Origin of the sequence: Bifidobacterium reuteri DSM 23975 (genome assembly GCF_000741695.1) — a bacterium.
Taxonomy (GTDB): domain Bacteria; phylum Actinomycetota; class Actinomycetes; order Actinomycetales; family Bifidobacteriaceae; genus Bifidobacterium; species Bifidobacterium reuteri.
Window position 1 is genome coordinate 283,580 of sequence record NZ_JGZK01000005.1, and the last position, 56,509, is coordinate 340,088.

57 protein-coding genes (1 of these 57 only partly in view) are annotated in these 56,509 nt (G+C 59.8%); 36 read left to right on the forward strand and 21 right to left on the reverse strand.

What is annotated here, in order from left to right; translation table 11 throughout:
* The 8 genes from tsf to trpE form a co-directional block, all read left to right on the forward strand.
* Positions 1-640, forward strand: partial view of a translation elongation factor Ts gene (gene tsf, locus BREU_RS06465; protein WP_044090217.1) — the 3' portion only. It extends 212 nt beyond the left edge of the window; 640 of the gene's 852 nt are visible here — the last part of the coding sequence; its start codon lies off the left edge, out of view; the stop codon is at positions 638-640.
* Positions 641-941: 301 nt separating this feature from the next.
* Positions 942-1,682, forward strand: a complete 741-nt coding sequence (gene pyrH / locus BREU_RS06470) for a UMP kinase (protein ID WP_044090218.1) — start codon at positions 942-944, stop codon at positions 1,680-1,682.
* An 80-nt stretch (positions 1,683-1,762) separates the two neighbouring features.
* Entirely contained in the window at positions 1,763-2,314 is a 552-nt protein-coding gene (gene frr / locus BREU_RS06475; RefSeq protein WP_044090219.1) for a ribosome recycling factor, read from the forward strand.
* A 21-nt stretch (positions 2,315-2,335) separates the two neighbouring features.
* Complete coding sequence (locus BREU_RS06480) at positions 2,336-3,322, forward strand: phosphatidate cytidylyltransferase (RefSeq protein WP_044090220.1); 987 nt, start codon at positions 2,336-2,338, stop codon at positions 3,320-3,322.
* 177 nt (positions 3,323-3,499) lie between these two features.
* Positions 3,500-4,669 (forward strand): dual-specificity RNA methyltransferase RlmN, encoded by a 1,170-nt coding sequence (gene rlmN / locus BREU_RS06485; RefSeq protein ID WP_044090260.1) that lies wholly within the window; start codon positions 3,500-3,502, stop codon positions 4,667-4,669.
* Positions 4,670-4,875: 206 nt separating this feature from the next.
* Positions 4,876-5,646, forward strand: coding sequence for an imidazole glycerol phosphate synthase subunit HisF (hisF, locus tag BREU_RS06490; RefSeq protein WP_044090221.1), 771 nt, complete (start codon positions 4,876-4,878; stop codon positions 5,644-5,646).
* A 44-nt stretch (positions 5,647-5,690) separates the two neighbouring features.
* A complete protein-coding gene (gene hisI / locus BREU_RS06495) occupies positions 5,691-6,086 on the forward strand; it encodes a phosphoribosyl-AMP cyclohydrolase (RefSeq protein ID WP_044090261.1) in 396 nt (131 codons plus the stop codon).
* Between the two features lie 110 nt (positions 6,087-6,196).
* Positions 6,197-7,753, forward strand: a complete 1,557-nt coding sequence (gene trpE / locus BREU_RS06500) for an anthranilate synthase component I (RefSeq protein ID WP_044090222.1) — start codon at positions 6,197-6,199, stop codon at positions 7,751-7,753.
* Between the two features lie 143 nt (positions 7,754-7,896).
* Here the strand turns inward: trpE and BREU_RS06505 are convergent, their stop codons facing one another.
* Complete coding sequence (locus tag BREU_RS06505; protein WP_044090223.1) at positions 7,897-9,312, reverse strand: amino acid permease; 1,416 nt, start codon at positions 9,310-9,312, stop codon at positions 7,897-7,899.
* 224 nt (positions 9,313-9,536) lie between these two features.
* Here BREU_RS06505 and BREU_RS12365 point away from each other — a divergent pair, with 224 nt between their 5' ends.
* On the forward strand, positions 9,537-10,634 hold the full coding sequence (locus BREU_RS12365; protein WP_044090224.1) for a hypothetical protein: 1,098 nt from the start codon (positions 9,537-9,539) through the stop codon (positions 10,632-10,634).
* 109 nt (positions 10,635-10,743) lie between these two features.
* Here BREU_RS12365 and BREU_RS06515 read toward each other — a convergent pair whose 3' ends face one another.
* Complete coding sequence (locus BREU_RS06515) at positions 10,744-11,109, reverse strand: YccF domain-containing protein (RefSeq protein WP_044090225.1); 366 nt, start codon at positions 11,107-11,109, stop codon at positions 10,744-10,746.
* A 197-nt stretch (positions 11,110-11,306) separates the two neighbouring features.
* Here BREU_RS06515 and BREU_RS06520 point away from each other — a divergent pair, with 197 nt between their 5' ends.
* Complete coding sequence (locus BREU_RS06520) at positions 11,307-11,801, forward strand: hypothetical protein (protein WP_044090226.1); 495 nt, start codon at positions 11,307-11,309, stop codon at positions 11,799-11,801.
* 32 nt (positions 11,802-11,833) lie between these two features.
* Here BREU_RS06520 and BREU_RS06525 read toward each other — a convergent pair whose 3' ends face one another.
* Positions 11,834-12,793: an aldo/keto reductase gene (locus tag BREU_RS06525; RefSeq protein ID WP_044090227.1), complete on the reverse strand. Its 960-nt coding sequence runs from the start codon at positions 12,791-12,793 to the stop codon at positions 11,834-11,836.
* A gap of 264 nt (positions 12,794-13,057) precedes the next feature.
* On the opposite strand from BREU_RS06525, the gene BREU_RS06530 reads away from it, so the two are divergent.
* A complete protein-coding gene (locus tag BREU_RS06530) occupies positions 13,058-13,357 on the forward strand; it encodes a DUF2316 family protein (protein WP_044090228.1) in 300 nt (99 codons plus the stop codon).
* Positions 13,358-13,413: 56 nt separating this feature from the next.
* Here BREU_RS06530 and BREU_RS06535 read toward each other — a convergent pair whose 3' ends face one another.
* Complete coding sequence (locus BREU_RS06535; protein ID WP_202962221.1) at positions 13,414-14,583, reverse strand: ATP-binding protein; 1,170 nt, start codon at positions 14,581-14,583, stop codon at positions 13,414-13,416.
* A gap of 267 nt (positions 14,584-14,850) precedes the next feature.
* On the opposite strand from BREU_RS06535, the gene BREU_RS06540 reads away from it, so the two are divergent.
* A complete protein-coding gene (locus BREU_RS06540; RefSeq protein WP_044090262.1) occupies positions 14,851-15,666 on the forward strand; it encodes an SOS response-associated peptidase in 816 nt (271 codons plus the stop codon).
* Between the two features lie 163 nt (positions 15,667-15,829).
* Here BREU_RS06540 and BREU_RS06545 read toward each other — a convergent pair whose 3' ends face one another.
* The 3 genes from BREU_RS06545 to BREU_RS06550 form a co-directional block, all read right to left on the reverse strand.
* Entirely contained in the window at positions 15,830-17,050 is a 1,221-nt protein-coding gene (locus tag BREU_RS06545; protein WP_044090230.1) for a type II toxin-antitoxin system HipA family toxin, read from the reverse strand.
* Between the two features lie 3 nt (positions 17,051-17,053).
* Positions 17,054-17,347 (reverse strand): helix-turn-helix domain-containing protein, encoded by a 294-nt coding sequence (locus BREU_RS11570; RefSeq protein WP_081886583.1) that lies wholly within the window; start codon positions 17,345-17,347, stop codon positions 17,054-17,056.
* A gap of 130 nt (positions 17,348-17,477) precedes the next feature.
* Complete coding sequence (locus BREU_RS06550; RefSeq protein ID WP_044090231.1) at positions 17,478-18,113, reverse strand: GNAT family N-acetyltransferase; 636 nt, start codon at positions 18,111-18,113, stop codon at positions 17,478-17,480.
* A 283-nt stretch (positions 18,114-18,396) separates the two neighbouring features.
* Between BREU_RS06550 and BREU_RS06555 the strand changes: the two genes are divergently transcribed.
* From BREU_RS06555 to BREU_RS06575, 5 genes are all read left to right on the forward strand, one after another.
* Positions 18,397-21,651 (forward strand): TOTE conflict system archaeo-eukaryotic primase domain-containing protein, encoded by a 3,255-nt coding sequence (locus BREU_RS06555; RefSeq protein ID WP_052382057.1) that lies wholly within the window; start codon positions 18,397-18,399, stop codon positions 21,649-21,651.
* Between the two features lie 115 nt (positions 21,652-21,766).
* Positions 21,767-22,210 carry a VOC family protein gene (locus BREU_RS06560; protein WP_044090232.1) on the forward strand — a complete coding sequence of 148 codons (444 nt, stop codon included), beginning with the start codon at positions 21,767-21,769 and terminating at the stop codon, positions 22,208-22,210.
* A gap of 66 nt (positions 22,211-22,276) precedes the next feature.
* Entirely contained in the window at positions 22,277-22,498 is a 222-nt protein-coding gene (locus BREU_RS06565) for a hypothetical protein (protein WP_140462728.1), read from the forward strand.
* Entirely contained in the window at positions 22,491-22,760 is a 270-nt protein-coding gene (locus BREU_RS06570) for a DUF4160 domain-containing protein (RefSeq protein WP_044090234.1), read from the forward strand. The genes BREU_RS06565 and BREU_RS06570 overlap by 8 nt, the downstream gene beginning before the upstream one ends.
* Before the next feature lie 246 nt (positions 22,761-23,006).
* Positions 23,007-23,435 (forward strand): hypothetical protein, encoded by a 429-nt coding sequence (locus BREU_RS06575; RefSeq protein ID WP_044090236.1) that lies wholly within the window; start codon positions 23,007-23,009, stop codon positions 23,433-23,435.
* 244 nt (positions 23,436-23,679) lie between these two features.
* On the opposite strand, the gene BREU_RS06580 is transcribed toward BREU_RS06575, so the two are convergent.
* From BREU_RS06580 to BREU_RS06590, 4 genes are all read right to left on the reverse strand, one after another.
* Positions 23,680-24,183, reverse strand: coding sequence for a GNAT family N-acetyltransferase (locus tag BREU_RS06580; RefSeq protein ID WP_044090264.1), 504 nt, complete (start codon positions 24,181-24,183; stop codon positions 23,680-23,682).
* Positions 24,184-24,622: 439 nt separating this feature from the next.
* Positions 24,623-26,038, reverse strand: a complete 1,416-nt coding sequence (locus BREU_RS11575; RefSeq protein WP_081886585.1) for an MFS transporter — start codon at positions 26,036-26,038, stop codon at positions 24,623-24,625.
* Positions 26,039-26,235: 197 nt separating this feature from the next.
* Complete coding sequence (locus tag BREU_RS11935; protein ID WP_156100223.1) at positions 26,236-26,379, reverse strand: hypothetical protein; 144 nt, start codon at positions 26,377-26,379, stop codon at positions 26,236-26,238.
* A gap of 194 nt (positions 26,380-26,573) precedes the next feature.
* On the reverse strand, positions 26,574-26,939 hold the full coding sequence (locus BREU_RS06590) for a phage holin family protein (RefSeq protein WP_044090238.1): 366 nt from the start codon (positions 26,937-26,939) through the stop codon (positions 26,574-26,576).
* A gap of 196 nt (positions 26,940-27,135) precedes the next feature.
* On the opposite strand from BREU_RS06590, the gene BREU_RS06595 reads away from it, so the two are divergent.
* The 14 genes from BREU_RS06595 to BREU_RS06660 all read left to right on the forward strand — a co-directional run bounded on the left by BREU_RS06595 (position 27,136) and on the right by BREU_RS06660 (position 39,002).
* A complete protein-coding gene (locus BREU_RS06595; protein WP_081886586.1) occupies positions 27,136-28,116 on the forward strand; it encodes a deoxyribonuclease IV in 981 nt (326 codons plus the stop codon).
* A 107-nt stretch (positions 28,117-28,223) separates the two neighbouring features.
* Positions 28,224-30,311, forward strand: coding sequence for a bifunctional indole-3-glycerol phosphate synthase/tryptophan synthase subunit beta (locus BREU_RS06600; RefSeq protein WP_044090239.1), 2,088 nt, complete (start codon positions 28,224-28,226; stop codon positions 30,309-30,311).
* 214 nt (positions 30,312-30,525) lie between these two features.
* Positions 30,526-31,395, forward strand: a complete 870-nt coding sequence (trpA, locus tag BREU_RS06605) for a tryptophan synthase subunit alpha (protein WP_044090240.1) — start codon at positions 30,526-30,528, stop codon at positions 31,393-31,395.
* A 200-nt stretch (positions 31,396-31,595) separates the two neighbouring features.
* Positions 31,596-32,528, forward strand: a complete 933-nt coding sequence (lgt, locus tag BREU_RS06610) for a prolipoprotein diacylglyceryl transferase (protein WP_044090241.1) — start codon at positions 31,596-31,598, stop codon at positions 32,526-32,528.
* A 63-nt stretch (positions 32,529-32,591) separates the two neighbouring features.
* On the forward strand, positions 32,592-33,260 hold the full coding sequence (gene rpe / locus BREU_RS06615) for a ribulose-phosphate 3-epimerase (protein ID WP_044090242.1): 669 nt from the start codon (positions 32,592-32,594) through the stop codon (positions 33,258-33,260).
* A 98-nt stretch (positions 33,261-33,358) separates the two neighbouring features.
* Positions 33,359-33,640 (forward strand): phosphoribosyl-ATP diphosphatase, encoded by a 282-nt coding sequence (locus BREU_RS06620; RefSeq protein WP_258186018.1) that lies wholly within the window; start codon positions 33,359-33,361, stop codon positions 33,638-33,640.
* Positions 33,641-33,820: 180 nt separating this feature from the next.
* Positions 33,821-34,672, forward strand: a complete 852-nt coding sequence (gene hisG, locus BREU_RS06625; RefSeq protein ID WP_044090244.1) for an ATP phosphoribosyltransferase — start codon at positions 33,821-33,823, stop codon at positions 34,670-34,672.
* Positions 34,673-34,686: 14 nt separating this feature from the next.
* Positions 34,687-35,304 carry a CDP-alcohol phosphatidyltransferase family protein gene (locus tag BREU_RS06630; RefSeq protein ID WP_044090245.1) on the forward strand — a complete coding sequence of 206 codons (618 nt, stop codon included), beginning with the start codon at positions 34,687-34,689 and terminating at the stop codon, positions 35,302-35,304.
* Positions 35,294-36,271, forward strand: coding sequence for a DUF881 domain-containing protein (locus tag BREU_RS06635; RefSeq protein WP_044090246.1), 978 nt, complete (start codon positions 35,294-35,296; stop codon positions 36,269-36,271). Before BREU_RS06630 ends, BREU_RS06635 begins: the two co-directional genes overlap by 11 nt.
* On the forward strand, positions 36,271-36,603 hold the full coding sequence (locus BREU_RS06640) for a small basic family protein (RefSeq protein ID WP_044090247.1): 333 nt from the start codon (positions 36,271-36,273) through the stop codon (positions 36,601-36,603). Before BREU_RS06635 ends, BREU_RS06640 begins: the two co-directional genes overlap by 1 nt.
* A gap of 1 nt (position 36,604) precedes the next feature.
* Positions 36,605-37,426, forward strand: coding sequence for a DUF881 domain-containing protein (locus BREU_RS06645; protein WP_044090248.1), 822 nt, complete (start codon positions 36,605-36,607; stop codon positions 37,424-37,426).
* Between the two features lie 6 nt (positions 37,427-37,432).
* On the forward strand, positions 37,433-37,876 hold the full coding sequence (locus BREU_RS06650; RefSeq protein ID WP_044090249.1) for an FHA domain-containing protein: 444 nt from the start codon (positions 37,433-37,435) through the stop codon (positions 37,874-37,876).
* Between the two features lie 77 nt (positions 37,877-37,953).
* Positions 37,954-38,586: a MerR family transcriptional regulator gene (locus BREU_RS06655; RefSeq protein ID WP_044090250.1), complete on the forward strand. Its 633-nt coding sequence runs from the start codon at positions 37,954-37,956 to the stop codon at positions 38,584-38,586.
* A gap of 68 nt (positions 38,587-38,654) precedes the next feature.
* Positions 38,655-39,002 carry a hypothetical protein gene (locus BREU_RS06660; RefSeq protein WP_044090267.1) on the forward strand — a complete coding sequence of 116 codons (348 nt, stop codon included), beginning with the start codon at positions 38,655-38,657 and terminating at the stop codon, positions 39,000-39,002.
* A 157-nt stretch (positions 39,003-39,159) separates the two neighbouring features.
* Here the strand turns inward: BREU_RS06660 and BREU_RS06665 are convergent, their stop codons facing one another.
* From BREU_RS06665 to BREU_RS12380, 3 genes are all read right to left on the reverse strand, one after another.
* Positions 39,160-39,555, reverse strand: a complete 396-nt coding sequence (locus tag BREU_RS06665) for a hypothetical protein (protein ID WP_044090251.1) — start codon at positions 39,553-39,555, stop codon at positions 39,160-39,162.
* Between the two features lie 331 nt (positions 39,556-39,886).
* A complete protein-coding gene (locus BREU_RS12370) occupies positions 39,887-42,142 on the reverse strand; it encodes a CAP domain-containing protein (protein WP_269147449.1) in 2,256 nt (751 codons plus the stop codon).
* Positions 42,143-42,162: 20 nt separating this feature from the next.
* Positions 42,163-42,849: a hypothetical protein gene (locus BREU_RS12380; protein WP_238567024.1), complete on the reverse strand. Its 687-nt coding sequence runs from the start codon at positions 42,847-42,849 to the stop codon at positions 42,163-42,165.
* A gap of 305 nt (positions 42,850-43,154) precedes the next feature.
* Here BREU_RS12380 and BREU_RS06675 point away from each other — a divergent pair, with 305 nt between their 5' ends.
* The gene (locus tag BREU_RS06675) at positions 43,155-43,589 is read left to right on the forward strand and encodes a DUF3592 domain-containing protein (RefSeq protein WP_044095869.1); all 435 of its coding nucleotides are present in this window, start codon (positions 43,155-43,157) and stop codon (positions 43,587-43,589) included.
* Between the two features lie 135 nt (positions 43,590-43,724).
* Here BREU_RS06675 and BREU_RS06680 read toward each other — a convergent pair whose 3' ends face one another.
* From BREU_RS06680 to BREU_RS06710, 7 genes are all read right to left on the reverse strand, one after another.
* A complete protein-coding gene (locus BREU_RS06680) occupies positions 43,725-44,444 on the reverse strand; it encodes an HAD hydrolase-like protein (protein WP_044090253.1) in 720 nt (239 codons plus the stop codon).
* A gap of 168 nt (positions 44,445-44,612) precedes the next feature.
* Positions 44,613-44,960 carry an RNA polymerase-binding protein RbpA gene (locus BREU_RS06685; protein ID WP_044090254.1) on the reverse strand — a complete coding sequence of 116 codons (348 nt, stop codon included), beginning with the start codon at positions 44,958-44,960 and terminating at the stop codon, positions 44,613-44,615.
* 98 nt (positions 44,961-45,058) lie between these two features.
* Positions 45,059-47,638, reverse strand: coding sequence for a DEAD/DEAH box helicase (locus tag BREU_RS06690; RefSeq protein ID WP_044090255.1), 2,580 nt, complete (start codon positions 47,636-47,638; stop codon positions 45,059-45,061).
* Positions 47,639-47,650: 12 nt separating this feature from the next.
* Positions 47,651-47,968 (reverse strand): hypothetical protein, encoded by a 318-nt coding sequence (locus tag BREU_RS06695; RefSeq protein ID WP_044090256.1) that lies wholly within the window; start codon positions 47,966-47,968, stop codon positions 47,651-47,653.
* A 13-nt stretch (positions 47,969-47,981) separates the two neighbouring features.
* Positions 47,982-49,901 (reverse strand): helix-turn-helix transcriptional regulator, encoded by a 1,920-nt coding sequence (locus tag BREU_RS06700; protein WP_044090257.1) that lies wholly within the window; start codon positions 49,899-49,901, stop codon positions 47,982-47,984.
* A gap of 151 nt (positions 49,902-50,052) precedes the next feature.
* On the reverse strand, positions 50,053-51,585 hold the full coding sequence (locus BREU_RS06705) for a UTP--glucose-1-phosphate uridylyltransferase (RefSeq protein WP_375137541.1): 1,533 nt from the start codon (positions 51,583-51,585) through the stop codon (positions 50,053-50,055).
* A gap of 183 nt (positions 51,586-51,768) precedes the next feature.
* Positions 51,769-52,560 (reverse strand): SGNH/GDSL hydrolase family protein, encoded by a 792-nt coding sequence (locus BREU_RS06710; RefSeq protein WP_044090270.1) that lies wholly within the window; start codon positions 52,558-52,560, stop codon positions 51,769-51,771.
* A gap of 341 nt (positions 52,561-52,901) precedes the next feature.
* Here BREU_RS06710 and BREU_RS06715 point away from each other — a divergent pair, with 341 nt between their 5' ends.
* From BREU_RS06715 to BREU_RS06730, 4 genes are all read left to right on the forward strand, one after another.
* A complete protein-coding gene (locus BREU_RS06715) occupies positions 52,902-54,134 on the forward strand; it encodes an ISL3 family transposase (RefSeq protein WP_081886587.1) in 1,233 nt (410 codons plus the stop codon).
* A 52-nt stretch (positions 54,135-54,186) separates the two neighbouring features.
* Entirely contained in the window at positions 54,187-55,266 is a 1,080-nt protein-coding gene (locus BREU_RS06720; protein ID WP_044090138.1) for a LacI family DNA-binding transcriptional regulator, read from the forward strand.
* A 43-nt stretch (positions 55,267-55,309) separates the two neighbouring features.
* Positions 55,310-56,281 carry an ABC transporter substrate-binding protein gene (locus BREU_RS06725; protein WP_044090139.1) on the forward strand — a complete coding sequence of 324 codons (972 nt, stop codon included), beginning with the start codon at positions 55,310-55,312 and terminating at the stop codon, positions 56,279-56,281.
* The coding region (locus BREU_RS06730) for an ATP-binding cassette domain-containing protein (protein WP_044095871.1) at positions 56,275-56,509 on the forward strand (235 nt) is incomplete at its 3' end. The genes BREU_RS06725 and BREU_RS06730, both read left to right, overlap by 7 nt.

Sequence of the window (56,509 nt, forward strand, 5' to 3'; positions counted from 1 at the left end):
CAACGAGACTGGTTACGCCGTCGAGCTGAACTCCGAGACCGACTTCGTGGCCAAGACCCCGAAGTTCGTCGAGTTCGCCGATGAGGTGCTCGGCTACGCTGTGGCTGCCGGTGCCGGCTCCGTCGAAGAGCTGGAAGCCGCCAAGGCCGGCGACTCCACCGTCAAGGTCGCAGTCGAGGAGGCCGCAGCCCTGTTCGGTGAGCACGTCAAGATTGGTCAGTTCGCCAAGATCTCCGGCGAGCACGTCGAAATCTACGCTCACAAGAAGTCCGCCGAGATGCCGCCGAGCATCGTCGCCATGATCGCGACCGACAAGGCCGGTGCCGCCGTGGCCCACGAAGCCGCTCTGCAGATCTCCGCCATGGGCGCCAAGTGGCTCACCCGCGAGGATGTTCCGGCCGATGTGGTCGAGTCCGAGCGTCGCGTGGCCACCGAGAAGTCCCAGGCCGAAGGCAAGCCGGAGAAGATCATCCCCAAGATCGTCGAGGGCCGCCTCAACGCCTTCTACAAGGAAGTCGTGCTGCTCGAGCAGCCGTTCGTCAAGGATCCGTCCAAGACCGTCGGCAAGCTGTTCGAGGAAGTGGGCGGCAAGGCCACTGCCTTCGCCCGCATCGAGGTCGGCAAGGGCGAGGAAGAGTGAACATCAGGTTCACTGTCGCCTAGTATCCTGCGTCATTAATTCGTTGTTTATACTTCTGGCTCCCCTTGTCAGGGGAGCTGGCCCGCGAAGCGGGACTGAGGGGTAGTGAATTAATCAACGAGCTGACGGAGCTGCATACTAGTTTGACGCATTGATTGAAAACGTCATCCGGAGCAAGCCTTCGGATGGCGTTTTCTTATATGGGGGGGTGTCAATGCCGGGGGTGTCGTTGTAAACCGATACCCTTGTCTACGGATATTTTGCAGGCACTTCCATGAAGTCTCAGGGAAAGGCAACACACATGACTGAAAGCGACAAGCCTCGTAGGGTTCTACTGAAGCTGTCCGGTGAAGCGTTCGGCGGCGGCAAGGTGGGCATCGACACCCATGTCATCCGTCGCATCGCCGAGGAGATCGTTCCTGCAGTGCAGCAGGGCGTCCAGGTGGCCATTGTGGTCGGCGGCGGCAACTTCTTCCGTGGTGCGGAGCTCCAGCAGGCCGGCATCGATCGCTCTCGCGGCGACTACATGGGCATGCTCGGCACGGTGATGAACTGCCTCGCCCTGCAGGATTTCCTGGAGCAGGAAGGCCAGTCCACCCGCGTGCAGACCGCGATCACGATGGGTCAGGTCGCTGAGCCGTACATTCCGCTCAAAGCCATCCGTCATCTCGAAAAAGGCCGTGTCGTCATCTTCGGCGCCGGCGCCGGCATGCCGTACTTCTCCACAGACACAGTCTCGGTGCAGCGCTCCCTTGAGATCCACTGCGACGAAGTGCTGATGGGCAAGAACGGCGTCGATGGCGTCTACACCGCCGACCCGCGCAAGGATCCGAACGCCAAGCGCTTCGTGACGTTGAGCTACAAGCGCGCGCTTGTCGACAACTTGGCCGTGATGGATGCCTCCGCACTGTCGATGGCACGCGACAACAAGAAGCTCATTCGTGTCTTCGGACTCGAAGGTGCTGGTAACGTGACCCGGGCGCTCGTCGGCGAGGAGATCGGCACATTGGTCTCCAGCGCGGAATCGCGTGTGGCTGACTGATTGCAGGCGCAGGAACGCCTACAATCAGATAACAAGCGTTCATGGAAGAACACCATTCGAATCATTAAGGAGTAACTAGCATGTCTCTCATCGATCAGGCCAAGGAACAGATGGCCAAGACTGTGGAAAACACCAAGGAGAACTTTGCGGGCATCCGCACCGGGCGCGCCAATCCCGCACTGCTCAACGGCATCATGGTCGACTACTATGGCGCACCGACTCCGATCAAGGCCGTAGCCTCCATCGGTGTTCCCGAGCCCCGTACCCTTGCCGTGACCCCGTTCGATGCTTCCCAGGCCGCTGCCGTGGAGAAGGCCATTCGCAATTCCGACCTCGGCGTCAGCCCGAACCGCGACGGCAACGTCATCCGCCTGACCATGCCCGAGCTTACCGAGGACCGCCGCAAGGAATACGTCAAGCTCGCCAAGGGCAAGGCCGAAGATGGCAAGGTCGCCGTCCGCAATATTCGTCGCAAGACCAAGGAAACCATCGACAAGTCCGTCAAGGACGGCGATATGGGCGAGGATGAAGGCGATCGTCTACTCAAGGACCTTGACAAGGTCACCAAGTCCGTCACCGATGAAATCGATGCTCTGCTGGAGACCAAGCAGAAGGAGATCATGGAGGTCTGAGCGATCAGCTCCGGGAGCATTATGGAACGTAACGATCAATTGCACGAAGAGGCCGAGGAGGCCCTGAACCAGATCAACAAGAAGACCGGCCGTAATATGCCACAGGCCATCGGCACGGCTGTAGTGCTGGTTGCTCTGATCCTGGCCAGTCTGCTCATCAGAATCGACCTGTTCGTGCTGTTGGTCGTGGTGTTCATGGTCTTGGCATTGTGGGAGCTCCGTGTGGATTTCGCCACCGTGGGCCTGCATATCCCCGTCGTCATGCTCTGGATATGTTCGTCCTTCACGTTGCTTGCGACTTACTATGCTCCCTACCATCTCATCACGATGTCGCTGAGCGTCATCGTATCCATCATCCTGGTATCCATTTCTGCGAGCGCCAAGCTCAGCTTCGGCAACCGTCTGTCCCTCGCGGTCGCAGGCAAACTATCGAACACGGATGCCAGCGCCCGGCTGGAATCCTCGTTCAATCACGACGGCGGTGAGTTGCATCACTCCCGTATCAGCCATGTGGCTGTCTCGGTGCTCACCGTGCTGTACATTCCGTTGCTGGCCAGCTGCATCATCATTCCGCTCACCTTCAACAATCATCCTGTGGCGCACGCCATCATGCTGGTATTCCTGCCGGCGCTTTCCGACACTGGCGGATTATTCGCCGGCGCATGGCTCGGCAAGCATAAGCTCAGTCCGCGCATCTCGCCCAAGAAGTCTGTCGAAGGCCTCATCGGATCGATGCTGTTCGCCATGACGGGGGCGTTCGCGGTGTTCTTCTGCACCTATGATTCCTCCATCTGGGCGAGCCGTTGGTGGGTCCCAATCGTCGCCGGCGTACTGATTGGCGCAGTCGGCACCTTCGGCGACCTGTGCGCATCCATGCTCAAACGAGACATCGGCATCAAGGACATGGGGCATCTGCTCAAAGGCCATGGCGGCGTGATGGATCGTGTGGATTCCATTCTGATGAGCGCCGCGTTCACGTGCGCATTGCTGTGGGTCACCGGGTTGTAGAACGCTGACAAACGAGGCGATAACGCAATGCTCAATGATTGATTGTGGCGGTGCATCTTACCGGCGACTATGAAGATGCACCGCCATTACAATGTGAGTAGAGCCGTCCATGAATAGTCGGTATCGGTAATTCGTTGGTATTTTGTATTCCCCGTCAAGGTAAGAGTGAAGTTCGGCATGACCGCACATGAGATTGATACACCTGAAACCGGCATCACCCCCGGTGGCACCTCCGGCGCCTTCCGCGATGTGCTGTCCAAAGACCATGCTCGCCGTGGCAAGCCTCCGCTGCATTTCGTGGACATGACGCCTGAAGAGCGCATCGCTGGCGTAGAGTCGTTGGGATTGCCGAAGTTCCGCGCCAAGCAGTTGGCGAACCATTACTACGGCCATTTCGATGTGGATGCTGCGGAATACAGCGATTTTCCCGCCGCCAAACGTGCCGAGGCGGCCGAGATGTTCTTCCCGCAGCTCATCACCGAAGTCACTCGGCAGGTGGCCGACCAAGGCACCACCATCAAGACGCTGTGGCGCCTGTTCGACGGCTCGCTCATTGAATCCGTGCTGATGCGCTATCCGACACGCACCACGCTCTGCATATCCTCGCAGGTCGGTTGCGGCATGGGCTGCCCGTTCTGCGCGACGGGCAAGATGGGCCTGACCCGCAATATGTCGGCGGGCGAGATCGTGGAACAGGTGCGCGTGGCGGCGAAGATGATGCGTGACGGCGAAGTCGCCGGTGGCCCGGGCCGCCTCAGCAACATCGTGTTCATGGGCATGGGCGAGCCGATGGGCAATTACAAGTCCGTGCTGTCCGCGGTGCGGCAGATCTCCGCCATGCCTCCCGAAGGCTTCGGCATTTCAGCGCGCAACATAACCGTCTCCACGGTAGGCGTGGTGCCCGGAATCAAAAAGCTCACCGCCGAAGGCCTTCCTGTGCGTCTGGCTGTTTCCCTCCACGCGCCCAGCGACGAACTGCGCGACGAGCTGGTGCCTATGAACCGACGCTTCAACACCACGCAGGTGCTGGACGCCGCTCATGATTATTGGCTTGCCTCCAAGCGACGCGTCAGCATTGAGTACGCGTTGATGCGCGGCATCAACGATCAGGCAGAACATGCTCGTCTGCTGGCCAAACGACTCAATCATTATGGTGATAACTGGGCCCATGTGAACCCCATTCCTCTCAATCCGATCGAGGGCTCCCGATGGACCGCCTCCAAACCGGAGGATGAGGCGCGGTTCTTGGAGATCCTGCATGACGCGGGCATCACCGCCACTTTGCGCGACACCCGTGGACAGGATATCGATGGTGCCTGCGGCCAGCTTGCCGCCAAAGAGCGCTGACGACCTACGACTGATGCCTGTGTGACGATTATCGCCTTCCTCTTGAGAGGAAGGCGTTCCTTCAGGGGCGTACGGCAGGTGGTTTTGCCGTAAACCCGTTGTGACCGTTTATGATTCTCATATTGCAGAAGCCGATATGGTTCATGTAATGACCGATAGGTAGGCTGAAGCACTGTACAAAGCGAAACCGAACAGGGGAGTGGAGCATGTCGCTGGCGGTACGAGTCATCCCGTGCCTGGATGTCGATGACGGTCGCGTGGTGAAAGGTGTGCATTTCGAGAACCTCAAGGATGCCGGCGACCCGGTGGAGCTGGCCGCCGAATACTACCGTCAGGGCGCCGATGAGCTGACGTTCCTCGATGTGACCGCCTCCAGCTCGCATCGTAGGACCATGATCGATGTGGTTTCCCGCACGGCCGAACAGGTGTTCATCCCGATGACGGTCGGTGGCGGTGTGCGTACGCCTGAGGATGTGGATTCGCTGCTGCGCTGCGGCGCGGACAAGGTCGGCGTCAACACGGCTGCCATCAATGATCCTTCGCTGATCAGCCGTGTGGCCGAACGATTCGGGAACCAGGTGCTGGTGCTGTCCGTGGATGCCCGCCGCGAGCAGGGCGAACAGCATACCCAGTCTGGTTTCGAGGTCACCACCATGGGTGGCCGCAAATCCACCGGCATCGATGCGATCTGGTGGGTCAAACGGGCCGAGGAGCTTGGAGCCGGCGAAATCCTGCTGAACTCCATGGACGCAGACGGCACCCGGCAGGGATTCGATCTGGAGATGATTCGTGCGGTGCGCAGGGAAGTGAAGATTCCGATCATCGCATCCGGCGGTGCCGGCAAGGTCGAGGACTTTCCGCCGGCCATCGAGGCGGGTGCCAACGCGGTGCTGGCGGCATCGGTGTTCCATTACGGCATCATGACCATCGCCGATGTGAAAGCGGAATTGAAGAAGCACGGCTACACCGTGCGCTGAACAAGTACGATACATGGACAATGCAGGCAAACGGATATAACGACATGGCAGAACACGAATACGACAATTCCACCGAGCTCGACCCACGAATCGCCGCGCGACTGAAGCGCGATGCCAAGGGACTGGTCGCGGCCGTCATCCAGCAGTACGACACCCGCGAGGTGCTGATGGTCGGCTATATGAATGACGAGGCGCTGCGGCGCACCCTGACCACCGGGCGCGTCACGTTCTGGTCCCGTTCTCGTCAGGAATACTGGCGCAAGGGAGACACTTCAGGCCACGTGCAGTATGTCAAGGGCGTCTCGCTCGATTGCGACGGTGATGCACTGCTGGTCGAAGTCGATCAGGTGGGTGCCGCATGCCATACCGGCAAGCGCAGCTGCTTCCTCGAAGGAGGGCCGCTGCCTGTGGTCGAAGGCCACCGTCCTGCCGGGCAATAGGCTTACGCCGGATTCCCTTTGTCGGCGGACGCCATACGCAGCACGGCCAAGGGACGGTTGGTATTGCGGGAATACATGCAGTGGATTGGGATATCAGTCAAGGAGCGATAATGAGCGAATGCAGCGTCAAGAATCTTACATGGGGAGCCACTTGGCCTAGCCGTGATCAGTTCCACGAACTCGCCGATGAAGGCTATCGTGTGATTCCTATTGTGCGCCGACTGCTCGCAGACTCCCTGACCCCGGTTGGTTTCTACGAGCGGCTCGCCGGCGGACGCTCCGGCACGTTCATTCTCGAATCGGCGGAATTCGGCGGTTCCTGGAGCCGATACAGCTTCATCGGTGTCAATTCCATGGCCCAGTTGCGCTCTAACGACGGCAAAGCCGACTGGTTGGGTAAGGTGCCGGCCGGTGTACCCAACGAGGGCGATGTCATTGAAGTCGCCCATGCCGCACTGAAGACGCTCAAGGCCCCGCATGTGGAGGGGCTGCCGAACCTGACCTCTGGTTTGGTCGGCACTGTCGGCTGGGATGCCATCCGCCATTGGGAGCCGACGTTGCGTGGATCGGCTCCGAACGAGACCGGCCAGCCGGAAACCGTGCTCGCCCTCGCCACCGACATCGCCGTGGTCGACCATGTCTCCGGTTCCGTATGGCTCATCGCCAACGCCGTGAACGTGGACGACAAGCCCACTCGTGCGGACGGCGCCTACGACGAGGCCGTGGCTCGACTGGATCGTATGCAGCGCGACGCCGCCACCCCCACCGAGGGCGAGGCACGCGTCAATGTGCTGGACGAGTCGGTCAAGCAGCCCGAACTGCGTTTCCATACCGAGAAAAGCCATTACGAACATGCCGTGGAGGAAGCCAAGCGTCATATTGTCGACGGCGATGTGTTCCAGGTGGTCATCTCCCAGCGTCTCGACATCGATTCTCCGGCCGACCCGTTCGACGTCTACCGCGTGCTGCGCACATTGAACCCGAGCCCGTACATGTACTTCATGGCGCTTACCGACGCGCAGGGCCGAGACTTCAACGTCATCGGCTCCAGCCCGGAGACGCTCATCAAGGTGGATAACGGCCATGCGATGACGTTCCCGATCGCCGGTTCCCGTCCACGTGGCGCCACGCCTGAAGAGGACGAGAAGCTCGCGAAGGAGCTGCTTGCCGATCCGAAGGAACGCAGCGAGCACATCATGCTCGTGGACTTGTCGCGCAATGATCTGAGCAAGGTGTGCGTGCCGCAGTCCGTAGAAGTCGTACAGCTCATGGACATCAAGCGTTTCAGCCACATCATGCACATCTGCTCGACCGTCACCGGACGGGTCGACCCCTCGTTGACCGCCTTCGACGTGTTCAAGTCCGCGTTCCCCGCCGGCACGCTCTCCGGTGCACCCAAGCCGCGCGCCGTGGAGATTATCGACGAATTGGAACCCGCCGATCGCGGCATCTACGGCGGTACCGTCGGCTACTTCGACTTCTCCGGCAACATGGACATGGCCATAGCCATCCGTACCGCGTTCCTGCGCGACCATGAGGCGAGCGTGCAGGCAGGTGCCGGCATCGTGCTCGACTCCGTGCCCGCCAACGAGTGGCAGGAGACCCGCAACAAGGCCGAGGCCAGTGTCGAGGCCGTCCAGATCGCCGCCCAGCTGCGCGAACTGTAAGCGGTACATGAACAACTGAGCATTAGCCTTCTTGTCGCAATCCACATTGTGGCAAGAAGGCTCATTCATTGTGCTCGATAGTGACCATCACAGCGATCAGGAAGGTCCAACAAGGTCGAGCACAACACATCTGCCGTGCTCTATTAGTTACGTTTCCCGCGCCTGCGGCGACGTTCGAGCAGGTGGTATCCGCCGTAGCAGCAGGCGACGAACGGAATCATGCAATACAGCGTGGAACGCTGCGTGTCATCCAGCACCACCAGCACGAGCGCGCCGACGCACATCGCCATGGCGAGCCAGGGAAGCACCGGATATCCGGGGGCCTGATACCCCAATTCGTCGGTACTGCGCCCGGAACGCACCCATTCGCGGCGGAACCGGATATGACACACGCACACGGAAAACCACACCACCAGCGTCGCCAAGCCGGATACGGCGACCAGCACCAGATACACGGTCGAGGCGGCAATCACAGAAGACAGCAGCGCCAATAGCGAGCCCGCCATGCTGAACAGCACGGCCCACACAGGCACGCCGTGGAAGTTCGTCTTGGCGAACCGAGCGGGGATGAGACGCTCCTTGGCCAGCGACCACACCATGCGCGAGCACACGTACAGGCCGGAGTTCGCGGCGGACAGCACGGCGGTGAGGACCACGAAGTTCATGACGTCGCCGGCGAACGGCATACCAATCGACTGGAATACCAGCACGAACGGGCTGGTCTCCACGCCGGCCTGATGCCACGGGATCAGAGCGGACATCACCGCGATGGATCCGATGAAGAACAGGGCCAGACGGAACACCGTGGTGTGCACGGCTTTGGGAATCGCATGCGAGGGATCCTTCGTTTCGCCGGCGGCCACGCCGACCACCTCGGTGCCGGAGAACGCGAACACCACCGTGAGCAGCGTGGAGAACACCGGTGCGAAGCCGTTCGGGAACCAGCCGTCGGCGTTGAAGTTGCCGAACAGTGGCGCGTGGTCGTATCCGGCGATGGGAATCACGCCGAAGATCGCCAGCAGTCCGATGACGATGAACGCCGTGATCGCCAGCACCTTGATTGAGGCGAACCAGAACTCGGCCTCGCCATACAGACGCACCGACATGATGTTGAGCGCGAACACCGCCACGATGAACACGGCCGACCACACCCATGCCGGCGAATCCGGGAACCATCGTTGCATGAGCAATCCGGCCGCCGTGAACTCGCTGGCGAGCGCCACCGCCCAGTTGAGCCAGTACAGGATGGCGATGGTGAATGCGGTGCCGGGGCCGATGAACCGCTTGGCGTACATGTGGAAGCTGCCGGCGTACGGCATGGCCACGGAAAGCTCGCCAAGGGAGACCATCACACAATAGACGAGCAGGGAGCCGACCGCGTATGCCAGGATCGCGCCGAGCGGTCCGGCCTGATGGATGGTGTAGCCGGAACTGACGAACAATCCGGTGCCGATCACACCTCCCAGAGAGATCATGGTCAGATGGCGTGACTCCATCTTGCGTTCGAGACCGCTCTGGGCATTGTCGTCACTGGTTGCGCCTTCACAGGCATCCGCCATGTCTGGGCTCCTTTGATCGTGTGTGGTCGATGTGCGTGCGCTGCTCGTTTTCACGCCGAATTCATATACTACTGGTTATGGCCGGGCATGGGGGCCGGGAACACGGGTCAAGCGTAATGTCGGGCATACAATGATAGCGGAACTACAGTGCCGTCCGGGCGTTGTCACTGTGTCCAAGGTGCCGCATGCACGCGGCACCCAGCAAGAGGAAAGGTCCATAGCCGATGGAAACCCAGCATCGTTGGCCCACGAAGGTGATAGGTCTGATCGCATTGCTCGTGGCGGTGGCCGTCGTGCTCGGCGTGGTGGTGTGGCGCTCGTCCCAGCCCAAGCCTGCGGAACCTGTCCAGGCAGTGAAGGTGGACGGCTATCTGGGCGGCGAGAAGATCGGTCTGTTCGATGACGACGAATTCAAGGCATTGGCGACCAAAGCCGGCCTCGACGTGAACTACCGCAAGGCGGGAAGCCTCGCGATGATGGACGCCGACCGCAAGGGCCTCGACTACCTGTTCCCCTCCTCGCGCACGGCCGTCGAATACGGCAAGTCCAAGGGCGTGAAGGCCACACGACAGGACATCGTGTTCAATTCTCCGATTGTCGTCTACACGCATCGAGCCGTTGCCGACGGGCTGGTCGCCGGTGGACTCATGACCAAAGACGAATCCGGCGTCTACCGGTTGGACATGGCCAAGGCCGTGGATGCGATGGTCGCGGACAAATCATGGACCGATGTGGGGTATGCGGCCGGGTACGGCCAGTTCCGCATCGACTCGACCGATCCGGTGCAATCGAATTCAGGCAACGAGTACGCGGCGCTCATCGCCACCGTGCTCAACGGCGGCACGCCAGCCACCGTGGATTCCGTGGCGCGCGACGGCGCGACCGTGAAGCGCCTGTTCGCCAAATCGGGATGGATGGAGACCAGCTCCGAGGATTCGTTCACACAGTTTCTGACGCTTGGCGTGGGCTCCAAACCGATGACCGTCGGCTATGAGTCGCAGATCCTCGATCTGGCGGTCAACAATCCGGACGCATTCGCCCAGGTCAAGGACGACATCGTGGTCGCCTACCCGACCCCGACCGTCTGGAGCACGCATACGCTGATGGCCTTGGATGCCAACGGGGAGAAACTGCTTGATCTGCTGAAGTCGAAGGACGTGCAGCAGCTCGCGTGGCGGCGGCACGGCTTCCGATCGGTGGACTATCTGGGCAGCGACCCCATCTCACGGTTCGGGGTGAACGGCGTGACCGATCAGGTCACCAACGTATCCGAACTGCCCAACAACGACGCCATGCAGGCGCTTATCAAGGCGCTGCAGTGATGGATTAAAGGCGGATTCGGCGTCGGATCCGTGGGAAATCACCCCGGTAGATGCGGCGGGAAGCAGGTCCCTTCAGTGCAATCGACGGCATGGTATTCACAGCCGGCCGTCACAGATTGTCGATCTGCGCGCCGAACGGCCAGAGCGCGAGCTTGGCCATCTTGAACGACTGGATGCCGAATGGGATGCCTATGATGGTCACACAGTTGAGCGCGCCGGCGATCACATAGCCGATCGCCATCCATACGCCGACCAGCACAACCCATACGATATTGGCGAGCGTGGAACCGACCCCGCCGCCGTACCGCACCGTTTTGCCGAACGGCACCAACGTAAGTCCGGCCATCTTGAATGCCTGAATGCCCAGTGGGATGCCGATAATCGTGACGCACAGGACAAGGCCCACGATGGCCCAACCAATGGCGATTTCGATGCCGCCCAGAATGATCCACAGAATATTGCCGATGAGTCGCATGCCATTCCCCCTTTCCATTGTTTGCAGACAACATCACAGTATCGCAAACGACCGCGTCCCGAATCATCAGGGACTTCCCGGAACCGACCCCGAAATCCGGTCGGCGTTGTTGCCATCAGGCGACAGAACGTCTCGGTATGGCCAAATCTATGATATAAGCACATTTATGGCTGACGCTCGGAAGGGGGAATCCGACAATGATATCCGAGGACAGGCAGGGTTATCGATACGGAATCATCATCGCGATCGTCACAGTGATACTGGTGGTCGCGATATGCGTATTCGCACGATGGTGGATGCATCGTCCCGCAGACACGTCGCACGTCCAGTACTCCTACTCGTCCTCCACCCGGTTCTCCAAGGCGCAGCTCGACGCCGCCGGCAGGACCGTCACGCAATCGTTCTCCACACTCACCGGTTGCACACTGCACAAGGTCTCCTACGACGAAGCGAAGACCGATGAGATGCTGGATTGGGAGGATAAGGCCAAGAGTGAATCGCCGGACTACTGGTCGTCCGTGTATGACGCATACCAGCAATATGGGCGGGACCGCATATTCATGGCGACCGTCGATTTCGACTGCGATGGCAGAGACCCGTCACTGCCCGACGGTCCGCAATCGATGGCTTGGTATCTGCGGCTCAACGACGACGGCCGGACATGGACTGAAGTCGATCACGGCAATGGGTGACTTCAGTCCACGTTATATCCGAACGCTGGCAATTACTTGGCGAACGGTTCGGACGCCTTGTCGAGCGCGGCCACCTCGTCGTCGGTCAGGTCAAGGGCGACCGAAGCCAGCAGGGCGGGCAGCTGCTCGGGCGTTCGGGCGGAGGCAATCGGGCCGGCGACCTGCGGACGGTGACGCAGCCAAGCCAGCGCCACGGTGGCGATCTGCGCATCGTGCGCCTTGGCCACCGCATCAAGCGCGTCAACGAGCGCGAACCCGTCGGCGTTGAGGTAGTCGGCGACCATGCCCTGGCGGGCCTTGCCCTCGGCGTCGGCTGCGGAACGGTACTTGCCGGTCAGGAAGCCGGCGGCCAGCGAGAAGTAGGGGAACACCGCGAGGTTCTCGCGTGCGGCCACCGGGGCGAGCGTGCGCTCGTAGTTGCCGCGGGTCACAAGGTTGTAGTGCGGTTCCAGTGCGACCGGCAGCGCGTAGCCGTGCTCGCGGGCGATGGAGAACCACTCCTTGATGCGATCGGCTGTGTAGTTCGACAGACCGATCGCGCGGATCTTGCCAGCCTTGACCAGTTCGTCGAATGCGGCGACGGTCTCCTCGAGCGGGGTGTTCTTGTCGTCGAAGTGGGCGTAGTACAAGTCGATGGCGTCCACGCCGAGACGCAGCAGCGACTCGTTCGCCGCGGCGATCACGTTGTCGTGCGACAGGCCCTTGTACTGCGGGTGCTCGCTCACCTTGGTGGCGATGACCACGTCGTCGCGGTTGGACCGCACGGCCAGCCAGCGGCCGAGGATGATCTCGGACTCGCCGCCCGCGTTGCCCGGCGCCCATGCCGAATACACGTCGGCGGTATCGATGAAGTTGCCGCCCGCCTCGACGTACTCGTCCAGCACCTTGCGGCTGGTCGCCTCGTCGCTGGTCCAGCCGAACGTGTTGCCGCCCAGTACCAGCGGGAACACCTCCAGGTCGCTGTCGCCCACCTTCACTCGCTGATCGGTCATCTTGACATCCTTTCGTCGTCTTTGCGCGAATCGTCGCCGCATCCCGACCGGAGCGACGGTCCAGGATGCGGCTTCGATTATTGTCGCGCGCGACACGGCATACGGGAATGCGATTGCACGCAGTTCCGCTCTTGGCGGACAGGTATGGCGTGATTTTGCCGTACCTTGGCATTCGCTGTTGGCCAAAGCCCACACGGAAGCATCCTCACGGGTTCCTGTCGTGACTATCGTGGGAAACGTCATTGTTGCGAGGGGAGTGGAATCATGTCATTGACCAGTGAACAGCGCGCGAACACCATCCGCGAATTCCGTGAGAACATGCGTTTGCTGGGCCTGACCGCCGACCAGATCGGCGCGGACTTCGGCGTCAGTGGCCAGACCATCGAACGCATCATCGACCTGCGCACCGGAGTGCTGGAGTATCCGTGGATCGTGCGCGGATACCTGCTGGACAAGGCAGCCGCAGCCGGCGTGACGCTGGTGCCGTTCACCGCCCTGCGCGGCGACCCGCACGACTACTGGTTCCTCGACGACCGGGTCATCGACGCGAACCGGCTGGATTAGCTGTTATCCGCTTGTTGTATGGCATGGCCTGCAGTATGAGATTCGCTGAGCCACCGTCACCGATTATTGGAAAGTAGCCAGTCAATGATGTTCATTCCTTGGATACCGTCTCGTGTCTGAGGAAACTCATCCATGCTCAGCACATATTTGGGCCAGTTATCACGAATGCCATCGAATGCGCCGAATTCTCGGTCAGCGGTCTGCTGTGATTCGAGGAGATACGAGACCTGATAGTAGGAAAGATCGTCTCCTCGACGCGCGATGAAATCGATTTCCTTGTCGGCGATTTTGCCGACTCGAACGTCATAGCCACGGCGTCTGAGCTCCATGTAGACGATGCCCTCCAGAACCTGATCGATTGCGTTTGCGTTGTTAAGTCCAATGGCATGACGCAGTCCCTGATCGACCACGTAATACTTCTCATTAATTTTCAGCGTACGCTTGCCTATCGTGTCCTCGCGTGGAACACGGTAGATGAGGAATGCCTTGCTCGCGGCGTTGAGATAATTGGCGATGGTCTCGGCCGATACTTTGCGCTGCTCGCTTTTCATGTATGCGGCGATATTCGCGGCGGTAACCAGATGTCCTTCCTCACTGATGACGTAACGTATGACCCTTTCCAGTGAGTCGGCATCTCGTATCCCCGCGTGCCGGATGACGTCCTTGAACAGTATGGTCGAGAACAGGTCCTCGAGGTAATGCAGGGAAGCCGTCTCGTCAAAGGCCAGATCGGTCTGGAAGGGGAATCCACCTTGGGCTACATATCTGCGGAACGCAGATCGTTCATCGACCGGGCCGGCTGCTTGACGAAACGCATCAAGGAATTCGGCGAATGAGAACGGGTATACGTCGATGGTGATGTAACGGCCAGTGATATAGGTGGCGAGATCGCTGGACAGCATGCGTGCATTCGAGCCGGTCAGATAGATATCGGCATCGTAATCCACTATGAAGGAACGCACCGCCTTCTCCCAGTGAATGACCTCTTGGATTTCGTCGAAGAACAGGCGAATAGTACCTTGTGTTCCTGCCATGTGTTTCGCGACATACTGATTGAGATCATCGGCGTTCGCGATACCGGCATACTCGCTTGATTCGAAATTGATATGAAGCATGGATTGTTCGGCAACGCCTTCGCTGATTAGCCGTTGCCGGATGAGCTCCAGTAACGTCGATTTGCCGGAGCGCCTGGCTCCCACCAGCACTTTGATGACGTTCTTTCCCATGAAGGGACGTATTTGCTGCATATATGCAGGTCTATCAATCATGGTGAATCCCTTCCTCATATGAAATCAAGTATGATTGATGTATCTGACCAATTGTTTAATAGAATCGATTATAATCGATTCTTTAGTGGATTACAGCATGTGCTTAAACGTATCTGATTGTGATTGTGCTTCTATGATGCCGATTTCGACATGATTGACTGATGGAATGATGCTAAGCAACACGTCGGGATTGATCGGCGGCAAGCTCCTGCCATGCCGAATGATATGCTTCTCGCTGTGTGCAGGTGCTTTGCGGCTGATTTGGATTGGGGCGCGGTTGCGAAACAATTCGGTGTGGAGGCGGGTGAGAACGAGGACGGCGGCAACAGTGGCGCGGATGCCGCTTCGCTGCCACGGCCGTCATATAACGTCAGGCCCGGGCAAACCATCGCGGTCGTGGCGCAGGGCGGGGACGGCCGACGCCATTTGACCGGTGCGCGCTGGTCTCTGGTGCCGTCGTGGAGCGCTGGCCCGGCCCTGACGTATCCGACATACAATGCTCGCATCGAATCTGCCGAGGCGAAGCCGACATTCGCCGAGTCGACCAGATCGATGCGGGCCGTCATCCCCGCTTCCGGATACTACGAGTTCCGTGGCCGACGGCCGTTCTATTTCCATGCGCCGGACGACAGACCACTGGCAATGGCCGGACTGTTCTCCTGGTGGCGGGCGAGTTCGTCTTCGGCGACGTCGCCGGTATCGGCGGCGGATTCGTCAAGTTCGTTGAATCCGATGATTTCGTCAATTCCGCCGAGAAAAGCGTCTCCATGGATGCTGACCGCGACGATACTCACCTGCCCGGCGGTGGACGGGCCGGCGACGGTCCACGACCGCATGCCGGTGCTCGTCCCCTCAGACATGACCGGCGCATGGCTCGACCGCTCGATCGACGGCTCGTCGTTGCTCGCGGACCTCGCATCGAACGGGACCGAGCTTTCGCGCCGGCTCGCCTTCCATGAGGTCGCCCCGTTCGCCCCAACGGATGACGGTCGCCGCATCATACGGCCGCTGGTCCAAGCCGAGGCCCCGACCCTGTTCTGACAATCGAATGTCGGATATACGATCCTCGCATTCATTGCAGCAAAACAAACCGTTCAGCGAAGGTCACATCATAGGCAAAGCCACCCGTCGGCGGTGATGATGCGGAACACGTCACAGTAGCCGTCGACAAGCAGGACAGCGGCTGCGTTCATGAATCCGCTGGTCATTCCAACGACCTAATCGCCGCAGAGAAACGTTCACTCATTAGGTTGATGGACTGGGCGTCAATGCGGCGCATGGCGGCTCGAGGCACTGCCTGAGACAGTGCGGATCGCAGTGTTCTGGACCATTGTTCCGCATATTTTCGGCTAACGCCGAACAACTCAAGGCAATCATCGGTCAGCAGTTTGCCCATACTTACTTCGGCGTCGCCGAAAAGCGCTATTTGATGCACATCCGGAACCGCCGCATCATACGGTTCGGGATTCATATCGAACGCGGGGGATAGCTTCCAGCCATTGCCGCACCGCAGATACCCATGATTGCGCATATGATCGTCCAGATTCCCGATAGCCGCGCCGAACATGGCCCGACGCCACAACTCACCGGTATCACCTCCCGAACGTCGGGTGAATTCCGCCAAATCAAGCCAATCTCCACCAACCCCATCAGACGATTCCAATGCGGTCAGCGCCGACATATAGGGGATTCTGGTCATGGCCTCCGCTGATGGCGCGGGTCTCCTGTCGAAGCGTTTGGTAAGTAGAACCGTTCGATTGCGTCCATCAGCATCTTTGATGGTCAAGGTTTGATGCTCAGGCACATCGATATTCGCCATACACGCGATTTCCAGCGTGACAGCCTCCCAGCCGATGACGTCCCATTCGTCTCCGTCGGGTTTGGGGAATTTGGCGAGCCACAGCGAACCTTGATCTGTCACCGATGCCTTTGGGCGAGCGCCGCCCAAGGATCCAGTCGCCCGGTAAAGTCTGCGCAGCGAGACGTCGCTGACATCACGATTCTGTTCCACGGCGTCGGCGGTGTTCAGCAGTTCCGGCAGATTGGCCAAGACCGGTACTCCTTCATCGCCGGCCACAGGCCTGCCCTCGATGCAGTACCGTATGGCGCCCTGACGGGTCAGGTCATTCACGCCGAACAGATATTCTGATTCGCTGACGCGGATTCTCTTCAGACTGCGGGCGAGTATCTTGCGTCCCCAACGGTCGGGGGCGGAATCCGAAAACGGTCCTAGTCCTGAAAAGAAGAACGGAGCCAGTGAGCGCGGCAGGGATGGGAACAGGTCGAATGAATCCTGTCGGTGGATGTAGTCTGCGTCATATCGGAATGACAAGTCATCCCCGGTGGCGTATAGGGTCCCGGCCGTAGTCTCGTCTCCACTCTCCAATGTGACGGCGACTGTCGCCTCGACGGTTTTCGCCGACATGATCTATCTCCTCACCCGCTGGGGAAGTTGCTCTCCGGCCCGTAATCTGCCGAGGTCGGTCGAATACGGGTCACACGACGATACCAGTGCATCCGCCATTTGAAGCACGCGGGCAATGCTCAGCAAGGAGTCGGTGCGAACCGGCTTTCCCTGTTCGAGATTCGACACCGTGGTAGGGCTCACTCCTGCGCGTTGCGCCACGTCGGCGACAGTCAGCGACAGTAGACGACGCTGCTGAGACAGTCGTTCCCCCATGATTCGCAAATCACGTCTCACTGTTGTGGGCACATATTTCATGCGGTCTCTTTACGATTAGTATTTTCTATGTAAACGAGGATAAGCAATAGTATACTGTATGTTATTCTTCACAACCAGAGAACAGTCGCAACCAGAGAACAGGGAATCCCGATGATATCAGTAGCATCGTTTATTGCTCGGGTGCGCCGTCGCGCCACCCGTCGGCGGTGATGATGCGGAACACGTCGTCGTGGTAACGGTCGATGAGCGGATAGTAGTCGTGCTGCGATTCGGTCACGACGGTCAGTCCGCACTTGGCCATCACACGGCCGGATTGCGTGTTTTCGCGGTAGTGGCCGCCCCATGCCGCCTCCGCGTGCAGATCGTCGAACGCGTATCCGAGCACGGCACGCAACGCCTCGGGCATATATCCCTTGCCCCAGAACGGACGGCCGATCCAATAGCCGAGTTCCAGCGCATTGCCGCCGAGATACGTGTCGTAGTAGCTCCCGCCGAGCTCCGGACCGGCGGTCACCGCGTCGATGGTGTAATGACTGACGGGTTTGAGCGCGATGCTACCCACCGGCTCGTTATCCGCGGCGGGTCCGGACGCGTCGCCGCCCTTTATCGTGATGGCCCAGTTGTTCTCCACGGCGAGGATGCCCCGGATGTCATTCATGCTGCCCTCGACGCTGGTGTGCGGCGGCCATCCGCAGCTGAGCCCGATCTCGGGGTCTGAGGCGTACCGGAACAGCGAGGCCGCCTCGGCCGCGTCATCCGCCTTCCAAGGGCGCAGCAGCAGTCGTTCGGTCTGGATGCTCTTCATGTCGGCGCCTTTCAACGGAGTGGTTTGATCCTATGTCTGTATCGTAATTGGTTGAGTGGTGCTGGCCCCCTCTGACGAGGGGGCTGTCAGCGAAGCTGACTGGGGGAGAGAAAAAAGCTAAATCCTCTCAATTATGTACATCCATTGGCGATGGTCATGAATTGCGGATTCATCACGAATAATGAAATGGCCGTTCCGTCCTGATAATGTCGGCGGTTGTTTGGGCACGACGGTAGCGTGTTGGGTAACAGATGAATCCGTCGGTCAAAGGAGCGCGGCTGATATGGCTGAACCGGAATATGCCGTACTGTTTGATCAGCTTTTCGTCCTTGACGATGTCATCGAACATGCCGGTGGAACCGCGCCTGCGGTAATACTGTGCCATCGTGAGGGCAAAGGCGCCAGCGCGAACGAATTACGCGTGAAAAACGGTTCTATCACAGGCATCAGCATGGGTGAAATCCGGTACGTGTCACAGGCCGACTGGCGACTTGGCAAATGCGAATATAAACGACGAACCCACGCGCAGGAGCTGCAACGGATGGAATCCACGCGCGGCGGAGACGATTCAAAAAGCGTTGAAGGCAAACGAGCCGATGCATCTGTGTCATCAATCAATGCCCACAGTGCGCCCGAACGGAAGATCCAATTATTCCGCTCCCTGTTTCGCGGCCGTGACGACGTATACGCGCACGGATTCGTGAGCCAGAAAACCGGCAAGGTCGGATATGCGCCGGCGGCATGGAATGAATGGACCACATTGCCGAATGGCAAAAGGGTGCCCACTCCGCCGGATCGGCGTCGTTGCAAACCTCTGACCGATCAGATATTGCTTGAGCATTTCACCAAGCGAGACATGAGGATGACGAATGTCGTCGGACTGTACCCGATGTCCAAGGAGTCAAAGGTCTGGTTTCTGGCCATCGATTTCGACGACGCCGGCTGGCGCGATGAGATCACTGCGACCCGACGTATCTGCGAGCAGCATGGGTTGACGCCGGCCATGGAACGTTCACGCTCCGGTGACGGAGGACACCTATGGCTGTTCTTCACCGAACAGGTCGAAGCCGCTCAAGCCCGGCGTATGGGAGACGTATTGCTCACCGAAGCGTCCGATCTGGTGAACATCACATTCCGCTCATACGATCGTATGTTTCCCAACCAGAACACGTTACCCGCCGGTGGTTTCGGCAATCTAATCGCACTGCCTCTGCAACGTTTGGCAAGGGACAAAGGCAACAGCGTGTTCGTGGATGAACGATTCGAGCCATACCCGGACCAGTGGGCATATCTGGCCTCAATCAGGCGAATCACGCCCGAGCAAGTGCATGCCATCGCTTCCCTGTCCTCAACGTTGGAAGGACCGCTGGGCAGTCTCAACCGGGAAGGACCACCTGCGGAATCTTGGGCCAAGAAATCCCCTGCACATTCGGACGCAACGCACACGCGACCGGATGACAACGCCTATCAGCAGGTGATATTCGACCAATTCAATGGGAATCATTCCATCAAACAACACAGAACGCTCACTCCAACGGATGTCCCCGAAACTGTTGATATCGTCGAGCGCAACATGCTCGTCATACCGAAAAACGGCATGACGGCACTCGCGCTCAACACGATACGACGACTTGCGGCATTCGCCAACCCGGATTTCTATCGAGCCCAGGCCATGCGCCAGCCCGTATACAACAAGCCGCGCATTATCTATCGCGGCGAAGAAACAGATGCTGCAATCCTACTGCCTCGTGGGTGCAAAGATCCACTGGCCACCTTACTGAGCGAGGCCGGAGCCACAGTGATCTGCACGGACGAACGCAATGCGGGCAAACGCATACGCGCACAATTCACCGGCACACTCAACAAACAGCAAATCTCCGCCGCAAAAGCCCTGCTCGCACATGACAACGGCATCCTCATCGCGCCAACCGGCTTCGGTAAAACCGTGATAGCAGCCGATCTCATCGCCAAACGCAAAACCAGCACGTTGATCGTACTACGGTCGTCCGCACTGCTCGGTCAGTGGAAGGAACGGCTCGAACAATTCCTCAACGTCACAGCGACACTGCCGCCATTGCGAACCAGAACCGGACGAATCAGCCGACGGCAACGCAGCGTCATCGGCCAGATCGGCGGTGGACGAAACGAACCCAACGGCATCATCGACATTGCATTGGCACAGTCGCTCTTCGAACAAGGCGACGTACCCGGAGACAAGCACATCAAAACCCTCGTCAGGAACTACGGCATGGTGATTTTCGACGAATGCCACCACGTCGCCTCCATCGACACCGAAGCCATCGCACAAGCAGCCACCGCCAAATACGTCTATGGACTTACCGGCACCTTGAAACGCGACGACGGCATGCATCCCATAGCCGTCATGCAATGCGGGCCGGTACGGTACACCGTCGATGTCAAAGACCAGATGGCCTCGCAACACTTCACACGCCGGTTCATTCCGCGATTCACGCCCGTCAACCTCGACCTCATCGAACCATACACGTATCACGACTATCTTGAAGCGGCATGTGCCAATGAGGAACGCAACGCCATGATTCTCAACGATGCCATGAACATCATCGACGAAGGCCGCACGCCACTTCTGCTCACCAAACGCATCGAACACGCCAAATCGCTCGCCGATGGGCTACAAACACGCGGATGTGCGCATGTGATCCTTCTCTATGGCGCAGATCCGAAGAAAACCAAACAAGCCAACCTGGACCGGCTCGCCCATGTTTCCCCGGGGGAGAGTCTTGTCGTTGTGGCGACTGGCAGCTATATCGGCGAAGGATTCGACCAGAAACGGCTCGATACGCTTCTGCTCGCCGCTCCGGTGTCCGTGGAAGCGGCCGTCACCCAATACGTGGGGCGTCTGCACCGCGACAATGATGGCAAATGTGAGGTACGCGTCTACGACTATATCGATGCGACCGTGCCCATGGCCACTGGCATGTATCGCAAACGATTGAAGGCATATTTGGCGCAAGGATATGAGCCACTGCTGTCCGAAGAGGACCGGACCTGCGCGATGCGACAGGCCAAGACGAAGGCGTTGATGCAGCGCAAGGCGAGTCTGACGCAGACGGATGCCGGCAAGGATACGCCCGTCATCACCGCGGCGGGATTCCTCAAGACGCTCCGTGATGACATCGATCATTGCGGGCACACGATGACCATCCATGCCGGATACCTATCGGAACGCGCCATCAAACAAGTCGACGACGTAATTCTCAAGGCGGTCGGCAGGGGAGTAAAAGTCGACGTCACCGTACGCCTCTCGTCCACGGCGACACCGGCCTCGCGCGCCCGCACCGAACGCAACATGGACAGGCTCCGCGCGCTGGGATGCACTGTGCACGCCGTCGAATCCTGCAGCGAATTTGTCATCTTCGACGAAGCCCTCGTCTGGTTCGGCACCATCGAACCGTTGGGCAACCCCAAACCGGACGACTGTTCGCTACGGTTCATCGACGCCACGGTCGCCGCCAACCTCCACCAGGAAACAGGACATACGCTCGCCGTCACCCACTGACTCATCCTCCGCCCACGTTCGTATCAGCCCTTTAGCCGATGTGCAAACGCCGGCACATGTCCACGGCACGACCGGAAGCAAGCGGACTGCAGCCGAAGCGCGTACCGTTGCGCACATGCTGGACCACATCACCCTACATGTGACGGACATCGAACGCAGCGTCAACTTCTACACACGGGCGCTCGCCCCACTCGGCTACATCGTCAAGGCGCATCACGAGTCGACGCTCGGATTCGGCGTGAACGACGGCACCCTCCACTCCGACTTCTACCTCTCGCCGACGGACGCCGACGCAACCAGCCACAGCCATGACGGAACCGAAACGGTCTCACCCGTCACCCACATCGCCTTCCTCGCCCCAAGCATCGATGCCATCCGCGCATTCCACGCCGCCGCGCTCGCCGCCGGAGGCCAGGACAACGGCGCTCCAGGGCCGCGCCCCTATCATCCCGGCTATTACTCGGCGTTCGTACTGGACCCGGATGGCAACAACATCGAAGCGGTCGTCGACTGGTCCGGATGGTTCGGCGACGGCCATATTGATGCGGGCGTAGAATGAGTGGGAAGTTGTGGTGCGGAATCGGAATCGTACATTGTGGTCGGAGGCATTATGGCGAAGATTGGTATGAGTAACCTTTTGGAGGCCAATGGTCTTCGCTTGGGATACACGGCGAAGACGGTCACGGTCACTGAGCCGGCGACCGGGTTTAAGATTGTGTTCAACAATGACGGCTCCGTGAGGAGCAACACGTTCCCTTCCGAATCGCTTCCTTTGGTGGAAGGCTATTTCAAGCGTTCCTACCCGTTCGTGGAGGATGCTCGTGAAGTAGATCGCGAATATGCCTGAAATCTGGTTTGAAGACGTCGCCGGATACGAGTTCTATGTGACCAGCAATGACGGCGGCCACGGCGTGCACTTTCACATCAAGCGCAACAACTCGTATCGGCTCGCCAGGTTTGTGTTGACCGCCGATGGCGATGTGGTTGTGGATTCAACCACACTTGACGCCAAGACGACCAGGAAAATCCAGCTGTACATACGTCGTAACTGGAATGGTTTCGTGCAGGCGTGGCGCAGCTTCTTCGGCAACTGTCACTTCGATAAGTAACGCTACTGATAAGCAGCAATCATCACCTCCATGGAGATCAATCGCATGAACGTCATATGTCAGTGGTGATGTTGCGCATATAGTTCATGCAGCCCGCGGTGTTGGTGTGCGATGGCCATGAGCTGGTCATGCGATATGGGAATATGTCCGATGGATGGCAGCAAGCATATGATGGCTCGCCTCATCACACGTGCAAGTGCGGCAATTACCGTACGAGCGGAGCAATAACCACAGAAGGAGGGCTATGTGACACCGATCGAATTGTCCACCCGCCGCAGGGTGACCGGACTGACCTCGGACGAGTTCGCCCGACTGTTCGTAACGATCGAGCGAAAGGTGGATGGCGAGAACGTCCACTGGGACGCCGCGGATGTCGAATCATGGGAGATTGTAGGCCCGCCGCCTACCGCCGACCAGCATCTCATCGATACGTTGGGCGCCGCGCAGGAATTCGTCGCGGCACTGGCCGATCAGCTGTACCGTGCCACGATGCCGGCCTCCGAGGGCGACACACTCACCGCCTACAGCGACAATCTGACCTTCTGGGCCGAGCATCCCAACTTCGGCGGCATGCCATACGCACTGTGGAATTTTGCCGCGTTGCAGGCAGTCGAATGGATTCGCAAGGAGACCGGCATCATCTGCGAGCTGGACGCTCGCCGGCCTCTGGTGTGACCAACTGTGGACCTGCGAGAGGCCAACGCAGGCCCACGGTGTAGTGACTTGCCCATGGTGTAGGGATGCGTTTTCAAGAAAAGGCGGAAACAAGCCATTTTCTGTCCCTACACCGTGGGACATTCCCTACATCATGGGCAAATCCCTACACCATGGGTGGTGGAAATACCGGCGACACGGCACTCGGATTGCTGTGGCGCAATGCCGGCCGGCGCATGGCGTTGCACGCGGCCACGCCGGTGGCTCAATCACCGTAATTGATCATCTCCAGTTCCGGTCCCAAGTCCTCGGTCTGGGTGCGACCGGTTTCATGGAACCCGATGTGCCGGTAGAATTCTTGCGCGTTGGTGTTGAACCGCATGACCCACAATGCGAGTCGGTTATTGCCGATTGCCCTTTGCCCGGCCTCGACCAGCATTCGTCCGGCTCCGCGATGATGCTGGCTTTCCAGCACATACAACGATGCCAATTCCGCCGCGCCGGGACGATCAGTCGGCGGACGGGGAGTGCGCAGGAGCTCAGCGAAGCCGATCACCTGATCCGCATCTACAGCGACCAGCGTGACCTGATCGCGATTCTGAGTGGCCTTGCGAGTCAGCGCAAGTGCGAACTCAGGCGTGATCGCATCCACAATCCCCTGCGGGATGCGCCCCTGATTGAGCTCCCGCCATGTACGTGACTGCACCTGGGCCTTCTGCTCGAACCATTTCGGCTCGATGGGAACAATGCGAATCGTCATACAGTTCATGGTAGCGGCCTGCGACGCGAAAGGAACGGCAGCCAAGACGAATACCGGCCTTAGCCGAATGGCATTGCGGAAACAAACCATTGCGACAGCGTGAGCATGATTCACATGGGTGAGCGCGGTACGATACACCGATTCGGCTCATTTCGGACTGTCGTACCGCATTGCTGTGGCACGACAGTTCAAGCAATCGTTTTCATTCGGTGTCGTGACAATATGGCGGAATCACAAACCGCGGAAACAAGCCATTCTGTTCCGGTCCGGCAAATTGGTCCCGGGCACCGCCGCGGTACGACATGCGAAAAACAGCCGATTTCACGTATAGTACCGCACCGGGTTGTACACAATATGGCGAGAACGCTGTTTTCGGGCTACCGTACCGCAATGACGCCCGGCTCGACGCCTGGTACCGCCAATCAGGTGCCAAGCCGGCAACGAACAATCACAGTTCGACCTGACTCCAATGCTCGGGCAACGGAATATGACGGGTTGCGGTGATGCAGGCGAGCACGAGGCCCGCGGCCGAGCACACGACGACCAACATCATGACCGCGCGGAATCCGAACCCGGGAGCCTGCAGCAGCCATCCGACGAGCGCCGGGGCGAGCGCGCCGGGCACGCCGACTGTCGTCTCGAACACGGTGGAGACGCGTCCCTGCATGTCGTCCGGCGTGCGCCCGTAGATGAACCCGAGTTCGCCGGCGTTCAGCGCGGGGAACAGCAGGGCCGGCGCGGCCAGGCATACGACGATCACGGCGTAGGAGTCGGTGAACAGCAGCGGGATCATCGCAGCCGTCAGCACGGCGAACGTGAGCATGATGATTCCGCCGGTGGGGACGTGGTCGACCAGCCATCCGGCGGCCAGCGACCCGGCGAACGCGGCGATGCCGGTCACCGTGCCGACCAGTCCGATGAGCGCGGCGTCGGTGCCACGCGCAGCGAGCATGATCTGCACGCCGACGATGCTTCCCACGCAGGCGACGTTGATGATTGCGCCTTGCACGATGGCTGCGAGGATCACACGCCGGGTCAGCGTCCAACGCCAGCCCTCAATGAACTGCGTAAGAAACGACGGATTGTCGCCGGATGTGGCCGTCACCGTGGGCATCGCCGGCGACGTTGCCGCGGCATCGACGGCCTTGATTCCATCCGCACCAGTGCGCTTCGGCAGTCGCAACGTCGTGGCCGAGGCGATGCCGTACAGGATGGTGGAGACGAGGAACGGGAGCCATCCGGCGAGCCGGTACAGCAACCCGCCAATCACTCCGCCGGACAGTTCGACGCAGGATTCGCGCGCCTCGCGAATGGCCTGCGCCTTGGCGAACCGTTCCATCGGCACGATCGATTTGAGCATCGCGTCGTTGGATGGTCCCAGCAGTCCGTTCGTGACGGCGAACAGGACGACCAACACGGCGAATGCGAGCGTGGTCATCGTGCCGGATGCGAGCATGCCGGTCGCGACGGCGGACAGCGTCAGTCCGATCAGGCCGAGGGCGATCATGAGACGGCGCCGGTCATGCCGGTCTGCGATCGCGCCGCCGAACGACATCAGGACCAGCCCGATTGCCGATTCCGCGGTGACGAGCAGACCCGCCACGAACGGCGAGCCGGAGAGCGCAAGGCCGACCAGCGGTATGGAGAACGTGCGCAGGCTGACCGCGCACCCGTCGGCGGTGTCGGCCGCGAACCAGTCGCGATAGGCGCGGCTGCGCCATAGTGAGCGGGATGTCGGCGGGACGGCCGTGCCTGAGCGATCGTGCCCTGACGCCGGATTCGGCGGGACAGTCGGGACTGGGGAGGACGAGGGATGCGGAAGCTGTGAAGACCGCGGGGACGAGGAAGAATTATCGGCGTTCATGGTGACTCGTTTCGTGTGTCAGCCCCGAACGGAATCCGGCGAGCGCGCGCGAGAAAACGTGAAGAGTCTGCGACGCAGATTCGTATGGATGATCGGGGTGATGTCTGGAATATTCGCATAACGGCATGTCGCGGCTGCAATCTGTACGGCCACGAGGCATGAGGAACGGATGGGGCGGTGAGCCGGTCCGAACCGCATTAGTCGTATGCGAACGATTCCAGAACGAGGTACATGAGCGATCCTTTGCAACGGTCGGGCATGGCAGGCGCGTCGGTGCGCCAGCATGCGGCGTCGGAGCCGGGATGACGGCTCCATGCGCCGCCACCTGTTCCGGTATCCACTGTATACCGTCGGCGGCGAGACATGCCCAACGGCGATGATCCCGACCCCCGACCCACGTCGTACGCGTGCTACCCGGCGGGAATCCTATCGGAGCGCGCGCAACGCACACCCGGCTGCGCACATCCGGCCGCAAGCGTCTGTCCCGTCGACCGGGGGAGACGCCGGAATGCCGACTCAGCGGAACGGACGCCGCCTATTCGCCGATGATCGAGCCGACGATGCCGGAGACGACGGCCATGATGAGTGAGCCGAGCACCGCCCACCAGAACCCGTGGATGATGACGCCCACGTCGAACAGGGAGAGGGCCAGCCACGAGGCGAGCTCCATGAACATCCAGTTGAGCACCAACGCGAACAGCCCCAGCGTCAGCACGGAGATAGGCAGAGCGAGCATGTGGATCACCGGTTTGATGGATGCGTTGATTAGCGCCATGAACAGGGAGAACGCGGCGATGCCGAGAATCGGCGGCTCGCCCACCGCCTCCATGCCGGGCAGCACGGCGACCATGACGCCCGCCGCAACGGTCAGCACCAGCCAATGGGAGATGAATTGCTTCATGCTTTCGATTCTTCCAGTTCAAATGTCAGCGGAATGTGATGATGCCGCACACCGAAGGGCGACGCCGTACAATGCGGAAGGTGACCGTTCGCGGGCCCGGTTGCGGGCCTGGCAAGAGGACGGAGACGGAGTACGGATGGTCCGCCGGAACCCGGCGGACCATCCAGGGAAGACTTCAGGGGAGTGAGGATCGGAAATGGCGGAAACAACGGGAACGACGACAGCGATACCGACGAAAACAACGGGAACGGCCACTGCTGCTACGGCAACGACGGCAACTATAACGACGGAACCGACAGCAACGACCGCGGCTACTACGACAACGACGGGTCTGCTCGTCGGCTCGCACCTGTCCACGGCCGGCGGATGGGACGCGCTGATTAAGCGCTCTCATGAGGAGGGCGGGTCCGCGTTCGCGTTTTTCCCGCGCTCCCCGTACGGCAAGCAGTCGAAGGCATTGGACCCGGCGCAGGCTGGGGAGTTCGGCGCGCGACTGAAGGCCGAGCACTGCGGTCCGCTGGTCGTCCACGCGCCCTACGTCTACAATCTCGCCAGCAAAGAGGAGACCAAGCGCACGTTCGCCATCGAGGCGCTGGCCGAAGACATTGAGCTGCTGACGCCGATTCGCGAGGTGGGGCAGGAGGCGTACATCAACATCCACCCCGGCGCGCATGTGGGCCAAGGCGCCGAGACAGGCTGCCGTCTGATCAGCGAGGGGCTCAACCGCGTGCTCGAGCGGGCGAGCGGCGTCATGGTGCTGCTGGAGACGATGGCGGGCAAGGGCACCGAGTGCGGCCGTAGCTTCGAGGAACTCGCCGCAATCATCGACGGCGTCGAGAACAAGGAGCACATCGGCGTCACATTCGACACCTGCCATGTGCTGGATGCCGGCTACGATCTGGTCAACGACTACGACGGCGTCAAGCGCCAGTTGGACGACATCATCGGGCTCGACAAGGTCAAAGCCATCCATGTGAACGACTCCCAGTTCGGGCTCGGCTCGCACAAGGACCGCCACGCCAACATCGGCGAAGGCCATCTCGGCATCCCGTTCTTCACGCGGCTTGTGAACGACCCAGACATGGCGCGTCTGCCGATGATCCTCGAAACCAAGGAGCTCACGCCCGACACGCATCGCGAGGAGATCGCGCTGCTGCGCTCGCTGGTGCAGCGGTAGCCGGTGATCACCCCGACAGCAACGCCCAAAATATAGGACGCACAAGGCCCATCGGCCAGAGGGTGACCTAGAGTGTCGCATGATCGACCAGCAACAAAGGGAGAATCATGTCGGTTTTGGACGAACTTGTGGCGGGCGCGCTGGAGGACCAGCACACCCGCGAGCGTACCGTGTCGCTGGAGGAAGTGAAGCAGGCCGCGCTGGCGGCCCCGGCCCCAATCGACGCGATGCGATGGCTCAAGCGCGCTGACGGTATCCCGGTGATTGCCGAAATCAAGCGCGCGTCCCCGTCCAAGGGCCACTTGAGCGACATCCCCGACCCTGCCGCGCTGGCCCGCGAATACGAGCAGGGCGGCGCAAGCGCGATCTCCGTGCTCACCGAAGGTCGCAGGTTCCTCGGCAGCCTCGACGATTTCGACAAGGTCCGCGCCGCCGTGCACATCCCGTTGCTGCGCAAGGACTTCATCATCACCGACTACCAGGTCTATGAGGCCCGCGCCCACGGCGCCGATCTTGTGCTGCTCATCGTCGCCGCGCTGGATGACGAGAAGCTCAAGCATCTGCTCGACCTCGCACATGAGCTCAAGATGACCGTACTCGTGGAGGCGCACACCCGCGAGGAGATCGAACGCGCCCGTAAAGCCGGCGCCAAGGTGATCGGCATCAACGCGCGCAACCTCAAGAACCTGCGCGTGGACGTGAACAAATACAACGAGCTGGCCGCCGACCTGCCCGACGACGTCATCAAGGTGGCGGAGTCCGGCGTGTTCGGTGCGGTCGAAGTCGAGGACTACGGCCGCGCCGGCGCGGACGCCGTGCTGGTGGGAGAGGGCGTGGCCACGGCCGACGATCATGAACTTGCAGTGGAACGACTAGTAAAGGCAGGAGCACAAGTGAAAGCATCCGAATCCACCCCGTTGAGCGAGCATCAGGGACCGTACTGGGGACAGTTCGGCGGCCGCTACGTGCCTGAGGCCCTCATCACCGCGCTGGACGAGCTCGAGCGCGTCTACAATGAGGCCAAGGCCGACCCCGAATTCCACAAGGAGTTCATGACCCTGCAGCAGCGTTATGTGGGCCGTCCGAGCCCGCTGACCGAAGCGCCGCGCTTCGCCCAGCTCATCAAGGACAAGACCGGTCTGGACGCCCGCATCTTCCTCAAGCGCGAGGATCTGAACCATACCGGCGCGCACAAGATCAACAACGCGCTCGGCCAGGCTCTGCTCGTCAAGCGCATGGGCAAGACCCGCGTGATCGCCGAGACCGGCGCCGGCCAGCACGGCGTGGCCACCGCCACCGTGTGCGCGATGATGGGCCTCAAGTGCCGCATCTACATGGGCCAGATCGACGCCCGCCGTCAGGCCCTCAATGTGGCCCGTATGCGCATGCTCGGCGCCGAGGTGGTCGAGGTCACGCTCGGCGACCGCATCTTGAAGGATGCCATCAACGAGGCCCTACGCGACTGGGTCACCAACGTCAAGGACACCCACTACCTGCTCGGCACGGTCGCGGGCCCGCACCCGTTCCCTGCCATGGTGCGTGACTTCCAGAAGATCATCGGCGAGGAGGCCAAGCAGCAGCTTCAGGACTGGTACGGCATCGACCATCCGGACGCGGTATGCGCCTGTGTGGGCGGAGGTTCCAACGCCATAGGCGTGATGAACGCCTTCCTCGACGACGAGCGCGTGAACCTCTACGGCTACGAGGCCGGCGGCAACGGCCCCGAGTCCGGCAAGCACGCCATCCGCTTCGCGCCCGGCACCGGCCAGCTCGGCATGTTCCAGGGCGCCAAGAGCTACCTGCTGGAGACCGACGAGGGCCAGACGCTCGACACGTATTCCATCTCCGCCGGCCTTGACTACGCCTCCGTGGGCCCCGAGCACGCCTGGCTCAAGGACATCGGCCGCGTGAACTACAGCTGGGCCACCGACGAGGAGGCCATGAACGCCTTCCGCGACCTGAGCCAGACCGAAGGCATCATCCCCGCCATCGAGAGCTCGCACGCCGTGGCCGGCGCATACAAGGCCGCTGCCGATCTCAAGGCCAAGGGCTACGACAAGGCCGTGATGATCATCAACATCTCCGGCCGCGGCGACAAGGACATGGCCACCGCCGGCAAGTGGTTCGGCTACCTGACCGACGACCAGGCCAAGGCCCTTGAGGTGACCGGCGCACACGGCAACACCGTCGCGTGAGGCGCGGAATAACGGAATAGCGGAATAACTACAGACCGTCGATTGCTCCCCTCAGTCACTTCGTGACAGCTCCCCTCAGAGAGGGGAGCCAGAGCAAACCATAAGAGGTCCTCTGTTTGCCGTTTCCCGAACCGGGGAATAGCAAGCCAATCGCTACGTTGCGCGGCGCTTCCCACAGGGGTGCCAAGGGGAACGAATAAGGAGATTTACGAATATGACCAATACTGCAACCACGCCTTCCGGACAGCCGTTGGGCATCAGCCACAAGCCCAGCCAGACCGAGGCTATGTTCGCCAAGTTTAAGGCCGCCAACAAGCCCGCCTTCATCGGCTACCTGCCCTACGGTTTCCCGAACCCGGATGTCTCGCTCGAAGCGTTGAAGACGATGGTGGAGCACGGCGTCGACGCCGTCGAGATCGGCCTGCCCTACTCCGACCCGGTCATGGACGGCCCGGTCATCCAGGCCGCGTCCTCCATCGCCCTGAAGAACGGCGAGACCATCAAGCGCGTGTTCGAGGCCGTAGAGACGGTGGCCAACGCCGGCGGCGTGCCGCTCGTCATGAGCTACTGGAATCTCATCTACCACTACGGCGTGGAGCGTTTCGCCACCGACTTCGAGAACGCCGGCGGCGCGGGCCTCATCACTCCGGACCTCATCCCGGACGAGGCGGGCGAGTGGATCGAGGCCTCCGACCGCCACGGCCTCGACCGCGTCTTCCTGGTCTCCCCGGATTCGGCCGACGAACGTCTCGAGACGGTGGCGAAGAACGCCCGCGGCTTCGTGTACGCGGCCGCCCGCATGGGCGTCACCGGTGAACGCGCGCATCTCGACGCCTCTCCCGAGGTGCTCGTGGAGCGCACCCGCAAGGCCGGCGCCGAGAACGTGTGCGTCGGTATCGGCGTGTCCACCGCCGAGCAGGGCGCCAAGGTGGGCTCCTACGCGGACGGCGTAATCGTCGGCTCCGCGCTGGTGCACACGCTGCTCGCGGACGACAACAGGACCGCGCGCGACACCGCCGAAGGCCTGAAGCTGCTGGCCGCCAAGAGCGAGGAACTGGCCGAAGGCATCCACAACGCCCGTTGATGCGCCGGGCGCGTCGGCATACACATTTGCCTGACATGCGGCGCGCACTGGGCGTGTCGCATGTCAGCATGCATCATGCCCGCACATCATCCTGACAGTCACGGTGCGCACCGCGCGGTAGGGTGGTTCACGCAACATCAGGTCAAACCATGTGAGATGCGGCACCAGCAAGTCCGGCAACTCCAGCAAGTAGAGGCAGCATGAATCTGGCTTATATCCCCTCGCCGACCTTCTCCAAATTCCAGGTCGGCCCATTCACCATCCACATGTACGCGATCTGCATCCTCATCGGCATCTGCGTTGCCGTGTGGATCCTCACCACTCGATGGAAGCGGTACGGGGGCAACTTCGACCAGATTCTCGACACCACGCTGGTCACCGTGCCTTGCGCTTTGGTCGGCGCCCGTCTGTACCACTGCATCACCACACCGAGCATGTACTTCCCGCCCACCGGCAACCTTGTCAACATCCTCAAGGTCTGGGAAGGCGGCATGGCCATCTTCGGCGGCATATCCGTGGGCGCGCTGGCAGCGTACCTGTGGTGCCGGCACCGCGGCTACCCGTTCGCCATCTTCGCTGATTCCATCGCACCGGCACTCTTGGTCGCGCAGGCCATCGGGCGCCTCGGCAACTGGTTCAATCAGGAGTTGTACGGATGGCCCACCACGCTGCCCTGGGGCCTGAAACTCAATGACGCCGACGCCATCGGCAAGTCCGAGATCTGCTACGACGGCTCGCAATGCCCGGATTACACCACCACGCTGTTCCACCCCACGTTCCTCTATGAGATGATCTGGAACCTCATCGGCGCGGCCCTCATCGTGTATCTGGGCAAGAAACTTGCCGACCGGCTCAAGGCGGGCCAGCAGTTCGCCATGTACATGATGTGGTATGGCCTCGGCCGCACGTGGATCGAAAATGTGCGCATCAACTACTCCACCGTGATTCTGGGCCTCAGAACCAACGTATGGACCGCCATCATCGTATTCGTCCTCGGCTGCATCCTCTTCGTTGTGCTTTACCAGCACGGCTCCGATGCGCAGGTGCTGGCGCGCAGACTCCAGGCGGTCACCGCCGACGAGCTCGAACGCCAAAGCATCGAAGAGGAGAAGAGCAGGCAAAAGAAGCGTTAACGCGAATCCCATACTCCATGAAATAACAGGGCAAGTCCCATTTGGAAGATAAGGTAGGAAACCATGAGCAAGATCGCAATCGCACCCAGCATTCTGTCCGCCGATTTCTGCAACCTTGAGCGAGACCTCAAGGCCATCGCCAACGCCGACCTCGTCCATGTGGACGTGATGGACCATCATTTCGTACCGAACCTCACGCTGGGCGAGCCGATCGTCAAGCGCATCTGCGAGGTCACCGACCTGCCGGTCGACGTGCACCTCATGATCGAGGACCCGGACCGTTGGGCACCTGAGTACGCCAAGCTCGGCGCCGCCTCCGTGTCCTTCCACATGGGCGCTACGCACGCCCCCGTGCGGCTGGCCCGCCAGCTGCGCGACATGGGCTGCAAGGCATGCTTCGCCGTGCGTCCGGCCGAACCGGTCGAACCGATTTTCGACATCCTCGACGAGTTCGACATGGTTCTCATCATGACCGTGGAGCCCGGCTTCGGCGGTCAGAAGTTCCTCGACAACCAGATGGCCAAGGTGCGTCGCCTGCGTGACGAGATCACCCGCCGTGGCCTCAAGACTCGCATTCAGGTGGATGGCGGCGTGAGCCCCAAGACCGCGCACATCGTGGCCGAGGCCGGAGCCGACGTGCTGGTGGCGGGCTCCGCGGTATACGGTGCCGAAAACCCCGCCCAGGCCATCGACGACATCCGCGTCAAGGCCGAGGCCGCATACAAGGACTGAACACGGAATGCATGCCATGTCGGCTGTCGCGTACTTGAGATGAGGATTGACTCATCGTGTGCGACAGCGACAATGGCATGGCATGTCTGTCGGATTCAATGAAAGCAGTTACACATATGAAGACGTTTGAATCGTTGTTCGCTGAGCTGAGCGAAAAGGCCAAGACCCGTCCCGAAGGTTCGTTGACCGTCGAGGAGTTGGACAAGGGGACCCATTTCATCGGCAAGAAGATCATTGAAGAAGCCGGTGAGACCTGGATGGCCGCCGAGTATGAAGGTGCCGACCGCACCGCCGAGGAGATGAGCCAGCTTCTCTATCACGTTCAGGTGATGATGATTAAGCATGGTCTGACCCTCGAGGACGTCTACAAGCACCTGTGACGTTCCGGTCGGCTGTGCATCCCTTGGAAGAAGGGTTATGGGTTTCGGCGGAAGCTCCCGTCAGATGAGTGATTCATCCGCCGGGATCCATCAGCGAAATAGTCGACATTTGATATACCGTATGAGCCACGCATCCGATCTGTAACAAACAGAAACTCCCATAGGGGGAGAGGAGTACCAATGCTGAGAATCGCCGTTCCGAACAAGGGCATGCTGTCCGAACCCGCATGGAACATGCTGGCCGAGGCGGGATACCGTCTGCGCACCAATCCGCGCCAGCTCGTCGTCCAGGACCCGGACAACGACATCGAACTGTTCTACCTGCGTCCACTGGACATCGCCGTGTACGTGGGCCGTGGCGCCATCGATGTCGGCATCACCGGCGAGGACCTGCTCAAGAACTCCGGCACCGAGGCCATCGAGCATCTGCCGCTCGGCTTCGGAGCCTCCACCTTCCGTTTCGCCGCGCCGAACGAGTCGCCCATCTCCAAGCTTGAGGACATCCAGGGCAAGCGCGTGGCCACCACATTCGACAAGCTCGTGCAGGACTATCTGACCGATCACGGCATTCAAGCCGAGACCATCCATTTGGACGGTGCCGTAGAGTCCTCAGTGCAACTTGGTGTGGCCGACCTCATCGCCGATGTCGTCTCCACCGGTACCACGCTGCGCAACGCCGGTCTGCGCGTCTTCGCCGATCCGTTGATGCATTCCGAGGCTTGCCTCATTCGTTCGCCTCGTCTTGACTCCAACGATTCGCGTCTGGCGGTCCTGTCTCGCCGTCTGCGCGGCGTGCTCACCGCGCACCAGTACGTGCTCATGGACTACGACATCCCGATCAGCAAGGTCTCCGCCGCAGTGGCGGTGACCCCGGGATTCGAAAGCCCGACCATCTCTCCGTTGCACGACAAGCAGTGGAATGCCGTGCGCGTCATGGTGCCCAAGGCCAAGGTCAACCAGCTTATGGATGATCTGTATGAAGTCGGCGCACGCGGCATCATCGTCACCGCGTTGCAGGCATCACGCATCTAGACCTGTCTTCCGCCATGGCACAGCAGAACACCGATACGCAATACAGTCCGGAAGCGCGTGATATTTATTTCACCGTACCGAATCTGATCAGTGCACTGAGGATCATTTCGATTCCCTTCATCACCGCATTGATATCGCGCCACAGCATGATCGAGGCTTTGGCGTTGATTGCCATTTCATCGGCTTCTGATGGTGTCGACGGTATCATCGCGCGCAAATTCAACCAAGTCAGCAAGATCGGTCAGATTCTCGATCCTCTGGCCGATCGCCTGCTCATCTTCTGCTCCATCCTTGCGCTCGGCATCGCCGGCATCATACCGATGTGGATGCTTGTGGTGGTCGGTATCCGTGACCTGTGGATGGCGATTCAGGTTATCTGGCTCGCCCAATATGGATACGGGCCGTTGCCGGTGCATTTCGTGGGCAAGGCCGGCACCGCGCTGTTGATGATATCCATAGTGTCGCTTATCATCGCCGATCTGGGCAGCAGCCAATTCTTCCACACGTTGTATCTCGCGGCGCTTGCCGCCGGCATTTGGGGGCTGGCCATGTACTGGCTAGCCGGTTACATCTATACCCGTCAAGGCGTCACGTTATTGCGCAAAGAACTGGGGGAGAAGTATGGCGCCTGATCCGATTGCACCGGAATCCTTCCCGATATCGGAAGAGAACGCTCCGGTTCATCGGCGCGCCGTATTCTCCGCATCGGTGTCCGGCATCGATTCCCATCATGCCCTGTCTCCTGACGATGTCGCCGCGATCCGTACACGTCGCCGTCGAAAGACCGACGACGATTCCCTACGTTTGATCGACGATTTGGTCAACAGGCCGATGGATCCCATGTTCTCGGATTCGAGGTTGGTCCATGAGCATCGTTCCACGTTCGCGTTTTGGGCCAATCGCGTCATTGTCTTTGCGATTTGCGTCGTCGTGGGCTTTGCCGGCAGCCTGTTCGTTCAGCAATTGCAGTCCGATCCCCGCAAGCAGGTGCGACAGACTCTGGTGAACCAGCTTGAGAACCGTAATGACACCATCACGCAATTGTCCGCCGACGTCAATGACCTGAAGTCTCAGGTCGACCAGCAGTCAAAGAAGGTTACCGGCAACGTGAAAAGCGACACGTTGATCCAAGACGAACTGGTCAATGGCACCGTCGCGGTCACCGGTCCTGGCATCACCATGACGCTGGCTGACCCTATCGCGGCAAGCCAAGCTGACCAATCCACATCGAATCGTGTGGGAACCACCAGTAATATCCGCGTCGTCACTGACCTTGATTTGCAGCAATTGGTCTCCTTGATGTTCAGTAACGGCGCCGAAGCGATTTCCATCAACGGCAATCGCATAGGGGCGCAGACATCCATACGCAAGGCTGGCGGTCATATTCTCATTGGAATGACCGCCATCGAAAGCCCCTACAGCATCGAGGCGATAGGAAACAAATCGGAGTTGGCCGAGCAGATGGGTAGCGCCAAACTGAAAAGTCTTTACGATTCATTCAAAAAAGCCGGTATCTATCCTCAAGTCAGCACATCCAACTCGATTACACTGAAAGCAGCAGTTGCTGGCGATGTTCAGTATGCGGAGAGGAATCAGTGATGGCAGCCGTTCTGGGTCTGATTATCGGTGTTGTTGTCGGCGTGTTCGTCAAGCCGGACATACCCGTAGTTGTGCAGCCGTACCTGCCCATCATGGTGATCGCCGCCCTGGATGCCTTGCTCGGTGCCGCACGTGCCTATTTCGAACGCAGCTTCTCCGATCGCGTGTTCGTCATATCCTTCCTCGCCAATGTGGTCACCGCCACGCTGCTGGTGTTCCTCGGCAATCAGCTCGGTGTTGGATCGCAGCTCCAGACCGCCGTCATCGTGGTGCTTGGCATTCGTATCTTCTCGAACGTGTCTGCCATCAGGCGTTTCATCTTCAGAGGCTGACATGGCGCGCAGATCGCAATCGCATAACATGCTGGAGAAAATGCGGGACCAGCATGCGCAGGACAAAGTCAACGACAGGATGGAAACCGGCTCGTTCCCCAAGGTGCGCAGAAAGCCGCGCGCGGATCTCAACCGTCACACGAACAGGTCACGTCTGATCACATCCATCCTCATCATGCTGATGTGCGCGTTGCTGGGATTCACGTACATGAGCCAGATCAACAACACCAAATCGACGTATGAGACATTGGACGAGAACGAGCTGGTTCGTCTGCTCAACGAATCGAACACGCAGATCTCCAATCTGGAGCAGCGCAAGACGCAATTGTCCAATCAGCTTGAGTCGCTGAAATCAGCCGCGGATGAGCAGGAGCAGGCGCGTAAGATCGCCAAGCAGAACGAGGAGGCCAGTGGCCTGATCTCCGGCAGACTGCCTGCTCGAGGCAGGGGCGTCACGGTGTCCATCAGCCGGGGGGCCGATGCCAAAGTCGATGCTTCGATCATGTTCAACCTCATCGAGGAGTTGCGCAACGCCGGTGCCGAAGTCATTGCGGTGGACAGCGTGCGCGTGGTCGCGTCGACGTATATCGCCGACGCCGATGATGGGTTGATCTGTGACGGAACCTCCATCAAACCGCCTTACACCGTCAAGGCCATCGGCAATCCGCAGGAACTGTCCAATGCAGTGGACATCGCCGGGGGAGTAGGTGCTCAATTGCAGGTGAAATACGGTGCGAATGTCGAAGTGCAATCCTCCGATAACATCGTGATAGACGAAGTTCGTGAAGCTACGCAAAATCAGTATGCGAAGACTGTAGAATGAGGAGTTATGACTGATCCGATTCCAAGCGCAGGCGAAACCACCATCATCGGTTTGCCTGCAATCAATGTATTGCCCGTTACCTCCACCGGCGACCGTCCGCTGACACAGGAGGATCTGGATACGATCACACGCCTTTCCGATGGAACGGCCCTGTTGATTTCCACCAGGGGAGCGGTATCCGGTTCCCGTTACCTGCTTGACGAGGATGAGATTACCGTCGGCCGCGACCCGCGAGCCGACATCCTGCTTGACGATTCCACCGTGTCCCGTCAGCATGCCGTGTTCCGCCGTGCCAATGGGCATTTCTCCGTTATCGACGCAGGAAGCCTGAATGGCACGTATGTGAATCGTCAACGTGTCGACCAGGCTGTGCTGAAAAACGGCGATGAAATCATGATCGGCAAGTTCCGTCTCATGTTCTTCACCAAATCCGCCGTTATCTCCCAATGAACGCCGTTTGACCTTGGCTTACACTGGATTCGGGATCGCTCGGTGTGATTCCGCCAGTGTAAGCCAAGGAGCGTGCGATGGGAGCAATCGGTTTGCATCTTCATATTCCGCTCAAGGAGCGTGAGAACTTGAACGATGAGGCGATTCAGGGGGAGTTATTCTCCAGCACCGACACGCAGGAAGCTAAGCGTGGATATCGTGGCACCGTAGCCTCGAAAATCGCTGGCATTACTTATCGTCAGCTTGATTATTGGGCGAGAAAGCAGATTGTGGAACCGTCGATTACGCCATCGCATGGCTCCGGTTCACGACGGCTGTATTCGTTCAAGGACGTGGTCATTCTCGCTGTCTCCAAAAGGCTCCTCGATGCCGGGGTCAACTTGCAGAACGTGACCGCAGCCATAGGATTTCTCTCGCAGCGAAGCACCGTGCAACTGGCCAATGTGACCATCATGTGCGATGGCCAGCATGTGCATGAATGCACCACCAGCGAGCAGATGCTGGAGTTGCTGCAAAGCGGCAAGGCGGTGTTTGCCGTGTCCGTAGGCTCGCTATGGCATCAGATTGAAGCAGCTTTGGAACATGAGGATTATGTTGATCTCGAGGCGCAGCCGATGAAAATCACCATGAACCGTCCGATCGATGAACTGACCGCCATGCGCATGCGCAAGAAACTCGAAGCGCGTAGACTACAGCGCGAAACCGCCTGAAGGAGACACTTGTGACGACCAAGCTCATCGAGCTGTTGCCTGCTTTGCTGTGGATTATCGCTGTGGTCATGGCGCTGAACATCATTGCGTTGACGATTCTTCGTGGACATCTGTTTGTCTCCAGAATGCGGCGTCCGCCGGTGTATCCGGTCAGCTGGACGATGGTCATGGCGCATGTCGTGTCGTTTGCGATGGCCATCGTGCCGTTTCCTGTCTATGCGCTGACCGCCGGCATGATGGACATCGATGTGCGTGAATTCTATGAGCAAAACGCGTTGATTGGCGCAATCATCGTCATCGTGCTGGTGATGCTTGAGATTCTGGTCATGTATCTGCAGGCGCATAACGCGATGGAAACCGAAATGGATCGGCGGTTGGGCTTGGCTGTGCGCGGAAATAAGAATAGTGACAAATAGCCGATAATGTACGTTATGTCAGATTGGTTTAAGAACAGATGACGTACAGCCTATCTGGCATATAAACTATCTGACATATAAATGTATTGTGGTGATCTGCAACAGGTTGGGTGCCGTGCAATGTTGGCTCGGCTGGCTTTTACATGCGAGACCTGCGCTATCCAAGCACCTTCACGGCTCCGATGATGTCACCGAAGATCGGGCGCTTCCAATACGAGACCCATACGCGGGTCCCCTCCGGCAGGTCGTTGATTCTGTTGCCGTTCGGGGTTATGTCGTTCCATTTCACCTCGACTGTTCGGCCGTCTGTCAGCGCGATTTCGGAGCCGTGCACCGGTTCGTCATACCTGCCGGTGTCATCCGTCCGTCGTACCACGCCCTCGCCGGTGGACGGCCCCACGACGAGAATGATGGCGTTGAATATGGCGGCGATTCCCACGATGATGACGGATGGGAATGCGATTTCGGCCGGAGCGATGCGTGCGGCGAGCAATATTCCCAAGAGGATGACGACCAGCGTTTCGACAATCAGGTTGCGGAGGATGGGATTCATTCAGCGGCCTTTCCGATAGAGTCGAGAGTCACATCCATCATCGGACTATTCCGCGACTTCACTGGTCCTCCAGTTTTTGACGAAACCGACGGTCTCCTTCTCTCAGAAAAGAAGACCGTCGGTTTCTTGCAGATGGAGAGTAATATCCTCTTCGGCTTCTACGAATTCGCTGGTATCGCGGGCCAAAGTTGCTTGCTCATGGTCGGGGGTCTTTGTCGTATGGTGCTCACAGATACCGTATTCCGTTTGAATTGAATGCGTGTCGGTCCGTCTGGGTCTCAGCTTGAATCCGCCGGCAGAGGTGCGTCATCTCCCCCACCGGCGGCAGGCTTCACTTGTGGCTGAGGCTCCATCCGTCCGCGTGCTTGGCGGTGCGGACGCGGGTGAGCACGCATCCGGCGCCAGTCAGGGTGAGGATAGCGGTCAGGGTGAGGATCGTGGCAGTGTCCGTGCCGGTCGTGGCGAGCGGGTCGGCGCCGAACAGCCGGTCGGCCTTGGCCTGCTTGGCGGCCGCGTCCTGCTTCGCCTGGTCGGCCGTCTTGTCGGCCCGGTCCTTCTCTGCTTCGGCGTCCTGCTTGGCTTTGTCCGCATCCGCCTGGGCCTTCAGAGCGGCGGCGAGCTCCTTGTCGGCCCGATCCTTGTCCGCCTTGGCCGACTCGTATGTGGCCTTCGCGGTCCCATACGCCTTGTCGGCCTTGGCTTTCGCTGTATTCGCGGCTTCCAGACGGGTCTTCGCGGCCTGGTATGCCGTCTGCTTGACCGTGAGACGCTGCTGCGCGTCCTCGTACCAGGTGATGGTGTCCTCCGCCTGCTTCTTGTCGGCCGTGGCCTTGTCGTATGTGGCCTTTGCCGTGTCGTAGCGGTTCTGCGCCTCGTCGACCTTCTTCTGCGCGGCGTCGAGGTGGGTCTGCGCTTCGGCGGCCTTCCGGTCGGAACCGGCCTTCGCGTCAAGCGCCTGCCGTTTCGCGGCCTCGGCCTTCGCCTTCGCGGACTTTGCGGCGTCAAGGTCCTTCAACGCCTGCGCCTTGTCCAGTTTCGCCTGGCTGATCGCGGCCAACGCCTGGGTCTTGTCCTGCTTCGCCTGTTCGGCCTGGGCGGCGGCCTTGTCCACGTCTGTCTGCGCGGTCTGGACGGCCTTGCCGGCCGCGTCCACACGCTGCTGCGCGTCCGACTGCGCCTTCACCGCCGTCTCCACGGCCGACTGCTTGGCTGCGGTGTCCTGCTTGGCCGTCTCCCATGCCTTGGTCTTCACATCCTGGTCCTTGCGGGCCTGCTCCAACGCGTGCGCCTTGTCGCCCTGCGCCTTGACGGCCTCGTCGTACGCGGCCTGCGCCTCCCTGGCCGCCTGAGCCGCCTTGTCGGCCTTCGCTTTGGCTTCCTGGGCCTCCTGGGCGGCCTTGTCTGCAGCGGTCTTCGCGGCGGCAAGCTTGTCCGCGGCCTCCTGCGCCTGTTGGGCGGCGGTCTCGCTCTTCGCCAACGCGTCCTGATAGACGGAGCCCGCGTTCTCCAAGCCGGTCTTCCAGTCGGTCAGATCCTTGAGATACGCGTCCACGTCCAGGGTGCGGCCCTGGTCGAGCCTGACTCCGTTGGCACCGGACGACCAGAGGCCGCCGTTGTCGTGGAATTCAAGCGCGTGCACGGTGCTGCCGAAGCCGAGGTTGCCGTTCTGGCTGAAGCCGAAGCCGGCGGTGGTCCAGTCCTTGCCGACGATGTTCGTGTAATGGCCGGTCTGGCATGAGACGCTGCCGTTGCCCCAGTCGGTGGGGTTAGGGCATCCCGACGGGTCGTCGAGCGTCCACTTGCCGGCCTGGTACGCGTCGTAGTTCTCCTTCTCCTTCACATACCAGCCGTCGAACGGGTCCTGATAGCCCCAGGCCAGGTTCTCCGAAGTGTTGAACTGGAGCGGGTGCTCGAAGTTCTGGGACGCGTAGTCGGCGTCGGCCATGCCGATCGCCATGAGCGTGTCCGACACCTGCACGGGCGGCAGACCCTCCTTGGCGCGCAGCTCGTTGACCTGCTTGATGAACCCGAGCGCCTTGATCATGTTGTCCAGGCTGGTAGCGTCCTTCGCCTGCCCGTTCTGCACGTACTGGAGATACTGGGTGACGGTCGGGTCGGTGAGCACCTTGACCGCGTCCGTCGCGTTCTTGTCGCCGAAGTAGGCGACCGCGCCCTGCTGGAGTTTCGCCTGCGCGCCGTCCGCGATCTGCTTCTTAGCGTCCGCTGTCGCCTTCGCCTGGTCGGCCGCCTCCTGTTTCGCCTGCGCGTCCTCGGAGGAGGCGTTCACGGTGTCGGCCGCCGCCTTGGAAGCCGCATCCGCCTTCGCCTGCGCCTCCTTCGCCGCCTGCTCCGCCTGTTGGGCGGCCTTCAACCGGGCGAGCAGATCCGACAGGCCGCCGTCATCCTTCGACAACTGGTCGACCTTGGCGTCCGCCTTCTCCTTCGCCGCCTTCGCCGCCGCTTCCGCCTGCTTGGCCTTGTACAAAGCCGCCTGCGCCGTCTCCACCTGCTCGTCGGCCTGCGCCTTGTCGCCCTTGGCCGCGGCCTGCCCGGCCTTCGCCTTGTCGAGCTCCGCCTGAGCCTGCATGCGGGCCTGCTCGGCCTGCTTCAGCGCCTCGTCGGCCTTGTCGGCCTTCGACTGGGCGGCGGTGATGGTCTCTTGTCCGCATCATCGGCCTTCGACTGTGCGATGGTGGCCTGCTTGGAAGCGGCGTCGATCTTCTCCTGGGCCTTGCCGACATCCGACTGATGCCCGGCGGACTCCTGCTTCGCCTGATCCAGCTCGGACTGGGCCTGCGTCCTGTCCGATTCGGCGGCCTGCTGGTCGGCCTGCGCCTGCTTCATCGCCTCCTGGGACTGATCGATCGCCTGCTGCGCCTGGCTGACCGCCTGCTGCGCCTGCTCGATCTTCCCGGGCGCGTCCTGCACATCCTTCGCGGCCTGATCACGTTCGACACCGGCCTGATCGGCCGCCTGCTGCGCGTTCGTCTGCTCCTGCGCCGCCTGCTGCTGCGCCTGCTGTGCGGCATCCAGGTTCTGCTTGGCCGTATCAAATGCGCCGGCGGCCGCATCGGCCTTTGCCTGCGCTTCGGTCACACCGGTCGGCGCGGCCTGAACGGCCTGAGCCGTGCTCTCCTGCGCCGCCTGCACGGCATCCTGTGCCTGGCTGATCGCCTGTGCTGCCATGTCGGTCTGCGTGGTCGCGGTCTCGTCGGCCATCGCCACGGCCGGAGCCGCCAAGGTTGCCGCGGTCGCCAATGTGGCGACACCGGCTTTCATGAGTTTGCTTGCCATGAGAATCCTCCTCGTTTCTCTGTCTCGTCTCTGCCAACCCTAACGGGGGTAGTTGTCGTCTCTGACATGAGTTATCTTACTCCCCTGCAGCTCATCGAATGGGGTGGTTTCGGCATGCGACCTATGGACAACATCCACTGTTGTACTTTCGCTGTCTTTTGCTTGTTCCTTTCACTATGAGATAATCGTGATGGGCGCCGATGGTTGTTGCTCATATCGGAGCCAGAGAGGTGATGACGTGTTGCAATGCCCGGCCGACGAAGGCCGATGCAAGCCACGTTGTGCTTGGGGAAAGGCTATTGGCAATGAGCGATCAAGAATTGTTGATGTTCATCGGCTTGGTTTGTGTAGTTGTCGGAGTTATCGTTATTGCTCTCTTTCTGCGAGCAAGCAATGAAGCCAATGAGAGCAAAGCTCAATGCACTGCGATTGTGCCAGGCGTGGTATCTCGGCTCATCGAAGAGGAAGACAATGATGGGACGTTATGGAAACCGGTGTTCTCCTATACCGTAGGTGAGGACAACTACACCATCGTGTCTCCGGTGTCCTCTCGCCCTGCCCAATACCAAGTCGGAGAACATGTGGTTGTGGGCTATAATCCGTTAGATCCGTCGGATGCCTATGTTCAAAGTGAGCGCGGATCTGGATGCCTGTTGTATGCATTCATCGGAGCAGGGCTGATTGACGCTACGGCCGGTTTGGCAGTTGTGATTTGTGCGGCGCTCGGCGTGATTGGCTGAGCAATCATAGCCGATGTGCTTCAGAAGGCATCATTCCGTCAGGGCAATGGCATGATGCCTTCTGTCCCCGCTCCATAGACGGAGAGAAAGAACAAGCAGGGACAGTGTCAGCGTGACACGTACTGCGACAATCGCTTAATGCGAGGCGAAGTAACGGTTCACTGCATCTTCGAGCTGATTCACGGTCTCGATGATCTCGTAGACGCCGTGCTCCTCCATTTCGCCGGCTGGCGCGTAGCCCCAGCGGCATCCGATGGTGTCCAAGCCGCAGGCGTGCGCGCCGTCGATGTCGGTGTACCGGTCGCCGACCATCACAGCCTTATCCCCCTGTGCCGCGTCGAAGCCGATCTTGTCGAAGCAGTATCGGATGACCTGATCTTTGTCGAGTCGTGAGTTGTCCTTGGAGGCGCCATAGATGCCGTCGAGCAGTTCGGTCAGATGGAAATGCTCGCAGATCGGCACGCACTGGTATTCGGGCTTGCAGCTGGCCAAAGCCAGATAATAACCGTCTTCACGCAGTTTGACCAGCTGTTCGCGGATGCCGGGGAACACGACGTTCACCAGACGGCCCGGCACCTTGTTCCCCGGTTCGTTCGGATCGTCGAACACAGCCTTGTCCGCATAATAGCTGCGGTAGATCTCCACCGCATGATCCAGCTCGTCCTCGGGAACATGGTTGCGTTGCAGGGATTCGACAATGGCCGGTCCGATGAAACGATGCAGTTCTTCGTCATCCGGCACCGGACGCCCAAGCGCCTCGAACGTCTTGACCACGGATGCGATGATGCCGCCGTCCGACTTGGTCAGCGTGCCGTCGAGATCGAGAAGAACTACATTTCTCGGATGCTGTGCCATTGAAGGTACTCCCCTGTCATGTCAAATCGTGAGGTTGCCGATGGCGTTGCGACAAGGCACACTCTCATGCATCGGCAACCATACCTCAGCAATGATTATGCCCAGTCGCTTTGACTGGGCATCGATTCACGTGTTGTTCAACTTACGTAGTATTCCGTGGACTGTGACTCACTCGTAATCCGGAATCCAGCCGTCACGGTGCATCTGCAGACGCTTTTCCAGCAGCTTGGCGAGTTCCTCCTCGCTGCGGCGTTCCAGCAGCATATCCCAGTGTGTACGACTCGGCTTGCTGATTTCATCGGCCTCACGGTCGTCATCGCCCTCACGGTGGGCCACAGCGCCACAGCGGCACTCCCACTCGTCGGGCACCTCAGCGCCTTCGGCGAACGGCAGGATGGTGCGATGTCCCTTCGGGCATACGTATGCCACATCGTTTCTGGCTGCGAAATCCACATTGTCGTCGGACTCCAGCGATTTCGCGCCGATGCTCATGCCCCTGAGGCTACGTTCTGCCATATCGGCATCCTCCCTTGCAAATTCAGTAACCGTACTAATTTACGCAACAGTTCGGACTAGACTTCTATTCCGGTCCATCCCTGCATGCGCGCTCACGCTCATTCCACTCCGGAGTAGGATACGATGCCGCGATTGACTCGATCGGCGGCTTCATGGGCGATATCCTGCAACGCCTCTCCCCCGTTCAACGGCAACGGGCCGGCTGCGGCAATCTGCTGCAGCACGTCGGCCAGACGTTTGGCCGTTCGGACGAAATCACCGCCGGTCATATCCGTTCCGTATAGGCACGACGCCAGCGAATTGCCGTCAGCCCACTCGAACATGACGTCCACGATGCCGCAGTCGGGTTGTTCGGGTTCCTCAAGACCATGATCCGTGCACAGTTCGCCGATATTCGCGCACACGCCTCGCAATTGCGAGGCCGCGATGGCGATATGTCCGGAAACACCGCCTGGATAGTGTCTGGGCTCGCCTTGCGCTCCACGGCGGGGTTCATACACCAACGACGAGAGCACCGACGCAAGGCCCTTGGCGTCGAGCTTGTTGAACATGCCGCTGAGCATCGCCTCGCACAGTTCCAAGTCATGTTCGCTGTAGATACGTCGCAGGATGCGTCCCTTGTCGGTAAGGGTCATATCCACCTGACCGTCGCCGCGGTCCCGCCGATCGAGATATCCGAGCTGGCACAGGATATCGCAGATGCGGTCGAACTGGCGTGCCACGGAACCGGTGCGCGAGTTGTAGCGATCGGTCACACGATTGAGCTCACGCATCTCGCGCGCCCAGCGATGCCCCCACTTGAGATGCTGCTGCAGATCCGGGCAGTCCCGGCACGGATGCTCATGCTCGGCCTTGCGGAGGGTTTGAATGTCCGTTTCCAGTTGCCGGAACGCCTGGGAACGGTCGTGGTCGGTCAGGAACACTTCGTGCTTGAGCTTCTTCCGCCCTTCTTTCTCGATGTCGCTCAATTGCATACGGATGGTCATGAATTGCTTGAAATCGCCATGGCTGCATTGGAATGCCTGCTCATAGCCATCCAGCGCCTTGTTCAGCGTGGTGATCTGCGATTCCAACTGCCATGCCGACTCGTTGGCCTCCCACTGCGCGAAGGACTGGTCCAGCGTGATGCGTGCGGTCTGATAGTCGCTGGCGTTGAGCAGGTTCACCGCCATGTTGAAGGTCGGGCGGAAACTGGAATGCAATGGGTAGACACGCTTGGATGACAATGCCGCCGCCGTGGCGGGGATGAAATCCTGATGATCGACCACGATGGCATGGCCTATGGTGTCTATGCCGCGGCGTCCCGCTCGTCCCGTGAGCTGGGTGAACTCGCCCGGGGTCAGCGCGACGTGTCCGGTGCCGTTGTACTTCTCGAGTTTTTCGACCACCACGCAGCGGGCGGGCATGTTGATGCCCAAGGCCAGCGTCTCGGTGGCGAAGACCATCTTGACCAGACCTTCCTCGAACAGGCGTTCGACGATTTGCCGGAAGAGCGCGATCATGCCGGCATGATGCGAGGCGAAGCCCTCTTCCAGCGCGAAACGGAATTTCGAGAACTGCAGGGCCTTGAGATCCTCCTGGCTGAGCTGTCCGGCCACCATGTCGTCCACGATGCGGCGGATCTTGATGGCCTCCTCATCCGTGGTCAATTCGAGACCAGCGTTGATGCATTGCTCGACGGCCTGATCACAGCCGTTACGGGAGAAGATGAAATAGATGCCCGGCAGCATGCCTAGGAAATGCAGTTCATCCACCACTGCCCAGCGGCGTGGTGTATGGCGTTGTGGCTTCGGCTCACGGCCCTTAGGCCCCTTGCCTTTGAATCCCTTGCGTTTGTCGGGACGCTGCTCGCCGCGCCTTCTGGCGGCTTTGCGATCCAAGCGGTCAAGGGTGTTGATCAGTTCCGGATTGAGCTTGGTGGTCTGCTGCCCCTGGCCATCGCGCCGGTACAGGTCGATGACTTCCGGCTCGGTATGGTCGTCTTGCTGAACGATGACATGCTGTTCCAAAGGTACAGGCCGATGTTCACTGATCACCAGCTTGGTCTCACCGCGCACCGAGGCTATCCACCGGGAGAAATCCTCCACATTCGATACCGTTGCGGAAAGCCCCACGATTTTAACGGTTTGGGGAAGATGGATGATGACCTCTTCCCACACGGGTCCCCGGAAACGATCCGCCAGATAATGCACTTCGTCGAGAATGACATACCGCAATGCGCTGAGCGTGGTCGACCGCTCGTAGATCATGTTGCGCAATACCTCGGTGGTCATCACCACGATGTCCGCTTCGGAGTTGATGGATGTGTCTCCGGTGAGCAGTCCCACCTTGTCAGGCCCGTAGACGGCGACCAGATCATGGTATTTCTGGTTGCTCAGCGCCTTGATCGGAGTGGTGTAGAAGGCTTTGACGTTGCGGTCCTGAGCCAGATAGATGGCGAAATCGGCCACTACCGTCTTTCCTGCGCCTGTAGGTGCGGCCACCAGCACATTGCTGCCGGCCTCGAGAGCCTCATTGGCGTCCTGCTGGAAATCATCCAAGTCGAATGGCAGCGTCGCCGCGAACCGTGCGGCAATCGTTGAACGACGTTGCTTGGTTTTCTGGAATGATGCGTACCGTTGTGCAGGACTGAGTTTCGTTTCCGATGAATCAGCCTTCTGATGATGGTGACGTGCCATGATGTCTTTCGTTTAGTCGTTGAACCGCTTCCACCTGTTCCAGGCCCGGATGTGGCGTTCACGTTTTGCCGCCCTACGTCGAATGACCTCCGCATGCGCTTCGGCATAGCGATCCTGCGCGACGCTCAACGGCTGGGTGAAGATGGCGGGCTCAGGCGTGTGCCCGACCGAATCTGGCTCGCCCATTGCCGACAGTTTTTCGCCGATGCGGTCACCCGTTTCGCTTGCATCGCGCAATGCGCGGATTCCATGAATACCTGCGTATGCCAGTCCGCAGATGATCATGGCAAGCATGAACAGCGCCAATATCAGCCATATCCACCAAGGCATGGCGACTCCTTACTTATTTGGATGCATTGGCGCTGAGGCTCAATTCCCGTTCAGCGCGGGCGATGATCATGGTGCGAAGCGTTTCCGGGGCGACCGCCGTGATATGTCTTGCGTGCGCAATGCAGAAGGCGACGAACCAAGAGTCGGAGGAAACGGTCAGATGCACCTTCTCCCCCGCTCCGCACTGTTCCACAGTGGCACCCGGCAGCGTCTTGATGAACGGCAGATCCGCCTGGTCGGTGATGAATACCGCTTCCGTGCCATTGTCGAAGCTCCACTTGCGCAGTTCGCTGACGGGCATGTTGGGCACATCGATGGCCTGGACGGGCTTGACGACCTCGGCCTTTTCGATGCGGGCCAAACGGAGCACCTGCCAGGTGCGAGGCTTTCCGTTCGCCTTGTCGATGGTCTTGTCTTTGGAGACGTATGCCTTCTTCTCCTTGGGGGCGGCGGATTCGACGTCCGTATAGACGGCCGCATAGTAGACGCCCTCATCGATGAAGATCTTCGCCGGCGCCACCAGCTTGCGCCGGGTGCGACCGGTGCCATCGGTGTATTCCATGTCGAGCAGGGATTCGGTGTTGATGGCACGCTTGACCACGGAGAAGCTGCGCGGCTCGAGCTCGTAGCCGGTCAGGCTCAGCCACGGTGTCTGCCCGGGAGTCACGTGACGGCGGAGCCTCATATACAGCGATTCGGCTTGGGCGCGCTGCTTGTCGGGCAGCAGCGGGGAATGGGCGAGATAGCTCACCGATGCGGTCAGCATGCTCAGATACTGGGGCGAGATGCCCGCGAGACGCTCCAAGCCCAGGGAATTCGTCGCAGAGACGATGCCTTCCGAGTCCAGCAGCGGCCAATCGATGTCGAAGAACTGGCTTCCCGCCATTTCGCCGTCATCGGACACCGTGGTAAGGGTATTGATGTCCTTGTGGATGATGTTGACGAACTTCTTCAACTCATCATCGTTCTTGGGCTTGCCGATGAAGCGGACCGCAAGCTCGCTCATCGAGAATTCCTCGCCGAGATGCGCAGACAGGAACAGCATCAGGCGCAGGCGTCGATCGACCTCGCTGCCCGTCTGGAACGCCGAGCTGCTTTTCTTGTTCTGGGCCTTGATGGATTCCGGGTCGCCTGGCTCGCTGACTTCGCGGCTGATCGAGGGAGACACGACGGATGCGCTGACCGGACCGGCGGATTCGTCGGCCAAGGCGAACTGGCTGGCGGCGTGCAGACGACGGTGATAGGCGTCCACCGCCTCCTGGGGGCTGACAATCATGGCGCCGGGATGCTCCAGCACGTACATGGCCAGATCGTCGGAATCCGTATACGCCACATTCAGCTGTTCGCCATCAACGTCCACCGTGGCTGCGAAGCGACGGGAGTCGATCACCTTGACCAGCGAGTCCGGAATGTGCTGCGTACCAAGCCCCGGAGCGATGGAATCCAGACCCAAGCCCGGAATGGGTGTCTGCGGGACGCGGGGGGTGGTGCGGGATGCCCTCTGAGCGATCTGCGATTGGTCGGGCTCGGAGGAAATCGCCATGGAGCGTGCAAGATAATTGGCTGCGGCCAGAACAGGCATGTCCTCAGGCTCGAACATCAGGCGTATGCGAGGCTCATCACCCAATTGCAGACGATATGATGCGAAATCTTGGCCTTCGGACTTCGAAGAGTATTCCGGCTGGCGTGATTCGATGGCAATGCCCATGGCCGCAAGCTTGGCGCGATCGCGCTGGAATTGTTTGGCGAATGCCGCCTTTGCCGCCTGATCGGCGAGTTCCCCATACGAATCGGCGTAGGCCTTGACTCGTTGTGCAATCTGGCGGGAAGTCAGCCATTGCGGGAACGCGGACGACAACACGGCCAGTACATCCAGCTCGTGCTTACCCCACTTGTCGGAAAAACGCCGACGCCCGCTTGTACCTTCTGCCATTAGTCCTCACGTGTAATTATTGTTTCGTTATAAGTGTGTGAGATTTTTTCCTCACGCTCCCTCTATATTAGAGGGTTTTTTCTGTATTATGCGCCATTTCACGAAATTTGGCGGCTCTTTTTTGCCGGAGCCGCCAAATTCCGCAGTGCCATCACACCCAGTCGTCAGGCTCGATGCCTTGCGGGCCAACATATTCGCCGTTGGGCACGTAGCTCGGCTCGTCCTTGTCTTCGAGTTTGGCGTCGGCGAACATGACCACATCGCGTCCGAACGTCCAATCCCCCTTGATGGTCACCGAATTCGCGGCGGCCAGCGATGGGACCGCATAGGGGAAACGCTCGTCGAAATCATGGATGTTCTTGTAGAACCGTGGATCGAGATCGACGTTCGGGAAGATGTAGTTGCCGTCCTCCATCTCATAGGTATCGGTCAGGTGGAAGCGGTCGGAACGCATGATGAACAGGTCGTTCGTGGTCTTCACCGGCAGGAACCGCATGCGGTCGACCTGCACGCAGATGGCCCCGTTGAACAGTCCGATGGCGGCGCCCATCGCGGTTTCCAGCTGAATGACCTTCTCGGAATCAGGGTTGGTGGGGTCCACGGTCTTCCTGTTGCGGATCACCGGCAGCGGCAGCACGCCATTGTATTCGGCAAGCTTGGCCTTCAGCGCGTCGATGCGAATCCAGATCGAATTCGTGTTGAAATACGGATGCTTGGAGATGTCCTGTGCCGCTTCCTTGTCGTCCGGATGCACCTGGCTCATTTCGCGGAGCATGAGGCGGCCGGTGGCCTTGTCCCTCACGATGTGGCCGCCCTTGCGGTCGGCAGGCGTGCGGATGGCCACTTCGGCCATGAACGGCGCTCCGGTATTCTCGAAATGCTGTGCCAGGGTGCGCGAGGGGCGCGCGCCCAGATTGTCAGAGTTCGAGATGAACAGGTACTTGAACCCATGCTCCTCCAGAACGTCCAGCAGACCGGACTCCCAGATAGTGGAGAACAGGTCACCATGTCCCGGCGGGCACCATTCCAGTTCGGGGTTCTGCGGGAAACTGACCGGCTCTCCGGTGGCCGCCACCAGCTTCGGCTCCTGATGCTGGATGATTTCCATGGGGATTTCGGTCTGTTCAAACTTGCGATTGTACTTGAGCACCTTCATCGTATCCGCGGAAGTGCGGAAGGAGTTCATGAAGGTCAGCGGCAGTTCCACGTGAAGACGGTTGCGGGCGGTCAGCACCTGGCCGATGATGATGTCGATGAAACGCATCTGCTTGGCCTTATGGCGACGAACAGGCAACAGGGACTTAGCGCATTCGAGACCCATCGAGGTGCCAAGTCCGCCGTTGAGCTTGAGGAAAGCGGTCTTGGCGAAAGCGTCTACGGCCTTGTCGTGGTTGATGGTCTCATACACGTCATGGAAGCTCGGCACCTTTTCGAGCGGCTCGACGTCCTCCTCGCGAATCCAACTAGATGATTCCTCATGGCGCCAGACATTGAACAGGTGATGGAACTGGTTGATGGCAGTTTCGCTCATGCCATGTTCGCGCATTTTGACGGCGGAGCGTTCGAACAGCGCATCATCGGCGTTCTCTTCGCCGCTTGAGGGTGTGACGTCGATAGTAGTACGAGTGTTTTCGATCTTGTCTTCCTCGTCGCCTGATTGCGTGCCGTTGGTCGGTTCGGTCATTCAAATCCCTTTCGTCAAAACTACAAGGCACAAGTCTATCGCTTGAACAAGCAGAATACCCTGTAACAAGGGTGTCAGATGGGATAACGGGATGCTTTTCTGATGAACAACACGTGAACAGCATACCGAATGGAGATGTGTATGAGGTCCCAAGTGTGAGGAGCCGTACTTGGAAGTAAGGAATCAGAAATCAGTCGATGCCTGCGCGATGACGCCGTCCGCCAGCATCTGATAGCACCGCTTCGATGGGTGGAAGTTGTCATAAGCCCAGAATTCGTCATCGGTCAGGCCGGTATCGTAATGCGTCATATCCACGAATCGCACCTGTTTGTCGGCGCAGATGCGTTTGCTGATGGCCGTCTGCGCGTCGGTCATGTCCAGAATGGCTTTGCGCAGGACCCGTCCGAGCGCCGGAGACCGGTACACCTGTCCGGAGCTGATGACTACGACATGCGGGCACAGAGCCTTTGCCTCGTCGATGGCAGCAGTCAGATCCGAGCGCCACTCCTTGGCACTGCGTCTGGCCATCACGTCGTTGGACCCGGCACAAAGCACCAGCAGATCAGGTTGTTCCTTGACCTGCGGCAGCAGACGGAAGCGTACACGGCGCATGGTGGCACCGAGTCTGCCGTACGTCGCCCATTGCACGGGACGATTGATTATGGAGGCCAGCGTGCGGGCCATGTCGGGCACCAGACCTTCCTGCTGGTCGTCGACACCGCATCCCACGGTCAGCGAATCGCCGACGACGACCAGGGAGAACGGCGCTGCCGTTCGGACGGTTGGTCCTGATGCCTCGGGACTCACAGTTCCATTGTCGATATCAGAGGTTGTTGCATGCTGCGCATCCGCGTCATGGGGCATTGGCACGGATCCGCGGCGCTCGCCATCCGGTTCCGGCGCGAGCTTCACCGTATGCTGAGCGACCACAGCCTCCGTTAGCGCGATAGGCCTCTCCCACCACGACAATGCCATGATCGTCTCCCTCTCCCCCAGTTCGTCCGTATGCTTGGTGCCGTCTATATGCTTGGTACCGCGTGTGCCGCATATGATGCCGCCGCGCCTCATTGTAACGATGGTGCCAGAGCGATGATGCCATCGGATGCACATGATGGACCGGTATGAGGATTGCTCCTCTGCGAGTCGATTGCCGGTCACCTTTTGCATGCGGGACGAGGGACTGAGGGGAAAGTCATTTTGTCGGCAAATATCTGGTGCAAGACACTAGTATCCCGCGTCAGATATTCATTGGCCTTTCGCTGTTTGTAGTGGGTTGGCTGGTGTGCGGTGTGATGTCTGTCGGGTAGGTTGGAGGCATGGATACCTCGCATTTGTTCACAGCCGCGCTCCAGCTTCCGATGCCTTGGAAGGTCGAGTCCGTGGATTTCCGGGACGGCGACGACGGCAGGCAGGAGCTGCACATCACGATCGGTTTCGAGGCGGGCTCCCGCTTTCGCTGCCCCGAGCCGGGGTGCCGGCAGGACGAGTGCCCGGTGCATGACACGCGCGGGCGCGTGTGGAGGCATCTGAACTTCTTCCAGTACAAGGCGTTCATCCATGCCGGCGTGCCACGCGTGGCATGCCCGGAGCATGGCGTGAGGACCGTGCCTGTCCCGTGGGCGAGGCCGGGCAGCGGGTTCACGCTCCTGTTCGAGGCGTGGGCGGTCGAGATGGCCCGCCACCTGCCGGTCAGCACGCTCGCCGAGCAGGTCGACGAGACCGACACCCGCCTGTGGCGGTTCATCGCCCACTACGTGGACGAGGCCCGCAGACTCGAGGACTACACGGGCGTGGAGGCCATCGGTATCGACGAGACCAGCCGCAAGGGGCACAACTACATCACGGTGGTCGCCGACCTCGTCGAGCACGACGTGATCAACGTGACGGCCGGCAAGGACTCGTCCACGGTGAAGCGGTTCGTCGACGACTTCACGGCGCACAACGGAGTGCCCGGATACGTGCGGCTCGTCACCTGCGACATGAGCCTGGGGTTCCGGAAGGGCATCCGCGAATACCTGCCCAACGCGGAGCGGATCGTCGACAAGTTCCACGTTGTCAAGCACGCCAACGAGGCCGTCGACAAGGTCCGGAAGGCCGAAGGACGCTCCAACGGGCTGCTGAAGAGGACGAAGTACCTGTGGCTGCGCAACGAGTCCGGGCTGAGCGAACTGCAGTTGGAGACCAAACACGCTCTCATGAAACAGCGGCTGAAGACCGGCCGGGCGTGCCAGATGCGCGAGACCCTGCAGGACATCTACGAGACCAGCCGCACGCCGGCCGAGGCGTGGTCGCGCCTGCATCGCCTGTGCTCGTGGATGATGCACTCACGGCTGGAACCCATGAAGGACCTCGCCCGCATGATCCGCAGGCACTGGAACGAGATCCTGGCCTACTTCACCCACCCGTACACCAACGCGGTCCTCGAGGGCGTCAACAGCGTCATCCAGAACGTCAAACGACGAGCACGCGGATTCAGGAACATGGACTACTTCGCCACCATGATCTACCTTACCTGCGGCAAACTCGACCTCAAAGCAGTCACCGCCTAACCCCCGCGACCCACCACAAACAGCGAATAGCCCATAAACGTTTAGGAATTCAATGATGAAAAGACACGACGTTACGATAACCGATATCTCGAAGCAGATGGGACTGTCTGTCTACACGGTTTCGCGCGCTCTCAACGGACTTACCGGTGTATCTGAGAAGACTCGCGCGGCGGTGCTTGAAACGGCGCGAACCATGGGGCATATCCCCAACGTCAACGCGCGGGATTTGCGCACTGGCACCCATCGTTTCGTCACGTTGCTGACCGCAGGCATGTCGAATTCCTATTACCTCGACCTCATCGATGGCATCGAAAGCGTTCTGCAGGACAAGAAGGAGAGTCTTTTCATCGCGGATATGGCGGTCAATGGCCGTTACAGCCGGGAGAATGAAACGAATCTCCTGCGTCAGGTAGTGGAGAACCGTCCTGGCGGTATCATCTCTACTCTTGGCCTGAGCGAAGATAGCAGGAGCCAGTTGAAAAACTGGAACATCCCTATCGTATTCGTCGATTCCACGCCCGGCTATAGCGATGACGAAGAAGTCGAGGACGGGTTTTCTTACGTCGCTACGGACAATGTTGATGCGGCCGCGAAATTGGGGCGTCACCTTGGGGTGCACCATTTCAAGAGATGGCTGCTGGCCATTTACCCAGATACGTGGAACAGCCGGTTCGCCCGCGAGAACGGACTGCTGGCGGCTGCCGATGAATGCGAGGCCGAGATTCGCGTATTGGAGTGCGGAAACAATCGTGAAGAGGCGTGCGCGGCAATCCATCGTTTTCTCGACAGAGACAATTTCGAGCCAGATGTGATTATCGCGGGCAATAACCCAATTCTTTTGGGAGTGATGTCTGCGCTGAGCGAAAGAGGCATCGACGTTCCTCAAGATTTAGCGCTAGTTGCATTTGATGATTTCGCGTGGTCCGATCTGCTATCGCCGAAGATTACGTTGGTCGCGGAGGACAGTCGACTCATCGGAGCAAAAGCGGCGAATTACTTGCTTGAACAGATGGAAGGAAGAGAGGAGGTGAACAAATCAGCGGATGGGACGACGACGATGCCGAAACCCATCCACGACATGATTGAGACATCCCTGAAAATCAGGGAGTCATGCGGATGCATATGCCAGTAGGTTGCATCCCGATACACGCATTATTTCCAACGGAGGAAACAACATGAACACCAAGAAAATCATCTCGGCCGCATCCGCCCTGTTCGCTGCATCGGTTCTGCTGTCAGGCTGCAGCGCGGTGAGTAACGGAGACAATGCCGCCAGCGAGGTTTCAAAGCCCACAGAGATTAAGAGCATCGGACTCATGGTCCAGGACATGTCCAATCCGTTCTTCACCGCGATGGACAAGGAGGCCAAGGTTCAGGCCGAGAAGATCGGCGCGAAGCTCAATGTCCAGGATGCACAGCTCGACCTTGCGACGCAAGACAACCAGATCTCCTCGTTCATCGAGCAGCAGGTCGATCTGATCATCGTCTCCGCTGTTGACGAGAGCGGTTTGCAGCCCGCCATCGAACGAGCCAAGGCCGCAGGCATCATCGTCGTTGCTGTGGATACCCCGGCGAAGGGAGCCGATGCGGTCGTTATGACCGACGGCGTGCAGGCGGGAGAGCTGTCATGCTCATACTTGGCCGAGCAGCTCGGAGGCGAGGGCAATATCCTGATCGTGGACGGAACGCCAATCCAGACCATCACCGACCGCATCAAGGGCTGCAAGTCCGCCTTGGAGAAGGACTACCCCGGCATCAAGGTCGTCGGACAGCAGTCATCCAAGAACGATCGCGCGACCGGCCTGTCCGTCACAACGGACATGCTCACAGCCAACAAGGACGTGCAGGGCATCTTCGGCATGAATGACCCGTCCGCCTTGGGTGCAGCCCTCGCTGTCGAACAGGCCGGCAGGACCAGCGAAATCATCGTGACCGGTATCGATGGAAGCCCAGAGGGCGTCGATGAGCTCAAGCGCGCCGGATCCCCCTTCGTGGGCACCTCGACCCAGAACCCAGGTGAAATGGTCAAGCAGGCGGTGGCTTATGCTCAGAAGGTCGCCAAGGGCGAAACCCCCGAGGAATCCACCATCCTGATCCCCAGCGTTATGGTCACCCGCGACAACGTCAATGAATACAAGGGATGGTGAGCATGACGCGGCCATCGACCCCTCTATTGCAGCTCGAGAACATATGCAAGAGCTTTTCCGGTGTGGTCGTTCTCGACAACATTAACCTAAACCTTTATGACCATGAGGTGCTTGCACTCATGGGCGAGAATGGCGCCGGAAAATCCACCATGATGAACATCCTGTCGGGGAACCTGAAAAGGGATTCCGGACGCATCCTGATCAATGGCGAAGAAGTAGATGTCTCCA

Excerpts from the sequence above, each read along its gene's own strand:
- pyrH (WP_044090218.1), top strand. The coding sequence starts at position 942 with ATGACTGAAAGCGACAAGCCTCGTAGGGTTCTACTGAAGCTGTCCGGT.
- frr (WP_044090219.1), top strand. The coding sequence starts at position 1,763 with ATGTCTCTCATCGATCAGGCCAAGGAACAGATGGCCAAGACTGTGGAA.
- BREU_RS06480 (WP_044090220.1), top strand. The coding sequence starts at position 2,336 with ATGGAACGTAACGATCAATTGCACGAAGAGGCCGAGGAGGCCCTGAAC.
- rlmN (WP_044090260.1), top strand. The coding sequence starts at position 3,500 with ATGACCGCACATGAGATTGATACACCTGAAACCGGCATCACCCCCGGT.
- hisF (WP_044090221.1), top strand. The coding sequence starts at position 4,876 with ATGTCGCTGGCGGTACGAGTCATCCCGTGCCTGGATGTCGATGACGGT.
- hisI (WP_044090261.1), top strand. The coding sequence starts at position 5,691 with ATGGCAGAACACGAATACGACAATTCCACCGAGCTCGACCCACGAATC.
- trpE (WP_044090222.1), top strand. The coding sequence starts at position 6,197 with ATGAGCGAATGCAGCGTCAAGAATCTTACATGGGGAGCCACTTGGCCT.
- BREU_RS06505 (WP_044090223.1), bottom strand. The coding sequence starts at position 9,312 with ATGGCGGATGCCTGTGAAGGCGCAACCAGTGACGACAATGCCCAGAGC.
- BREU_RS12365 (WP_044090224.1), top strand. The coding sequence starts at position 9,537 with ATGGAAACCCAGCATCGTTGGCCCACGAAGGTGATAGGTCTGATCGCA.
- BREU_RS06515 (WP_044090225.1), bottom strand. The coding sequence starts at position 11,109 with ATGCGACTCATCGGCAATATTCTGTGGATCATTCTGGGCGGCATCGAA.
- BREU_RS06520 (WP_044090226.1), top strand. The coding sequence starts at position 11,307 with ATGATATCCGAGGACAGGCAGGGTTATCGATACGGAATCATCATCGCG.
- BREU_RS06525 (WP_044090227.1), bottom strand. The coding sequence starts at position 12,793 with ATGACCGATCAGCGAGTGAAGGTGGGCGACAGCGACCTGGAGGTGTTC.
- BREU_RS06530 (WP_044090228.1), top strand. The coding sequence starts at position 13,058 with ATGTCATTGACCAGTGAACAGCGCGCGAACACCATCCGCGAATTCCGT.
- BREU_RS06535 (WP_202962221.1), bottom strand. The coding sequence starts at position 14,583 with ATGGGAAAGAACGTCATCAAAGTGCTGGTGGGAGCCAGGCGCTCCGGC.
- BREU_RS06540 (WP_044090262.1), top strand. The coding sequence starts at position 14,851 with ATGCTTCTCGCTGTGTGCAGGTGCTTTGCGGCTGATTTGGATTGGGGC.
- BREU_RS06545 (WP_044090230.1), bottom strand. The coding sequence starts at position 17,050 with ATGTCGGCGAAAACCGTCGAGGCGACAGTCGCCGTCACATTGGAGAGT.
- BREU_RS11570 (WP_081886583.1), bottom strand. The coding sequence starts at position 17,347 with ATGAAATATGTGCCCACAACAGTGAGACGTGATTTGCGAATCATGGGG.
- BREU_RS06550 (WP_044090231.1), bottom strand. The coding sequence starts at position 18,113 with ATGAAGAGCATCCAGACCGAACGACTGCTGCTGCGCCCTTGGAAGGCG.
- BREU_RS06555 (WP_052382057.1), top strand. The coding sequence starts at position 18,397 with ATGGCTGAACCGGAATATGCCGTACTGTTTGATCAGCTTTTCGTCCTT.
- BREU_RS06560 (WP_044090232.1), top strand. The coding sequence starts at position 21,767 with ATGCTGGACCACATCACCCTACATGTGACGGACATCGAACGCAGCGTC.
- BREU_RS06565 (WP_140462728.1), top strand. The coding sequence starts at position 22,277 with ATGAGTAACCTTTTGGAGGCCAATGGTCTTCGCTTGGGATACACGGCG.
- BREU_RS06570 (WP_044090234.1), top strand. The coding sequence starts at position 22,491 with ATGCCTGAAATCTGGTTTGAAGACGTCGCCGGATACGAGTTCTATGTG.
- BREU_RS06580 (WP_044090264.1), bottom strand. The coding sequence starts at position 24,183 with ATGAACTGTATGACGATTCGCATTGTTCCCATCGAGCCGAAATGGTTC.
- BREU_RS11575 (WP_081886585.1), bottom strand. The coding sequence starts at position 26,038 with ATGAACGCCGATAATTCTTCCTCGTCCCCGCGGTCTTCACAGCTTCCG.
- BREU_RS06590 (WP_044090238.1), bottom strand. The coding sequence starts at position 26,939 with ATGAAGCAATTCATCTCCCATTGGCTGGTGCTGACCGTTGCGGCGGGC.
- BREU_RS06595 (WP_081886586.1), top strand. The coding sequence starts at position 27,136 with ATGGCGGAAACAACGGGAACGACGACAGCGATACCGACGAAAACAACG.
- BREU_RS06600 (WP_044090239.1), top strand. The coding sequence starts at position 28,224 with ATGTCGGTTTTGGACGAACTTGTGGCGGGCGCGCTGGAGGACCAGCAC.
- trpA (WP_044090240.1), top strand. The coding sequence starts at position 30,526 with ATGACCAATACTGCAACCACGCCTTCCGGACAGCCGTTGGGCATCAGC.
- lgt (WP_044090241.1), top strand. The coding sequence starts at position 31,596 with ATGAATCTGGCTTATATCCCCTCGCCGACCTTCTCCAAATTCCAGGTC.
- rpe (WP_044090242.1), top strand. The coding sequence starts at position 32,592 with ATGAGCAAGATCGCAATCGCACCCAGCATTCTGTCCGCCGATTTCTGC.
- BREU_RS06620 (WP_258186018.1), top strand. The coding sequence starts at position 33,359 with ATGAAAGCAGTTACACATATGAAGACGTTTGAATCGTTGTTCGCTGAG.
- hisG (WP_044090244.1), top strand. The coding sequence starts at position 33,821 with ATGCTGAGAATCGCCGTTCCGAACAAGGGCATGCTGTCCGAACCCGCA.
- BREU_RS06630 (WP_044090245.1), top strand. The coding sequence starts at position 34,687 with ATGGCACAGCAGAACACCGATACGCAATACAGTCCGGAAGCGCGTGAT.
- BREU_RS06635 (WP_044090246.1), top strand. The coding sequence starts at position 35,294 with ATGGCGCCTGATCCGATTGCACCGGAATCCTTCCCGATATCGGAAGAG.
- BREU_RS06640 (WP_044090247.1), top strand. The coding sequence starts at position 36,271 with ATGGCAGCCGTTCTGGGTCTGATTATCGGTGTTGTTGTCGGCGTGTTC.
- BREU_RS06645 (WP_044090248.1), top strand. The coding sequence starts at position 36,605 with ATGGCGCGCAGATCGCAATCGCATAACATGCTGGAGAAAATGCGGGAC.
- BREU_RS06650 (WP_044090249.1), top strand. The coding sequence starts at position 37,433 with ATGACTGATCCGATTCCAAGCGCAGGCGAAACCACCATCATCGGTTTG.
- BREU_RS06655 (WP_044090250.1), top strand. The coding sequence starts at position 37,954 with ATGGGAGCAATCGGTTTGCATCTTCATATTCCGCTCAAGGAGCGTGAG.
- BREU_RS06660 (WP_044090267.1), top strand. The coding sequence starts at position 38,655 with ATGGCGCTGAACATCATTGCGTTGACGATTCTTCGTGGACATCTGTTT.
- BREU_RS06665 (WP_044090251.1), bottom strand. The coding sequence starts at position 39,555 with ATGAATCCCATCCTCCGCAACCTGATTGTCGAAACGCTGGTCGTCATC.
- BREU_RS12370 (WP_269147449.1), bottom strand. The coding sequence starts at position 42,142 with ATGCAGGCTCAGGCGGAGCTCGACAAGGCGAAGGCCGGGCAGGCCGCG.
- BREU_RS12380 (WP_238567024.1), bottom strand. The coding sequence starts at position 42,849 with ATGGCAAGCAAACTCATGAAAGCCGGTGTCGCCACATTGGCGACCGCG.
- BREU_RS06675 (WP_044095869.1), top strand. The coding sequence starts at position 43,155 with ATGAGCGATCAAGAATTGTTGATGTTCATCGGCTTGGTTTGTGTAGTT.
- BREU_RS06680 (WP_044090253.1), bottom strand. The coding sequence starts at position 44,444 with ATGGCACAGCATCCGAGAAATGTAGTTCTTCTCGATCTCGACGGCACG.
- BREU_RS06685 (WP_044090254.1), bottom strand. The coding sequence starts at position 44,960 with ATGGCAGAACGTAGCCTCAGGGGCATGAGCATCGGCGCGAAATCGCTG.
- BREU_RS06690 (WP_044090255.1), bottom strand. The coding sequence starts at position 47,638 with ATGGCACGTCACCATCATCAGAAGGCTGATTCATCGGAAACGAAACTC.
- BREU_RS06695 (WP_044090256.1), bottom strand. The coding sequence starts at position 47,968 with ATGCCTTGGTGGATATGGCTGATATTGGCGCTGTTCATGCTTGCCATG.
- BREU_RS06700 (WP_044090257.1), bottom strand. The coding sequence starts at position 49,901 with ATGGCAGAAGGTACAAGCGGGCGTCGGCGTTTTTCCGACAAGTGGGGT.
- BREU_RS06705 (WP_375137541.1), bottom strand. The coding sequence starts at position 51,585 with ATGACCGAACCGACCAACGGCACGCAATCAGGCGACGAGGAAGACAAG.
- BREU_RS06710 (WP_044090270.1), bottom strand. The coding sequence starts at position 52,560 with ATGGCATTGTCGTGGTGGGAGAGGCCTATCGCGCTAACGGAGGCTGTG.
- BREU_RS06715 (WP_081886587.1), top strand. The coding sequence starts at position 52,902 with ATGGATACCTCGCATTTGTTCACAGCCGCGCTCCAGCTTCCGATGCCT.
- BREU_RS06720 (WP_044090138.1), top strand. The coding sequence starts at position 54,187 with ATGATGAAAAGACACGACGTTACGATAACCGATATCTCGAAGCAGATG.
- BREU_RS06725 (WP_044090139.1), top strand. The coding sequence starts at position 55,310 with ATGAACACCAAGAAAATCATCTCGGCCGCATCCGCCCTGTTCGCTGCA.